The sequence below is a fragment of the Bacillus sp. 220_BSPC genome, from assembly GCF_001054655.1.
Classification (GTDB): Bacteria; Bacillota; Bacilli; order Bacillales; family DSM-1321; genus Peribacillus; species Peribacillus frigoritolerans.
The window spans coordinates 1-57,023 of record NZ_JVPL01000321.1 but is presented as its reverse complement, the minus strand read 5'-3'; the positions used below and the strand labels follow the sequence as shown (position 1 = coordinate 57,023).

General features: G+C 41.5%; 58 protein-coding genes, 2 tRNA genes and 1 pseudogene. 4 read left to right on the top strand and 57 right to left on the bottom strand.

What is annotated here, in order from left to right:
• The coding region (locus ADA55_RS30895; RefSeq protein WP_226990562.1) for a hypothetical protein at positions 1 to 205 on the top strand (205 nt) is incomplete at its 5' end.
• Between the two features lie 174 nt (positions 206 to 379).
• Here ADA55_RS30895 and lysS read toward each other — a convergent pair.
• From lysS to spoIIE, 16 genes are all read right to left on the bottom strand, one after another.
• Positions 380 to 1,879: a lysine--tRNA ligase gene (lysS, locus tag ADA55_RS27550; protein WP_176702905.1), complete on the bottom strand. Its 1,500-nt coding sequence runs from the start codon at positions 1,877 to 1,879 to the stop codon at positions 380 to 382.
• Positions 1,880 to 2,065: 186 nt separating this feature from the next.
• Positions 2,066 to 3,064: a tRNA dihydrouridine synthase DusB gene (gene dusB / locus ADA55_RS27545; RefSeq protein ID WP_048690049.1), complete on the bottom strand. Its 999-nt coding sequence runs from the start codon at positions 3,062 to 3,064 to the stop codon at positions 2,066 to 2,068.
• A 24-nt stretch (positions 3,065 to 3,088) separates the two neighbouring features.
• Positions 3,089 to 3,301 (bottom strand): helix-turn-helix domain-containing protein, encoded by a 213-nt coding sequence (locus ADA55_RS27540; RefSeq protein WP_034316283.1) that lies wholly within the window; start codon positions 3,299 to 3,301, stop codon positions 3,089 to 3,091.
• Positions 3,253 to 3,780 carry a 2-amino-4-hydroxy-6-hydroxymethyldihydropteridine diphosphokinase gene (gene folK / locus ADA55_RS27535; protein ID WP_048690045.1) on the bottom strand — a complete coding sequence of 176 codons (528 nt, stop codon included), beginning with the start codon at positions 3,778 to 3,780 and terminating at the stop codon, positions 3,253 to 3,255. Before folK ends, ADA55_RS27540 begins: the two co-directional genes overlap by 49 nt.
• 2 nt (positions 3,781 to 3,782) lie before the next feature.
• Positions 3,783 to 4,142, bottom strand: a complete 360-nt coding sequence (gene folB, locus ADA55_RS27530) for a dihydroneopterin aldolase (RefSeq protein WP_048690042.1) — start codon at positions 4,140 to 4,142, stop codon at positions 3,783 to 3,785.
• A 1-nt stretch (position 4,143) separates the two neighbouring features.
• Complete coding sequence (gene folP / locus ADA55_RS27525) at positions 4,144 to 4,980, bottom strand: dihydropteroate synthase (protein WP_048690039.1); 837 nt, start codon at positions 4,978 to 4,980, stop codon at positions 4,144 to 4,146.
• Positions 4,981 to 5,143: 163 nt separating this feature from the next.
• Positions 5,144 to 6,070 carry a cysteine synthase A gene (gene cysK, locus ADA55_RS27520; protein WP_048690037.1) on the bottom strand — a complete coding sequence of 309 codons (927 nt, stop codon included), beginning with the start codon at positions 6,068 to 6,070 and terminating at the stop codon, positions 5,144 to 5,146.
• Between the two features lie 130 nt (positions 6,071 to 6,200).
• Complete coding sequence (locus ADA55_RS27515) at positions 6,201 to 7,097, bottom strand: peptidyl-prolyl cis-trans isomerase (protein WP_048690035.1); 897 nt, start codon at positions 7,095 to 7,097, stop codon at positions 6,201 to 6,203.
• An 18-nt stretch (positions 7,098 to 7,115) separates the two neighbouring features.
• Entirely contained in the window at positions 7,116 to 7,997 is an 882-nt protein-coding gene (gene hslO / locus ADA55_RS27510; RefSeq protein WP_034316295.1) for an Hsp33 family molecular chaperone HslO, read from the bottom strand.
• Between the two features lie 26 nt (positions 7,998 to 8,023).
• Positions 8,024 to 8,803 carry a type III pantothenate kinase gene (locus tag ADA55_RS27505; RefSeq protein ID WP_048690032.1) on the bottom strand — a complete coding sequence of 260 codons (780 nt, stop codon included), beginning with the start codon at positions 8,801 to 8,803 and terminating at the stop codon, positions 8,024 to 8,026.
• 166 nt (positions 8,804 to 8,969) lie between these two features.
• A complete protein-coding gene (gene ftsH / locus ADA55_RS27500) occupies positions 8,970 to 11,030 on the bottom strand; it encodes an ATP-dependent zinc metalloprotease FtsH (RefSeq protein ID WP_081088801.1) in 2,061 nt (686 codons plus the stop codon).
• Positions 11,031 to 11,147: 117 nt separating this feature from the next.
• Positions 11,148 to 11,687 carry a hypoxanthine phosphoribosyltransferase gene (gene hpt / locus ADA55_RS27495; RefSeq protein WP_048690059.1) on the bottom strand — a complete coding sequence of 180 codons (540 nt, stop codon included), beginning with the start codon at positions 11,685 to 11,687 and terminating at the stop codon, positions 11,148 to 11,150.
• 31 nt (positions 11,688 to 11,718) lie between these two features.
• Positions 11,719 to 13,113 carry a tRNA lysidine(34) synthetase TilS gene (gene tilS / locus ADA55_RS27490; RefSeq protein WP_048690031.1) on the bottom strand — a complete coding sequence of 465 codons (1,395 nt, stop codon included), beginning with the start codon at positions 13,111 to 13,113 and terminating at the stop codon, positions 11,719 to 11,721.
• A gap of 93 nt (positions 13,114 to 13,206) precedes the next feature.
• A complete protein-coding gene (locus ADA55_RS27485) occupies positions 13,207 to 14,202 on the bottom strand; it encodes a protein kinase domain-containing protein (RefSeq protein WP_048690056.1) in 996 nt (331 codons plus the stop codon).
• Positions 14,171 to 14,908, bottom strand: coding sequence for a VWA domain-containing protein (locus ADA55_RS27480; RefSeq protein ID WP_034316300.1), 738 nt, complete (start codon positions 14,906 to 14,908; stop codon positions 14,171 to 14,173). Before ADA55_RS27480 ends, ADA55_RS27485 begins: the two co-directional genes overlap by 32 nt.
• A gap of 191 nt (positions 14,909 to 15,099) precedes the next feature.
• Positions 15,100 to 17,574 carry a stage II sporulation protein E gene (gene spoIIE, locus ADA55_RS27475; RefSeq protein ID WP_048690029.1) on the bottom strand — a complete coding sequence of 825 codons (2,475 nt, stop codon included), beginning with the start codon at positions 17,572 to 17,574 and terminating at the stop codon, positions 15,100 to 15,102.
• 327 nt (positions 17,575 to 17,901) lie between these two features.
• On the opposite strand from spoIIE, the gene ADA55_RS27470 reads away from it, so the two are divergent.
• A tRNA-Met gene (locus tag ADA55_RS27470) sits at positions 17,902 to 17,975 on the top strand.
• A 20-nt stretch (positions 17,976 to 17,995) separates the two neighbouring features.
• Positions 17,996 to 18,067: transfer RNA gene (locus tag ADA55_RS27465), tRNA-Glu, on the top strand.
• A 165-nt stretch (positions 18,068 to 18,232) separates the two neighbouring features.
• Here ADA55_RS27465 and ADA55_RS27460 read toward each other — a convergent pair.
• The 30 genes and pseudogenes from ADA55_RS27460 to metG form a co-directional block, all read right to left on the bottom strand.
• Positions 18,233 to 18,688: a S1 domain-containing RNA-binding protein gene (locus ADA55_RS27460; protein WP_034316303.1), complete on the bottom strand. Its 456-nt coding sequence runs from the start codon at positions 18,686 to 18,688 to the stop codon at positions 18,233 to 18,235.
• An 81-nt stretch (positions 18,689 to 18,769) separates the two neighbouring features.
• Positions 18,770 to 19,156 carry an FtsB family cell division protein gene (locus tag ADA55_RS27455; protein WP_034316305.1) on the bottom strand — a complete coding sequence of 129 codons (387 nt, stop codon included), beginning with the start codon at positions 19,154 to 19,156 and terminating at the stop codon, positions 18,770 to 18,772.
• A 13-nt stretch (positions 19,157 to 19,169) separates the two neighbouring features.
• Positions 19,170 to 19,802 carry a spore cortex biosynthesis protein YabQ gene (gene yabQ / locus ADA55_RS27450; RefSeq protein WP_048690026.1) on the bottom strand — a complete coding sequence of 211 codons (633 nt, stop codon included), beginning with the start codon at positions 19,800 to 19,802 and terminating at the stop codon, positions 19,170 to 19,172.
• The gene (gene yabP / locus ADA55_RS27445) at positions 19,799 to 20,107 is read right to left on the bottom strand and encodes a sporulation protein YabP (protein WP_034316308.1); all 309 of its coding nucleotides are present in this window, start codon (positions 20,105 to 20,107) and stop codon (positions 19,799 to 19,801) included. The genes yabQ and yabP overlap by 4 nt, the downstream gene beginning before the upstream one ends.
• A 76-nt stretch (positions 20,108 to 20,183) precedes the next feature.
• On the bottom strand, positions 20,184 to 20,447 hold the full coding sequence (locus ADA55_RS27440; protein ID WP_034316386.1) for an RNA-binding S4 domain-containing protein: 264 nt from the start codon (positions 20,445 to 20,447) through the stop codon (positions 20,184 to 20,186).
• 23 nt (positions 20,448 to 20,470) lie between these two features.
• A complete protein-coding gene (mazG, locus tag ADA55_RS27435; RefSeq protein WP_048690024.1) occupies positions 20,471 to 21,943 on the bottom strand; it encodes a nucleoside triphosphate pyrophosphohydrolase in 1,473 nt (490 codons plus the stop codon).
• A complete protein-coding gene (locus tag ADA55_RS27430; protein WP_048690022.1) occupies positions 21,936 to 23,558 on the bottom strand; it encodes a putative polysaccharide biosynthesis protein in 1,623 nt (540 codons plus the stop codon). The genes mazG and ADA55_RS27430 overlap by 8 nt, the downstream gene beginning before the upstream one ends.
• Before the next feature lie 222 nt (positions 23,559 to 23,780).
• Complete coding sequence (gene spoVT / locus ADA55_RS27425) at positions 23,781 to 24,317, bottom strand: stage V sporulation protein T (RefSeq protein WP_034316314.1); 537 nt, start codon at positions 24,315 to 24,317, stop codon at positions 23,781 to 23,783.
• A gap of 187 nt (positions 24,318 to 24,504) precedes the next feature.
• Positions 24,505 to 28,041, bottom strand: a complete 3,537-nt coding sequence (mfd, locus tag ADA55_RS27420) for a transcription-repair coupling factor (RefSeq protein WP_048690019.1) — start codon at positions 28,039 to 28,041, stop codon at positions 24,505 to 24,507.
• Positions 28,042 to 28,196: 155 nt separating this feature from the next.
• Complete coding sequence (locus tag ADA55_RS27410) at positions 28,197 to 28,427, bottom strand: anti-sigma-F factor Fin family protein (protein ID WP_034316319.1); 231 nt, start codon at positions 28,425 to 28,427, stop codon at positions 28,197 to 28,199.
• 105 nt (positions 28,428 to 28,532) lie between these two features.
• Positions 28,533 to 29,093 (bottom strand): aminoacyl-tRNA hydrolase, encoded by a 561-nt coding sequence (gene pth / locus ADA55_RS27405; protein WP_048690016.1) that lies wholly within the window; start codon positions 29,091 to 29,093, stop codon positions 28,533 to 28,535.
• Between the two features lie 264 nt (positions 29,094 to 29,357).
• Entirely contained in the window at positions 29,358 to 29,996 is a 639-nt protein-coding gene (locus ADA55_RS27400) for a 50S ribosomal protein L25/general stress protein Ctc (RefSeq protein WP_034316323.1), read from the bottom strand.
• Positions 29,997 to 30,168: 172 nt separating this feature from the next.
• The gene (locus tag ADA55_RS27395; RefSeq protein ID WP_048690014.1) at positions 30,169 to 30,921 is read right to left on the bottom strand and encodes an ATP-binding cassette domain-containing protein; all 753 of its coding nucleotides are present in this window, start codon (positions 30,919 to 30,921) and stop codon (positions 30,169 to 30,171) included.
• A 13-nt stretch (positions 30,922 to 30,934) separates the two neighbouring features.
• Positions 30,935 to 31,708 carry an aliphatic sulfonate ABC transporter permease SsuC gene (ssuC, locus tag ADA55_RS27390; RefSeq protein ID WP_202808332.1) on the bottom strand — a complete coding sequence of 258 codons (774 nt, stop codon included), beginning with the start codon at positions 31,706 to 31,708 and terminating at the stop codon, positions 30,935 to 30,937.
• Positions 31,683 to 32,848: pseudogene (gene ssuD, locus ADA55_RS27385) on the bottom strand (FMNH2-dependent alkanesulfonate monooxygenase). The gene ssuC and the pseudogene ssuD overlap by 26 nt, the downstream one beginning before the upstream one ends.
• Positions 32,849 to 32,861: 13 nt before the next feature.
• Positions 32,862 to 33,842 carry a sulfonate ABC transporter substrate-binding protein gene (locus ADA55_RS27380; protein ID WP_048690011.1) on the bottom strand — a complete coding sequence of 327 codons (981 nt, stop codon included), beginning with the start codon at positions 33,840 to 33,842 and terminating at the stop codon, positions 32,862 to 32,864.
• Between the two features lie 309 nt (positions 33,843 to 34,151).
• The gene (locus ADA55_RS27375; RefSeq protein ID WP_034316329.1) at positions 34,152 to 35,105 is read right to left on the bottom strand and encodes a ribose-phosphate diphosphokinase; all 954 of its coding nucleotides are present in this window, start codon (positions 35,103 to 35,105) and stop codon (positions 34,152 to 34,154) included.
• 15 nt (positions 35,106 to 35,120) lie between these two features.
• Complete coding sequence (glmU, locus tag ADA55_RS27370) at positions 35,121 to 36,494, bottom strand: bifunctional UDP-N-acetylglucosamine diphosphorylase/glucosamine-1-phosphate N-acetyltransferase GlmU (protein ID WP_048690007.1); 1,374 nt, start codon at positions 36,492 to 36,494, stop codon at positions 35,121 to 35,123.
• Positions 36,495 to 37,063: 569 nt separating this feature from the next.
• A complete protein-coding gene (spoVG, locus tag ADA55_RS27365; protein WP_034316332.1) occupies positions 37,064 to 37,360 on the bottom strand; it encodes a septation regulator SpoVG in 297 nt (98 codons plus the stop codon).
• 192 nt (positions 37,361 to 37,552) lie between these two features.
• Positions 37,553 to 37,927, bottom strand: a complete 375-nt coding sequence (locus tag ADA55_RS27360; protein WP_034316334.1) for a RidA family protein — start codon at positions 37,925 to 37,927, stop codon at positions 37,553 to 37,555.
• A 13-nt stretch (positions 37,928 to 37,940) separates the two neighbouring features.
• Positions 37,941 to 38,765: a pur operon repressor gene (gene purR, locus ADA55_RS27355; protein ID WP_048690004.1), complete on the bottom strand. Its 825-nt coding sequence runs from the start codon at positions 38,763 to 38,765 to the stop codon at positions 37,941 to 37,943.
• A gap of 61 nt (positions 38,766 to 38,826) precedes the next feature.
• Complete coding sequence (gene ispE, locus ADA55_RS27350) at positions 38,827 to 39,696, bottom strand: 4-(cytidine 5'-diphospho)-2-C-methyl-D-erythritol kinase (protein ID WP_048690002.1); 870 nt, start codon at positions 39,694 to 39,696, stop codon at positions 38,827 to 38,829.
• A gap of 323 nt (positions 39,697 to 40,019) precedes the next feature.
• Positions 40,020 to 40,196 carry a small, acid-soluble spore protein, alpha/beta type gene (locus ADA55_RS27345; protein WP_034316340.1) on the bottom strand — a complete coding sequence of 59 codons (177 nt, stop codon included), beginning with the start codon at positions 40,194 to 40,196 and terminating at the stop codon, positions 40,020 to 40,022.
• 151 nt (positions 40,197 to 40,347) lie between these two features.
• On the bottom strand, positions 40,348 to 40,599 hold the full coding sequence (veg, locus tag ADA55_RS27340) for a biofilm formation stimulator Veg (RefSeq protein ID WP_034316343.1): 252 nt from the start codon (positions 40,597 to 40,599) through the stop codon (positions 40,348 to 40,350).
• A gap of 314 nt (positions 40,600 to 40,913) precedes the next feature.
• Positions 40,914 to 41,792, bottom strand: a complete 879-nt coding sequence (yabG, locus tag ADA55_RS27335; protein ID WP_048689999.1) for a sporulation peptidase YabG — start codon at positions 41,790 to 41,792, stop codon at positions 40,914 to 40,916.
• A 201-nt stretch (positions 41,793 to 41,993) separates the two neighbouring features.
• Positions 41,994 to 42,872, bottom strand: coding sequence for a 16S rRNA (adenine(1518)-N(6)/adenine(1519)-N(6))-dimethyltransferase RsmA (gene rsmA, locus ADA55_RS27330; protein ID WP_048689996.1), 879 nt, complete (start codon positions 42,870 to 42,872; stop codon positions 41,994 to 41,996).
• Positions 42,865 to 43,428, bottom strand: a complete 564-nt coding sequence (gene rnmV, locus ADA55_RS27325) for a ribonuclease M5 (protein WP_048689993.1) — start codon at positions 43,426 to 43,428, stop codon at positions 42,865 to 42,867. The genes rsmA and rnmV overlap by 8 nt, the downstream gene beginning before the upstream one ends.
• A gap of 254 nt (positions 43,429 to 43,682) precedes the next feature.
• Positions 43,683 to 44,837, bottom strand: coding sequence for a G5 and 3D domain-containing protein (locus ADA55_RS27320; RefSeq protein ID WP_226990561.1), 1,155 nt, complete (start codon positions 44,835 to 44,837; stop codon positions 43,683 to 43,685).
• Positions 44,838 to 45,117: 280 nt separating this feature from the next.
• Positions 45,118 to 45,885 carry a TatD family hydrolase gene (locus ADA55_RS27315; protein WP_048689988.1) on the bottom strand — a complete coding sequence of 256 codons (768 nt, stop codon included), beginning with the start codon at positions 45,883 to 45,885 and terminating at the stop codon, positions 45,118 to 45,120.
• A gap of 209 nt (positions 45,886 to 46,094) precedes the next feature.
• Complete coding sequence (gene metG / locus ADA55_RS27310; RefSeq protein WP_048689985.1) at positions 46,095 to 48,056, bottom strand: methionine--tRNA ligase; 1,962 nt, start codon at positions 48,054 to 48,056, stop codon at positions 46,095 to 46,097.
• Positions 48,057 to 48,674: 618 nt separating this feature from the next.
• Between metG and ADA55_RS27305 the strand changes: the two genes are divergently transcribed.
• Complete coding sequence (locus ADA55_RS27305; protein ID WP_048689982.1) at positions 48,675 to 48,959, top strand: AbrB/MazE/SpoVT family DNA-binding domain-containing protein; 285 nt, start codon at positions 48,675 to 48,677, stop codon at positions 48,957 to 48,959.
• A 43-nt stretch (positions 48,960 to 49,002) separates the two neighbouring features.
• On the opposite strand, the gene rsmI is transcribed toward ADA55_RS27305, so the two are convergent.
• From rsmI to ADA55_RS27250, 11 genes are all read right to left on the bottom strand, one after another.
• The gene (gene rsmI / locus ADA55_RS27300) at positions 49,003 to 49,887 is read right to left on the bottom strand and encodes a 16S rRNA (cytidine(1402)-2'-O)-methyltransferase (RefSeq protein ID WP_048689979.1); all 885 of its coding nucleotides are present in this window, start codon (positions 49,885 to 49,887) and stop codon (positions 49,003 to 49,005) included.
• Between the two features lies 1 nt (position 49,888).
• A complete protein-coding gene (locus ADA55_RS27295; RefSeq protein ID WP_048689977.1) occupies positions 49,889 to 50,149 on the bottom strand; it encodes a GIY-YIG nuclease family protein in 261 nt (86 codons plus the stop codon).
• Positions 50,136 to 50,879, bottom strand: coding sequence for a tRNA1(Val) (adenine(37)-N6)-methyltransferase (locus ADA55_RS27290; protein WP_048689974.1), 744 nt, complete (start codon positions 50,877 to 50,879; stop codon positions 50,136 to 50,138). Before ADA55_RS27290 ends, ADA55_RS27295 begins: the two co-directional genes overlap by 14 nt.
• A gap of 177 nt (positions 50,880 to 51,056) precedes the next feature.
• On the bottom strand, positions 51,057 to 51,395 hold the full coding sequence (yabA, locus tag ADA55_RS27285; protein WP_207117975.1) for a DNA replication initiation control protein YabA: 339 nt from the start codon (positions 51,393 to 51,395) through the stop codon (positions 51,057 to 51,059).
• Between the two features lie 50 nt (positions 51,396 to 51,445).
• On the bottom strand, positions 51,446 to 52,276 hold the full coding sequence (locus tag ADA55_RS27280) for a PSP1 domain-containing protein (protein WP_048689969.1): 831 nt from the start codon (positions 52,274 to 52,276) through the stop codon (positions 51,446 to 51,448).
• Between the two features lies 1 nt (position 52,277).
• Complete coding sequence (gene holB / locus ADA55_RS27275; protein ID WP_141236117.1) at positions 52,278 to 53,282, bottom strand: DNA polymerase III subunit delta'; 1,005 nt, start codon at positions 53,280 to 53,282, stop codon at positions 52,278 to 52,280.
• Between the two features lie 8 nt (positions 53,283 to 53,290).
• Complete coding sequence (locus tag ADA55_RS27270) at positions 53,291 to 53,731, bottom strand: YaaR family protein (RefSeq protein WP_048689968.1); 441 nt, start codon at positions 53,729 to 53,731, stop codon at positions 53,291 to 53,293.
• Between the two features lie 24 nt (positions 53,732 to 53,755).
• Complete coding sequence (locus ADA55_RS27265; protein WP_048689965.1) at positions 53,756 to 54,085, bottom strand: cyclic-di-AMP receptor; 330 nt, start codon at positions 54,083 to 54,085, stop codon at positions 53,756 to 53,758.
• A gap of 85 nt (positions 54,086 to 54,170) precedes the next feature.
• Positions 54,171 to 54,812, bottom strand: a complete 642-nt coding sequence (gene tmk / locus ADA55_RS27260) for a dTMP kinase (protein WP_048689964.1) — start codon at positions 54,810 to 54,812, stop codon at positions 54,171 to 54,173.
• A gap of 39 nt (positions 54,813 to 54,851) precedes the next feature.
• Positions 54,852 to 56,306: an aminotransferase class I/II-fold pyridoxal phosphate-dependent enzyme gene (locus ADA55_RS27255; protein WP_048689961.1), complete on the bottom strand. Its 1,455-nt coding sequence runs from the start codon at positions 56,304 to 56,306 to the stop codon at positions 54,852 to 54,854.
• 239 nt (positions 56,307 to 56,545) lie between these two features.
• Entirely contained in the window at positions 56,546 to 56,764 is a 219-nt protein-coding gene (locus ADA55_RS27250; RefSeq protein WP_081088802.1) for a sigma factor G inhibitor Gin, read from the bottom strand.
• Positions 56,765 to 57,023 lie beyond the last annotated feature (259 nt).

Genomic DNA, 57,023 nt, shown 5'->3' with positions numbered 1-57,023 from the left:
CTTAAAATTTAACGTTGGCGCTTTGTTTTGTTCAGTTTTCAAAGAGCAATGTCTTTCGGAACAGCTTACTTATAATAACATTCCCTTTACTCTGAGTCAACAACTTTTTAAAAACTTTTTAAAGTTTGTAATCTGTTTGCAACTCGTTCGTAACGACAGATATAAATATAACACCATTACGTTAACTGTGCAATACCTTTTATAAAGTTTTTTGAGATAATGTTGTTTTTCTTTCAAACCCTAGAATTCGTACTATATAAAAGATATGAAATTATAATTAAAAAACAAAAACCGAATTGGACTTACCAGGATCAGAGGTTGCCCCCAATGATCCCAGCCATCCGAATTCGGCATGCAATCAAAACTCATTTTACTTATATTAGCGATGTCTCATTAAAGGGAATAGCAGGACGTCACGTATGGAAGGAGAATTGGTCAATAGCATAACCAAACGGTCAACGCCAATTCCGAGTCCGCCAGTAGGCGGCATTCCGTACTCTAACGCCTCCAGGAAATCTTCATCCATTTCATGAGCTTCATCATTACCTTGCTCTCGTTCTTTTAATTGAGCTTCAAAGCGTTGACGTTGATCAATCGGGTCATTAAGTTCAGTGAACGCATTTGCATGCTCCCTACCTACAATGAATAACTCAAAACGATCTGTGAAACGGGAATCTTCCGGATTTTTCTTTGCTAAAGGAGAGATTTCCACTGGATGTCCATAGATGAATGTAGGTTGAATTAACTTATCTTCCACCTTTTGTTCAAAGAATTCATTTACGATATGGCCAAATTCCATGGATTCCTTAATTTCAATCCCATTTTCTTTAGCAAGCTGCTGGGCTTCTTCTTTACTCATTTCATTCCAGAAGTCCACACCGGTATATTCTTTTACAGCGTCAACCATGTGAAGTCGTTTCCATTCCGGTTTTAACTCTATCTCATACTCCCCATACTGGATGGTAGTCGTGCCCAGAACTTCCTGAGCAATATGGGCAATCAGGTTTTCCGTTAAACTCATGATATCTTGGTAATCCGCATAAGCCTCGTATAATTCAATCAATGTGAATTCAGGGTTGTGTCTTGTGGATACCCCTTCATTTCTGAAAACCCGGCCAATTTCATAAACTTTCTCCAATCCGCCAACGATCAAGCGTTTCAGATGAAGTTCAATGGCAATCCTTAAATTCAAAGGCATATCCAAAGCATTATGGTGAGTAAGGAATGGGCGTGCAGCTGCTCCACCAGCAACAGAGTGCAATAGCGGCGTCTCCACTTCAAGGTACCCATGATCATCCAAATACCTTCTCATGGCTTGTACAATGCGACTGCGCATGATCAACGTATTTTTGCTTTCCTCATTTGTAATTAAATCGACATAACGTTTCCGGTAACGTTCTTCAACATCCTTTAGGCCATGAAATTTATCAGGCAACGGGCGAAGCGCTTTAGCAAGGAAAACATATTCTTTAGCTTTAATGGAAAGTTCCCCGACTTTAGTTTTGAAAATAACGCCAGTTACTCCTACGATGTCGCCAAGATCCGTTTGATTGAAAATTTGGTAAGAATCTTCACCTATGTTATCTAAACGGACGTAGATTTGGATTTGACCGCTAATATCCTGGATATGGGCAAATCCCGCTTTCCCTTTTCCTCGCTTCGTCATGACACGGCCAGCGATCGTAACTTCAATTTCTTTTTCTTCAAGATCTTCCTTTTCTAATTCACCATAAGCACTGATTATCTCTTGAGTGTTATGTGTGCGCTCGAATCTGCTCCCGAAAGGGTCTTGTCCATTATCCATCATAGCCTGCATTTTATCGCGCCTTACCTGCAGTTGGTCATTCAATTCTTCATGACTCACGAAAATCATCTCCATCTTTATTAATAAATGCTTTATATAATTAATCAGAAATTCTTTTGCATACATATTTATTCTTACATAAAGTTAAGGAATTCAACAGCTTTTTATCATAAAACATTGTTTATGTACATATAAAAACTGCCAGGATTACTGGCAGTTAAGATAAGCGTATTATAGGAAAATAGGAAGGTGATGTCAAATTCAGACCATTTGGATATTTTGTTGCTTCGCTTCCACTTCATCAACAAGTCCATAGAGAAGCTTCACAACATCTTCCCTTGTTTCACAATCATTAATTCCTTTGCGAGCCGTAGCATTCCCTTTAACACCCTTCAAATACCAAGAAGCATGCTTACGCATTTCACGAACGGCGACATTTTCATTTTTCAACGCAATCAGACGATCCATATGAAGCACGCAAACATCCATCTTTTCACGAACTGAAGGCTCATCCATCAGTTGACCGGTTTCAAGATATTTTACAGTCCGGTAAATCATCCATGGGTTACCTAAAGCTGCACGGCCGATCATGACTCCATCAACACCCGTTTCCTTGAGCATTCTTTCCGCATCCTGTGGAGTTTCCACATCACCGTTACCGATAAGGGGAATATTAATCGATTTCTTCACTTCACGGATGATGTCCCAGTTAGCTTTTCCTTCATACATTTGAACACGTGTTCTGCCATGCATGGAAACAGCTTTACCACCTGCGCGTTCAACAGCCTGAGCATTTTGAATCGCAAAAACGTGTTCATCATCCCAGCCTATGCGCATTTTTACCGTTACCGGCTTTTCAACAGCATCAACCACCGCTGAAACCATCTCATAAATTTTGTTTGGATCGAGAAGCCACTTCGCACCCGCATCACATTTAGTGATTTTAGGGACAGGACAGCCCATGTTGATATCGATGATGTCAGCAGTTGTATTTTTATCTACAAATTGCGCAGCTTCAACCAAAGATTTCTTCTCACCGCCAAAGATTTGCAAACTTAACGGCTTTTCTCTTTCATCTATATAAAGCATATTCATCGTTCTAGCATTTTTAAGAACGATTCCCTTGTCACTGACCATCTCCGCACAAACAAGACCAGCTCCAAATTCCTTGACAGTCAAGCGGAATGCCGAGTTACAGACTCCCGCCATCGGTGCCAGCACTACCTGGTTCTTCATTTCTATATCGCCTATTCTTAACACCTTGTGACCCCCTATAACATTCTTTCATTTATCCTCAGGTGGCTGAAGCTCCTCAATGGAAATATGAAGAATTTCCGCCACTTCCAGTAAAAATGCTTCTGAAGGGTTACGGTTCCCTCGTTCAACTTCTCCCAGCAAGGAAACGGAAACACCTATCTCCCTCGCAAACCCTTCCTGGGTATAACCCTTTAACTTTCGAAAAGCGCGAATACGCCTTCCCCATTTTTCACCTTCCATAATCGAACTCCTTCTTTATCCGAAATCTGTTCAAGCAGGTCGCTCAAAGGTGCATGCATTTGCGGAAGTGATATATTTGGGTCCACTTCCATTAAAGGCACGATAACAAAAGCCCTCTCGTGCATACGAGGGTGCGGGACTGAAAGAATCTCTGTCTCAATATTTTCATGATTATATAACAAAATGTCAAGGTCTAAAGTACGAGGACCCCACCTAATTTCCCTTTTTCTCCCTAAATCCTGTTCAATTTTCATACAAGCGTGAAGTAATTGTTCGGCTTCTAAATCGGTTTTCACTTTAAGGACAGCATTTAAAAAACAGTCCTGGTCTTCATATCCTATCGGGTCCGTTTCATATAATGAGGAGCATGACACCAATTTGATATGCGGGCTTTCAGACAATAATTGGAAAGCCTTTCTGAATGTTTCAAGGCGATCACCTAAGTTCGACCCTATTGAAAGGTAAGCAATATTTCTCACAATCAGCGTCCCCTTACAATCTCTATAGCAACCGAATCATAGTGACCTGCTATTGGAGGATCTGGTTTATAAACCTTGACGGTGCATGTATCGATGGAAGAATATTTATTAAGCAGTTCAGAGGCGATTTTTTCAGCGACAGCTTCCACTAACTTAAAAGGTTCTCCCTCAACAACATTTTTACACACTTCATATAACTCGCCATAGTTGATTGAGTCTTCAAGGTTGTCACTCTTCCCTGCCTTGGCTAAATCAGTCTGGACGATTAAATCCACTTTAAATCGCTGACCAAGCTTCGTTTCTTCCGGAAAAACTCCATGATAACCGTAAAACTCCATTTTATTCACATATATCTTATCCATATCATTCACCTTTTCCTAATAGAGCATCCATCATCTTTGCAGTCCGTGCCATTTCCTTCACATCATGTACGCGAACCATTTGACAGCCTTGTTGAATGCCATGACAGATAGTGGCGGCCGTTCCTTCCATTCGCTCACCAGGCGGCAGGTCCAGAACATGTCCAATCATGGACTTTCTTGATGTGGCTAACAGAACTGGATAACCTAACGATACCAGCTTATCAAGATTCCTCATCATTTCTAAATTTAACTTTAAATCTTTCGCAAAGCCAATTCCTGGATCGAGTATGATGTTTTCATCCTTGACACCTGCATCCTTCACCAACATGATGCTTTCGAATAAATCTTGAAGTACATCCCGAACAAAATGTCCGTATTCCATATTACCCCTGTTATGCATCAAGATGATCGGCACCTTATATTCCGCAGCAACCTTCGACATCAAGGAGTCGGCTTTACCTCCCCAAATGTCATTTAATATATGGGCTCCTGCTTTTACCGCCACTTCCGCCACTCTTGATTTATACGTATCGACCGATATTGGAACCTCAATATTACGGGATATGGCCTCTATAATCGGGGCGACTCTCTCTATCTCCTCTTCCTCCGATATCCTCTCATAATTAGGTCGGGTGGACTCTCCGCCTACATCCAATATATCCGCTCCATCGTTGACCATCCGTTCGGCATGCTTCAAAGCAGCATCTATCCGATTATATTTCCCGCCATCCGAAAAGGAGTCCGGGGTAACATTCAAAATCCCCATAATTAAGGTTTTATTGCTGTAATCCAAATCAAATGAACCGCATTTTATTTTTGACGCTCCAGCTAATGACATCCAACGTTCTCCTTCACTTAAAGAAATCTATATATACGAGTTTACCCATTTACACAGGCATAGTGCAAGCTCCATGAAGATTCGGAACATCTCTGCAGACATTACTGCAAAAAGAAAAGCAAAGCCCCTAAGGAACCTCGCTTCTCATTTTTAGCGTCTTGTCTTACTCAAAGTTATATAATGGCGTACTTAAGTAGCGTTCACCATTACTTGGTATGATGGCAAGTACCTTTTTGCCTTTTCCCAGTTTGTCAGCCACTTTAATGGCAGCTGCGATTGCACCTCCAGAAGAAATTCCGCCAAGGATTCCTTCTTCTTTTGCTGCGCGGCGTGCATAATCAAAAGATTCCTCTGTATTGACTTGAATGATTTCGTCATAGAGATCTGTATTCAATATACTTGGAATGAAGCCTGCTCCGATTCCTTGGATTTTATGAGGTCCTGGCGTCCCGCCCGATAATACTGGGGAATCCGCAGGTTCAACAGCGTAAATTTTAATGTCAGGGAATTTCTGACGCAGGACTTCACCGGCACCTGTAATGGTTCCGCCAGTACCGATTCCGGCAACGAATGCATCCAGTCCTTCATCTCCAAAGGCTTCAACGATTTCAGGGCCAGTAGTGTTCCGATGTACTTCAGGGTTGGCTTCGTTTTCGAATTGCTGTGGAATGAAGTAACCTTTTTCTTTAGAAAGCTCAGTCGCCTTTGCGATTGCACCCTTCATTCCTTCAGGCCCAGGAGTAAGAACTAATTCTGCGCCATAAGCGCGAAGCAAGTTACGGCGTTCCAAGCTCATCGTCTCCGGCATAACCAGAATTGATTTATAGCCCTTTGCCGCAGCTACCATCGCCAGGCCTATTCCAGTATTTCCGCTTGTAGGTTCAATGATCGTATCACCTGGCTTAAGGGTACCATTTTTTTCTGCCGCTTCGATCATCGCAAGGGCGATACGGTCTTTTACACTGCTGCCTGGGTTAAAATACTCAAGTTTCAAATAAATATCTGCACTGTTTTCATTTTGAAGCTTGTTTAACTTAACAATAGGTGTTTGTCCAATTAAATCGATTACAGAATTAGCTATACGTGCCATTTTCTCCACTCCCTTATCATTTCAATACCGAGTATGTTTATTGGTTTTATAATTTTAAAGTTACCAGTTTTAATAGTTCATTGTCAATGATTATATACTATATTCTAAATTTTCTCACACAACCATTGACCTACTTTTCTTCCTTCAATCCATAAAACCATTCTACATCAAATTCGTCCCAGAAAATTTTCCCTGAGACCGGTGCCTGAATCTGTTCAAGAGCTATTTGGCGGTGAATCTTGTCTTTAACTTCTTCATATTCATATTGCTTGCCCTCTATTCTTTCATGCAGGTAGAGAACGGCCCAGCCATCCTCCGTTTGGATTGCATCACTCCACTTTTTCACCTTCAATTTCTCGGCAGCGGTAATGTATTCCTTGGATACTTGCTCGTTATCCTGTGATATATAACCCATGTCGCCCCCTTGATTGGCAGTAAATTCATCAAGGGACTTTTCCATCGCCAAGACATCAAAGGAGACACCTTTCTCCAGTTCACGTATGACTTGGTCTGCCTGCTTTTTTGTAGACGTGGTAATATGGGAAATATGGAAAGCAGTAGGGATTCTATAGATATCCTTATTATTATCATAATAATTCCGCATTGCCGTTTTGGAAACCGAAACGTCCTTGGTGAGGAGCTTCTCGAGGAGGAGACTCGACTGAATTTCCTGCCTCAATTGATCGTTACTTTTATTAAGGTTCTGACCGGCAGTCCCATACATCGTTTTCATCATTTTAAGTTCCCGATCTAGCTCTTCATCCGAAATTTTCACTTTGTATTTTTCAGCTGCCTGTTTCACTACCTCTTTATCGACCATTTCCTCAAGTACATCTTCCCCATATCTTTTTTCGAGCTCATTCATCCATGCGTCCCGGGAAATATCCTTCGACCCGACCTTCGCGGCCGTTTCTTCCCCAATGACGGTTTTTGAAATGATTAGTGGTTTTATGACAAAGATAATGATAGTCAATAGGTTCAACAAGGCAAGGCCAGCAATAATTGCCCGAAGCTTGTGTTTTGGCAAACCCTTATCCCCCGTACATTATTTTTTGGTTTCCGCTTCCAGTTCCTCAAGTTGTTCCTTAGAGAATTGGTAGGTCTGATTACAAAAATGACAATGCGCCTCCGCTTGTCCGTCTGTCTCAATAATATCCCGAATCTCAGCCTGCCCCAGGCTGATCAATGCATTCGCAATTCTTTCCCTTGAACATTGACAGGAGAACTGGACATCCACTTTTTCTAATATATTCACATTGCCCTCACCTAAAATTTCGGTTAGGATTTCTTCAGGAGTCATGCCGTTTTGAATCATCTTGGAAACTGGAGTAATCGTGCTTAGTCTTTTTTCGATTTTGGAAATCGTATCATCGGATGTACCCGGCATCAACTGAATGATAAATCCACCCGCTGCAAGGATTGAATTATCCGGATTCACCAGGACCCCAACCCCCACTGAAGAAGGCACCTGTTCGGAAGTAACAAAGTAATAAGTGAAATCTTCACCCAGTTCTCCCGATACAAGCGGTACTTGCCCTGAAAAGTAATCACGAAGACCAATATCTTTCACAACAGTCAACAATCCATCGGTACCCACCGCTTTCCTGACATCCAGCTTACCTTGCTCATTCAAATCAAAGTGGGTTTGCGGATGAGTGACATATCCGCGGACTTCTCCCTTTGCATTGCTGTCGACCAGGATGGATCCAATCGGACCACCGCCCTCGATTTTAATCGTCAGCTTTTCTTCACCTTTTAACATTCCACCCATCATAACGCCTGCCGTCATAGCCCGTCCAAGGGCAGCCGAAGCAGTAGGCCATGTATAATGGCGTCGCTGAGCTTCTCCTACGGTGTCTGTTGTTGAAACAGCATATGCACGAACCTGTCCTTCATAACCTAACGCCTTTATTAGATAATCCTTCATTTATATTGCTCCTTTCATGCTTTGTGTTACTTCTTCACTTGCTCACGATTACGTTTATAAATCAGCTGCAACCCCTTCAAGGTCAAAAATGGCTCCACAACGTCAATAACAGTAGACTCGTTAGCAATTAAGGTAGCCAGTCCGCCTGTCGCTATTACCGTTGGTTCTAGATTACTTTGCGCTTTAATTCGATTAACGATTCCTTCTACCTGCCCAACATACCCATACAAAATACCAGCCTGCATGGCGGACACCGTGTTTTTCCCAATAATTCCTTCCGGCCGGCTGATTTCTATTCTCGGAAGTTTGGCTGCCTTTGAATAAAGTGCCTCAGTAGAAATATTTATACCCGGGGCAATGGCTCCGCCCATGTATTGTTTATCCTCATTTATGTAGCAATATGTCGTTGCCGTACCAAAATCCACGATAATGAGAGGGCTTCCATATTCCTGAATGCCAGCAACAGCATTAACGATTCGGTCCGCTCCCACCTCACGGGGATTTTCGTATTTAATATTCAATCCAGTTTTTATTCCAGGTCCAACTATAAGCGGTTTAATTCCAAAGTATTTTTTGCACATGCGTTCAAGTGCAAACATAATTGGCGGAACTACCGAAGAAATAATGATTCCATCAAATTGATCAAACGTAAGACTTTCATGCTGCAACAAAGACTTTATGATCATTCCATACTCATCTTCTGTCTTATGACGGTTAGTCTCAATTCGCCAATGATATTTTAAAATATCTTCATCGTATACGCCTAATACGGTATTCGTATTCCCAACATCCAATACAAAAATCATCGTTTCATCACTCCGGTAAATTATTCTCCAACATCATACCACACTGTTATTTCCCACGCTATTAGTCGCACTTTTCGAAAGGTATCCCAGGAACTATATCATAATTAATTTAAGAGTTAAGAAAAGGGTATTTCCGAGGCGGAAATACCCTTTTGAATTTAGTCGATTAAGACTTTTTATTGTCGTCTTCGTTCGGGAAGGAAAGCGGCTGATCTTGAGGTGCACCTTCTTTGATTGGAGGAGTATTCAATCCTTCCTCCGTTATTTCAAGGTCCTCAGGTCCTCTCTTATCCAATGGATCCAATAGGGCCTCTTTTTCTTCCTTCTTCTTATTGATGTTCACCTTGACATTCTCATCAGTGGTTAAATTCCCATTCAGGGCCGTATAATCCCGATCTGGCAATTTACCATTATGGAATAAACCTTTGATTTGTTCCGCATCAAGTGTTTCCACTTCAAGCAGGGTTTTTGCAACCAAATCAAGTTTTTCACGATTTTCAGTAAGGATCTTCTTACATCTTTCGTATGCTTCCTTGATGATACGTTGAATTTCAAGATCGATTTCATATGCTATTGCATCTGAATAGTTTTGATCATTGTTGAAATCGCGGCCTAGGAAGACCTGACCTTGAGAATTACCGAATTGAAGCGGTCCGAGCTTACTCATTCCATATTCCATAACCATGCTACGAGCTATGCCCGTTGCACGCTGGAAGTCGTTATGCGCACCGGTACTCACTTCTCCGAATGTAACTTCTTCGGCTACACGGCCACCCAATAGTCCTACGATTTTATCTTTTAGCTCAGGTTCCGTCATGAAGAAACGATCTTCTTTCGGCAGCATAACTGCATAACCGCCAGCTTGACCACGAGGGACAATCGTAACTTTATGAACGACTTCGGCATCATCCAGAACCAGCCCAATAATGGTATGGCCCGCTTCATGCCACGCTACGATATTTCTTTCCTTTTTGGAAATGACACGGTTTTTCTTGGCAGGTCCGGCGATAACGCGATCCGAAGCTTCATCCAAATCGGACATATCGATCTTCTTCTTATCTTGACGGGCAGCAACAAGAGCCGCTTCATTCAGTAAGTTTTCAAGATCTGCACCAGAAAATCCTGGAGTACGCTGAGCGATCGCTTTCAAATCGACTGTTTCTGCTAATGGTTTATTGCGTGCATGCACTTTCAGCACTTCTTCACGGCCCTTAACATCAGGGCGGCCTACCGTTATTTGACGGTCAAAACGTCCCGGACGCAATAATGCCGGATCCAATACATCAGCACGGTTAGTCGCAGCGATGATTATGATTCCTTCATTACCACCGAAACCATCCATTTCCACCAGTAATTGGTTCAATGTCTGTTCACGTTCATCGTGACCGCCACCTAGACCTGCGCCACGTTGACGACCGACTGCATCAATTTCATCGATGAAGATGATACATGGTGCATTCTTCTTAGCATTTTCAAACAAATCACGAACACGGGATGCACCGACACCCACAAACATTTCAACAAAATCAGAACCACTGATTGAGAAGAAAGGAGTTCCGGCTTCACCAGCTACTGCTCGTGCAAGTAAAGTTTTACCTGTACCAGGAGGCCCTACTAAAAGTACCCCTTTAGGAATACGGGCTCCAAGCTCGGCATATTTGCGAGGGTCTTTCAAGAATTCAACGACCTCGACAAGTTCCTGCTTTTCTTCGTCCGCCCCGGCAACATCATTGAAGCGAACTTTTTTCTTATCATCATTATACAATTTCGCCTTACTTTTCCCGAAGTTCATGACGCGGCCACCACCGCCGCCCTGAGCTTGGTTAAGTAAAAAGAAGAAGAGGATAAAAATGATTACAAATGGAATGATGGAAGTGAAAAATGTCACCCAGCCACTTGTTTTTTCTGGAGGTTCCACAGTGATGATGTCCTTATCCAACTTGGTTACGGCATCATTTATCCGACTTTGCGAATATTCACTGAAAGGCACGTACGTCACAAAGAATTTGTTTTCCTCATAACCTTTGAGCTTTCCTGTGATTTCAAATACACTGCTTTCGGGCTGCATCGTAAGTGCAGTAACGTCCCCATTCTCCAAATGCTTATAGAATTCATCTTGGGTCATTTTCTCCGTTGGTTCATTGTTATTATTAAAAATGCTTACAATCCCAATGATGACCAAAAAGATCAGTAAATAAAATATGGTATTACGGAAGATCCGATTCATCCCTTACCTCCTCCCACGGGTAAACAAACTATAGTAAATACTATCATACAAAATTAATGAATTACAATAATTTAACACCGCTGTTTTTATCTGGTCTTCCCTTTCAAACAGGTACGATTAATTCGAGTAAATTTCAGGCTTCAATATGCCGATATACGGGAGATTACGATACTTTTCCGCAAAATCAAGACCATATCCGACAACAAATGCATCCGGAACGATGAACCCGGCATAGTCCGGAGTGATATCCGCTTTCCTGCCTGTTGGTTTATCCAATAAAGTAACGATTTTAATTGATTTTGCTTTTCGATAACGGAAAAGTTCCGCAAGATAGCTAAGAGTCAAACCGCTGTCGATAATATCTTCGATGATTAAAATATCCCGGCCTTCAACCGATGTATCAAGATCCTTGATGATTTTCACTTCACCGGAAGATACAGTGGAGTTACCATAGCTCGAAACATCCATAAAGTCCATTTCAAGATGTGTATCCACACGTTTTAGTAAATCTGACATAAATGGCATGGCGCCTTTCAGCACTCCGATGGCCAACGGGAACTTACCTTGGTAATCAGCTTCAAGCTGCGCGCCCAATTCCCTTATTTTCAATTGAAGTTCTTCCTCTGTTATTAAAACTTTTTCAATGTCGTTTTGCATGGTCATTGTAATTATTGCCCCCCATGAAGAATTAAGCTTTTTTATATTCTAAGTAAATTAAAGATTTTTCATCAGAAATTATATCCGGCTCAACATTCGACTTCTTTAAACCAGGCAGCCAAATCGCCGTACCCGTTTGATCGATGATGACCGGCCACACATTTCTTTCTAGCATCGGGATCTTTTCATTAATAAAAATATCCTTTAACTTTTTAGTTCCACCTAATCCCTTGACGGCCATCCGTTCGCCTTCATTCCTGGTTCGGACTGTAAGCGGAAACTGAACAGCTGATTCGGGAAGAATAAAAGAATGATTTCCCCTAAGTACCGGAATTTCTTCTTTTATATAGTGCGCTTTAATCTTATATCCATTCGGAAGAATAGTCTCACCGGGAATTTGTAATTTAAGGGAATATTCACGGCTTTTTTGCCGGAAAAATCTAAACGTGCAAGTTTGATATGATTTTTCCGCAATAAGGCCCTCCGGAAGATGCAATTCTGCAGATGGTTGAGGATTCAAAAACAAAACTAAAAGTTGGTCAATATGTAATGCCGAAAGCGATGAAGGTCTCTCCAAATAAAGATAGTTTAATATTAGTTGAATCGCCCTTCTTTGTAAAGGTTTAGGCATCGCGAGAACCTTATCAATCTGAATAACCGCTTGATCTTTATCCTGCTGGATCCAAACCTCGGACATTTTGCTTGAAACCAGGTTCAAAAAAAACTCTTCATCTTCATATAGCTCTTCACTGAATCGTTGAAAATGCTCATGAACCTTTCTATTTTCTTTCTTTAAAAACGGAAGAACTTCATGTCTAAAACGATTTCTTGCATAGACACCCGTTTCATTGCTCGGATCAAACCTTGGTTCAATATCATGGAGGCCTGCATATTCGATTATTTGGCTTTTCGTGATTTCAAGAAAAGGCCTGATCAGATTCCCTGTATGAAAACGTCTCTTTATGGGAATACCCGCTCTTGCCTTGCCTGTCGCCCCTCTTGTTAAACGCATGAGCATCGTTTCTATTTGATCATCTCCATGATGCCCCAGGACAAGCGTGGAGGCTTGATGCTTATCCATGACTTCCTCATAGAAAGCAAAACGCAGCTTTCTTGACGTTATTTGTGAACTTTCCCCCGTCTGCTCCATCCGGGCAGGAACATCGATCCTTTTTCCCTCAAATGTAATGCCCCACCGTTCACAAATATGCTCGACATATTTATAATCCCCATAGGATTCTTCACCACGAAACATATGGTCAACACTTGCTACGATCATCTCGTAATGAAAAAGAGGCTGAATTTCCTTAAGGATATGGAGAAGCACCAGCGAGTCCGGTCCTCCGGAAACGCCTATTAGCAACTTCGAGTTTTCCTTAATCAATTCGTTTCTATAAATGGTGCTCAGAACTTTTTCCTTTAACATACAATCTTCCTTCTTTATGGACAGGCATTAGTTTTATACGATTCAATCATGAAATGGTTTCAACCATTTCATGGCATTCACCTAATAACTATATCATAACAACTGTTCATATATGTAAAGAACATAGAGCATCGATATGATGGCAACCAACAAAAACGTTTCAAAAAAACCGCCGCTTTTCTTTTTTGGTTGGTTTTGGGACCTTCTTGCTTGTCTTGTTGAAGGTTGCGCGGTTTGCTGCTGACCCGTCGCTGTCTGGTTCGGGCCCTTTTTCTTCGAATGATTTTGCTTACTTAGCACAGTGACCAGATCCTCCCGCATTTGGACGGCTGAATCATACTGCCCGCGGAGCGCCTTATCCAACATCTTCCTGTATGGATGCAATTCCTTTTTCTGCTTAATCAAGTCGTTAAGCTGTTTATACCCCTCCCCTTTCTTCTGGAAACGTCCGGGATAGGCAGAATTGATTATAATCATCGCCACAGCGAACAAGTCATATTGCGGATCGGCCTTTCTTGATCCAAGTCCCCAGTACCCCCTGTCAAAGAACTCGGTGAATTCTTTAACAGACCGCCCGATCAAGGTGGTTCCGCCAACATCCACGCACCGAACCTTATAGGCTGGTGATGTCACGATCAAGTTCTCGGGTTTCAAATCACCGAACACCCAGCCATTGGAGTGCAAGGCAGACAAGCTTGTTAAAAGCTGAAGCATCAAGACTCCAATCCATGACGACCCTTTCTTATCGATGAAACGCAAAAAATCGTGTCCATGGATATATTCCATGACATAAAAAGGGAGCTGCTTTCCTGTTTTCATGAAATCATCCGCTTCCAAAAAGGAAGGTCCAAGGGTAGACCCCTGGACCTTTGAAAAGGATTTTAGGATATTCATCTCCGAAATAATGGACGTCCCATTATCACTGAGCTTTAAAGCATAATGACGATTTCCGCTTTCAACCAAATAAACGATCCCGTTCGCTCCACACCCCAATTCCTTAATTATTTTGTACTGGTTTTTATTCCATTTTCCAGTGACCAAACTGCCAGGCAGAAGTTTACATTGATTCCTCAAAGTATTGTTCATCATCATGTGATAACAATCCCCTCAATGAACGTTTTTTGTTGAAATGAGTTAAAGCTTCACGAATGGCTGGACCTGTCGGAGTGAGTCCCCCTGTACTAAGCTTAGGAAAAGTTGCCGTCAAGGCTTCGAGGTTCGGGGTCCAATCCAGCAACTTTTCAACGTCATTTCTTTTCCCAGGAAATACGAATACGGAAAAACGGCTGTCACCCATCCTTGCATTCATACTAAGGGAAAGATCTAATAAGGAATCTTTTACTGTAGGCAGTTTATGTTTCATGCTTGCACTGGTGTCAACAAGAATCAGTACTTCGAGCTTGCTTGTTTCCCCAAGCTCATCGACCACCTCCATCACTTCTCCCCGTTTATCCGGCGGAAGATCCTCCATCGTTTTTGAATCTCCGAGTATTTGTTGAAGTTCACGATTGATGACTCCCTGTATCGTTTGAGTCATCGCCTTTTGTGTCACCATCTGGACGGTTTGGGACAACTGCTGCGAATAGACTACTTGACTTACGCCACCTCCTGAACCAGCAATCTTCTCGATTTCCTTAAGTCCTTTTTCATCTATCACATCATTTTCCATTACACCTATGACATTGATGGTTATGCCTTGCTCCCTTGCTAATTCAGCCATGGCAGACGGCTCCTCACCATGATTTGAACATCCGTCGGTTATAAGCAAAATCTGTCTTAATGTTCCTGCTTTCATGTTTTGCTCTCCCTTCCTATCAATTTGTTACCATAATTGACTAAAAAAGGGTAATTTATACGCAATAGACATTACATCAAGTCATATCATGGAGCGGAATGATTGAAAAGAGTTCATCCCATTACCTTTTATCCTTCTTCCATTTACACCACCTCATTTTGGGTTTTATTTATTTTATATATAAACGGCCTTTACTGGGCCTTTTTGCGTTTTGGGGAAACGGGAATGGATGCCCATTTCGGTGTGTTATGCTTAATTTTCGATGTCACCACTGTCATGTCATCATCTATGATGCCTTTTGTTCGGATGACCTCTTCCAATATTAAATCAGAGATTTCCTGCGGATCGTCAGTTTCCATTTCCTTGATTTTTCGTTTTAGCCAGAACTCGATATTTTCGACATGTGAGGGGCCATCGAACACTCCATCGCTCATCATGATTAATATATCCCCTGCCTTCAGCTCTTCTGATACTACATCAACATCGAAATCCTGGATGATCCCCATAGGGAGGTTACTTGATTCAATTTTTATTATCCTATCCCCCCTTTTAATGAAACTCGGTATCGAACAGATTTTTAAAAACTTAGCCCTTGCGTCCTGAAGATCAATCATTGCCAAATCAAGAGTCGAAAATATTTCATCGGTAGTGCGTAGAGATAATACGGAGTTTACGGATTTAATGGCTATTTTTTCTTCTATTCCCGATTGTAAAAATTTTTGTAGCAGCTTCAATGTTTCTGTACTTTCAAAATGGGCCCTTTCCCCATTTCCCATTCCATCACTAATGGCTATTGCGAATTTGCCGCAGCCAATTTCCATGGTCGTAAAACTATCTCCTGATACAAGCCCTCCCCCCTTGGCAGCATGAGCCACACCCGTTTCGACCGTGAATTTTTTTGCTGACCTAAATATCACCTCACATTGCCCGCTTGGATACGTTGCACACTCTTCTGAATGAACGACTATCGTTTCACCTAAAATGTCAGAAAGCATAGGTGCAATCAACTTTTCACATTCCCCTCTGCCCTGGCAGTATGGGACACTCATCTCTATATCAACATTTCCTTGTTCTAGACTGTATATTTCCACATGGCCTATGTGCAGGCCAAAATCCTGGATGGCTTCCAAAATGGATTCTTCATGTACATGATGATTCTTCCTTTCCCTTTGAATTTCTTTTGCAAAATCATCCATTACTGCCGAAACGCCCCGCAGTTGATCCGCCACTAGCTTCCGACTCTCCTTCACCTGCCTTTTTAATTTTTGGTTAGCTTCAAAATAAGTAAGCTCCTGTGATATCGCCCCGATCACCTGAGGCCCGCGACTGCAATATTTCCCCCATTCTTTCGAAGTTTTTTGGGGGAGCTGACCATTATTTTCACTTAATTGAAGCATAATTTCCTGCATGCCGTCATAGGTTGTATTAAAGTTCTTGGACCAGCATTGTTCCTTTTTAAAACAAAGCTGGCACGTCTTTTCCGTTACATTACTTAAGAAGTAGTCGAATTCTTTCTCATCTTCCTCCAATCTTCCCCTTTCATCCACTTGGGAAAAGCTATTAGAGAGCGCCTCAAATACATGTGAGAATTGCTCCACCCTTTGAGCGGTGACATCCCTCACTTTTCGGGCATACTGCTGCTGTTCATCAGAATTCTCGACTGTTCCCGGTATATGTTTCGCTATTTTGTTGATGATGGATGACGGTGTCAATATAAATAGGGCCACAGCTATAAGTGATTCATAAAGGGTCACCATAATATTATTGGTGCCCTCACCATATAAACCTATCAGTAATGTGGCAATCAAGAGGCCGCTCGCAACCCCTATCTTCCTTCCCTCCTTCAATAGTCCGCCCAGAAGCCCTGAAAATGCGAGAAGGCTCATCTGATATAGACTGGCAATACTTGCCAAGCTGAATATCAATCCAGTAACTACACCTACTGTGGAGCCTATGGCGGCCCCTCCCGCCAGCCCGAAGAGGAGGACCAGGTATCGCGAGAATATATGGTCGAGTGATAAATCGTATATCATCCAGCCGATGGTTCCGGTCATCACCGAAGCCAGCAAGATGATGATGCTGACAATTTCCTCCGTCTTTAATGATTGGGACTTTGTCCTAACGGTCAGCATCGGGATGGACTGTATGAAGATTAAAGTTAAAATCATCGCGAGTCCCGCCTCTACTCCTACCATCATCAAGTCGTACAGCTGAATCGTTCGAAATACCAGATATTGCTCGGCCAGGTTGACCAGGAATAGTGAAGCGAAGACGTACATCGACATCGTCTTGAATTGTCCTTCCACGGCGGGCTTCTTGATCTTATGAAATAACAGGAGCAGGAACGCCGATGCAAAGATGACTAAACTATTCGAATAGTGAACGGTCAGCCCACCTGCAATCAATCCGAATAATGCCAGTGGAGCCCTATCACGCCTCATGAGAAAAACGGCTGCGAAAAACGGAAGTCCAAATGGTGCCAGCTGCGAAAGAATTAAAGCCCTTCCTAATAAGAAACCGATGATTGCTAAAGAGATACCTTTTTTTATGAATATGTCTTCACTCTTCATTTGCAGTTGTTGGATCCAATTGATGGCCCCTGCCTTCGCTTCTTTTAACTGAACATCTCCTAGAGGTTCCATCATAGGTCTTTCCACTTTTTCCATTTCAACACCCCATTCGTATTAGTGATTTTTATTATAAAGAGGGCTTGTCTATTTTTTTGTCAGAATTTTATAAGCGGATAAGAAAAACGTTCGACGAAATTCTTGTTGAATAATCATTTGTATACAGGTTTTTGTGCCTTTTTTTCCAATACAGAAACAGGCGTTCTTTTTTTTTTGAAGAAAAGCAAAGTTTTTAGGTTATTTTTGCGGAAAATAACCCGAATAAATAATCAGGAAATGGAAACCGACAAACTTTAATATTTTTGTTGACATTTTTTCTTCACGAATGTAAGATATAACTTGTGCTTCAGTAGCACTTACCATCATGGCGGCGTAGCTCAGCTGGCTAGAGCGTACGGTTCATACCCGTGAGGTCGGGGGTTCGATCCCCTCTGCCGCTATCTTTTATCATGAAACATACGGCCCGTTGGTCAAGCGGTTAAGACACCGCCCTTTCACGGCGGTAACACGGGTTCGAATCCCGTACGGGTCATCAAATACCAAAAGCGCCTCTGCACACTTATATCAGTAAGTGTACAGAGGCGCTTTTTTTATGTCGTTGATAATAAAAGAAGACAAGCCGGCAAGCTTGCCTTTATCTACACTATGAATAATTTCACAGGAAAAGTTGCTAAACTATTATTTTTCAGCAGCAGTTTTATCCGCGTCTTCCTCCTCGACCTCCCCGTTTCGTTTCGGTGCTACGTTTTAGGGTCGTTAAGCGGTCTTCGCTATCTTTTAAGAATTTAGCCATTTTTTGCTCAAAGTTTTCTTTCGGTTGGAAACCATTACCTTTCGAGCGGAAGTCTTTGGAACGGCTGTCATTCCCTCTACCTTGGCGCGGACGTGGTGTGTATGCAGGTTTTTGTTCAACTTCAGGACGGTCTATCGCTTTTTTTATGGACAAGCCAATCTTGCCATCTTTAACGTTGATGACTTTCACCTCAACTGTATCGCCCACTTTTAAATGATCATTGATATCCTTGACATAGTTATCAGCCACTTCACTGATATGGACAAGACCCGTTGAACCTTGAGGTAGCTCTACAAATGCACCAAAATTAGTTATGCCTGTTACTTTACCTTGTAACTTGCTGCCTACTTCGATTGACATAAAAAAAATGTTCCTCCTTAGAAATGTTAAAAAAATATCTTCACCCTATATTATAACGAAAGTAAAAAAACAGTGTCAATATTAGTCACTATCTTCCTTCCCTTTTGGAAGGGTAAAAATGATTTCACCCTTTTCAGACAAGAAATAATCCCGTCTTGCTATTTTTGCTATATAATCGTCGTCATTAAGCTTTACGATTTCTTCCTTAAGAAGGGTCTCGTCTTTTTTCAATTCAGCTAACTTTCCCTTCAATTCTTGCTTTTGCTGAACTTTCTCATCCAGTGCAACATTTTGCGTTATGAGGGTGGAAACGGCAAAAATCAAAAAGACAGCGGCGAAAACTGAGTAAAGAGTTAATCTACGCATTAGACCACGCTTCTTTTTTTCTACGGTTTGTACTTTTTTCTCTTGTTGAGCGACGTAGGGATTTTCTATTTTTGCCACTTTCCTTTTACGCAGGCTACTCATTTTTTATCGCTCCTCATTTCTTTTTATTTTTCCATCCATTTAGCGTTCTAAATATAGAATTCTTTATTTTCAATAAAATCCCTTTTCCTTTATTATAAAACTTCCCGACGTTTTTCGTAACAAAAACCGGCAATAAATTCCATATATAAGTCAGAATCCATTTTAATGGTCTCCAGAATATATTCAAAATAAAGAGAAGTATTTTCCCCGCCCATTTCAATAAGGTCAAAACGAACTTACCTATCCCGATGATGATGGCTAATATGGATACTATTACCCACTTTATCGGTAGAAATATCAGCATGTGAACCGAATTTGCTATAAATCTCGCCAACTTTATCACAAGTATTATCAAAAACTCCAAAAAACGTTGATAGAATCCTTTGAAAAGTGCTTGATAAGCTGAAAAACCGCATAATAAGGCCAAAAATAAATAGAGGCGAAACTCTCCCTCATTCACTAAAAACAAAACATAAAAAATAAGGAGACCCTGAATGATCCAGAAAAGGAAGTCATGGATGAATACAATCCATCTTTTCCTTTCTGAACGATTCAGGAACCGGCTATACGTATCCAGGGCAGCTCCAAAGCCACTGCCCATGCCTATCATTGCAAGCAACGTATAAAATTGGATCGTTAAAGTCATTTGAACAACTTGCCAAAGAATCCTTTAGCTTTCTCCCCTGATTGCTCATCTAAATAAACAAGGTCGAAAATCTTTCCCTTAATGGAAACGATGCCTTTATCCACGTCCAAATTCTTCATTTGCAAGTTTTGGCCCCGGATAGATAAGAATCCCATTGACGTTTCGAGCAGAAACTCTTCATTATCAAAGCTTTCAACTTGTTTGACACCGGTAATATCAAGTAAACGGCGGCCTTTCATCGTTACATCATGCTCTTGGGTCGTTCCCTTTGTGTAACCAGCATTCGGATCAATATATTGGCTCATTTCATCATCCCTCACAGTACCACTGATTTTGTACAAGTGTATGTCCGTAAGAGTGGAATTAGAACCAAGCCTGTCCTTACTCCTCCGCTAGCTTTTCTTCCTTTACGATGGTATACATATCTGCAGCCGCTTCTTTTTTCGTCGTTTCTTGAATTTTATCGACACGTACCGTAACAAGCTTTTGACCGAATCTGACTGTCAGCTCATCGCCATCTTTCACATTAGAACTTGCTTTGGCCTGTTGTCCGTTAATCGTGATTCTCCCTTTATCCGCAACCTCTTTCGCAAGTGTGCGGCGCTTTATCAACCTTGAAACCTTTAGGAATTTATCCAATCTCATCGACATTCAAATCTCTCCCTTAATTAAAGTCCTTTAGCTTTTGCTTCATCCCAATATGAATCCAATTCTTCCAATGTATAATCCTCAAATTTTTTGTCTGCCCTTTGAATGCACTCTTCTATATATGTAAAACGCTGGTGGAATTTCTGGTTTGCTTTGTAGACGGCTTCTTCCGCTTGTATGTCATAATAACGTGAAATGTTGACAAGCGCAAAAAAGAGGTCGCCCAGCTCTGATTTTATTCTTTCGGCATCCCTGTTCGGACTTAATATTTCCTCTTCCAATTCCTGCACTTCTTCCCTGACCTTCTTCCAGGCTTCGGAAACCTCATCCCAATCAAATCCAACCTTCGCAGCCCTTTTTTGATACTCTTCGGCCCGAAGTAAGTTTGGCAGCGATTTCTCAATACCATCCAGTATGGATTTCAGAGCTTTTGATTCGCCCCCCTTTTCACCTTCTTTGATTTTTTGCCAGTTCACCAATACATCTTCCTCACCGTTCACTTCAACATCTCCGAATACATGAGGGTGGCGCCGAATCATTTTTGCCGTAATGCCTTCAATCACATCATCTATCGTGAACATGCCCTCATCTTCACCTATTTGTGAATGAAGCATCACCTGAAGCAGGACATCCCCAAGTTCACCAACCATACCCTCATCGTCACCTTCATCGATGGAATCAATCAGCTCATATGCTTCTTCTATTAGATATTTCTTCAAGCTTTCATGAGTTTGTTTCTTATCCCACGGACATCCGTCAGGACCTCTAAGTTCTGCGATGACCCGCCGCAGCTTAGAAAACTCCCTATATCGTAAAGCTTCATCTTTAACTGGCGGAACATAAACACTCGTCAAGTTACTTAACTCCATCTGACGGTCGAGTTCGAAAAGGGCACATTTTGTCACTTTTTCCTGACTGCTGCCTGCCGCAGTTACGATATATACCTCGTAGTCATCCGGTAGCTTTTCCATCAAAGTCAGCTTCACATCGGATGCACTGAATGCGTCATATACCTGTCCGATTATCATATGCTGGGTAATGTGTAAATCATCCGGTGAAAGATCTGTTCCATCCAATAGCTGAAACCCTTCAATTGGATCGATCCTAACAGCCTGAAACAACGGGTCAAGGAAACTTTGCCCGCCTTCGAGCTTAATGGCTATTCCAAGAGCCGGACCCTTTTCAAGCAAAAGCTGTACCGTTTTTTCCGCAACCATCGGATGCCCCGGAACTGCGTATAAAACGGAACGGTTCGAGGCCTCGTCTAATAATGTTTCGGCAATTTCTTCATATACGTCTTCAAATTGGTCGTGCTTTTCATATATCCCGTCAAACGCCGTGAAATTTATTCCTTCCCTTTTCAAATCCCCGATTACCGGATGATCAGCCGTTCTGACGTAGCATTGTTCCGTTTGAACCAATTTTTTATAAATCCCTAGTGGAAGCTGCTCTAAATCCCCAGCACCAAGGCCTATTATCGTAATCTCATTCATGGTTTCGTATACTCCTATTCGTTATTATAAATCGTTTAAGCTTTGAACCTGCAGGTATAAGTGAAAGTTCTTCTTCACCGAATAAGCCTGCACGAATGGCGGTCATCAGAAACACGGCTGCACCGATCCCTACACCGATCAAAGCTTGGACCGTAGCCAACAACCGGCTTTCGCCCGAGGACATCCATTCGAATAAACAATTGAATAAAACAACCGCCGCACCCATGTAAACCGTACTCTTCAGGATTATTAGCACATGCCGCTTTTCAATTAATGTCTTTTTGATATGTACTCTCAATACCACATAAAATAATACCGTCATGATCATATACGCAAGTACTGTTGCCGAGGCTGCTCCCGCGATTTTGTAATGGGGCACCAGAACAAGGTTCAAAGCCCACTTGCTGCCCACCCCCACAATCGTGATGATCACCGGCACGAACGAATGACCTAAACTTTGAATCACTGCCGCTTCCGCCATTATGAGGGATGTGAATAAAATCGATAAAGAGAATATTGCTAAAGTAATCGTCCCTTTAACATCAGTGAACAGCATATGATTGACAGGCTTCATCGTCACCACCAGCCCGATCGCAGCAGCGACCCCGATCGTCGCACTTACACGAAGCGCCAATTTGATCTTATTCAATAATTCAAGTTGACTTTTACTCTGAACGAATCCGGATATGACAGGTACTAGCGCCAATGCAAAAGAATTAGCCACGACTGTACCTAGCTGAAGCAAAGGCTGTCCTCGATCATATACCCCTTTCCATTCTTTGGCTTCCCTTTCCCCCATCCCCGTTTCCCTTAGCAGGGAATACAGGTGCAGTGAATCGACAAACTGAAACAAGATAAGGATCAAACCAGTAATGCAAAAGGCCAACCCTTGGAAAACCAAGGCTTTGGAAATTTTGATGAAATTCACCGGTTTGATTCTTATTCGTAAAAAAAGCTTCCATTCTTCTCTTAAAATAACGAAAGCAATAAGCAGTACCAAGCCAGTAATAACGCCTGTTATCGAACCGAGGACCGCCCCCTTGCCGACAACATATTCAGAGTAGCCCTGATGCACGAATATTGTGGAAAGGACCAGTATCGTCAATACCCGGATGCATTGTTCAGCGACCTGCGAACTTGCCGTCGGTAACATGTCGTTTATTCCTTGAAAATAGCCTCTTAATACAGAAGAAATCGGCATTAATAAATAGGAATAGGCAACGATCCTCAGCAGACCGGCTAAATGCGGATCCTTCATCCATCCTGCAATCCAATCGGCGCCAAGGAATAGTGCAGCAAACATCATGACACTTATCGAACTTAAGACGACGAATGATGTCACCAATATGTCCTTGACCGCAAAGTTATTTTTGGAAGACTCCCGTTCTGCAATAAGTTTGGATATGACTACCGGAAAGCCGATTGTCGATAATGTAAAAGCAACACCGTAGAAGGGATAAACCTGTTGATAGATATAAAACCCGATGTCACCCGCAATATTCTGATAAGGTATGCGATAGGCCGCGCTCAAAACTTTTACGATAATCGCTGCAGCGCTCAAAATCAGCGCACCTCGAAAAAGTTCATTTGATGTTTTATTAGGCTTTTCAGCCATTCTTTTTCCCCTTTTCACTCATATGTGGTAGTTATTATAGCATAATTCTAATGGTTATTTTTCAATCCCAGCAATACTGTAAATCATTTTCCATATTCACCTCGAAAAATATTCTCCCCCTCTTTATTTCCGCCCCGATCCGGTTAACCTTTTAGAAAGAGCAAAAAGGACAGCGCGAATGCTGCCCTTTCCATCTTTTAAGATATGAATGCATGTCCAAGGTTACTGTTCCATTTGTCTCGCTAGGAAGCTTGCTGCTGTTTCAACCGATTTCTGTTCCACTTCACCAATGGTGCTGTCTTTAGAGAAAATCAAGACGGCACCAATCGGGTCGCCACTCGCAATGATCGGAGCTGCAGTATAAGATTGGACCTCTTCATCATTGGAATCAACGAATGAGACTTGTCCGTTCGGAGACTCCAAAACAGGATTTCTTTCTTCCATGATCTTTTCAACTAGGTCACTAACACTTTTGTTTAAGTATTCTTTTTTGGAGCCGCCTGCCACCGCAATGTAAGTATCCCTGTCACAAATCATAACTGGGTTTCCAAGGCTATCATATAGTGCTTCTGCATATTCCCTTGCAAAATCGCCTAATTCACTAATTGGAGAGTATTTCTTTAGGATGACTTCACCATCTCTATCCACAAATATTTCCAGTGGATCTCCTTCACGAATACGGAGTGTCCTGCGAATTTCCTTCGGGATGACGACTCTTCCTAAATCATCAATTCGGCGAACGATACCAGTTGCTTTCATCTAATGTTGCCTCACTTTCATCTAATTGATTTGATAAATCCTCATTTTGTAGCAAAATCATCACCAGCTATTGTACTTAGTATTTTTCTAATGGTAAGTTCTATGCACTTTGAAAAAATTTTTCTTTTTGTTGCATTTTTTTACCATGGTACCTAAAAAAATTTCTTCAAGAGGACAATCATCAATTCTAGTTTTTAGTGGCTTGCGTCTCTTTTTTTACATACTGTAAACCCTTGGCCATCTCAAATAAGATATTGAGCCATTTGCTTTGTTCCACGCCTTTTATGTGCAGGACCAGCTTCATTCGATTGCCGTCCATACCGAAGCCCACCATACGGCCATACTTCGATCCCAGCTCGAACACTTTTTGTCCATCCACATCGCTGCTGACCTTTTCCCTAAGGAGAATGCTGATTTCCTGCTTTAATTGTTTAATGCTTTCAATTCCGGCCTTTTCTGCATATACCTTCATTTCGGCAATCATGAATAAATAGGAAACCTCTTCTGGATACTCTCCGAAACGATCGATCATTTCATCCTGTAATTCTTCCACTTCTTCAAGTGAAGCGATACCTCTGAACCTTTTATACATTTCTATTTTCTGATGTCCATCCATTATGTAGGCATCAGGGATATAAGCATCCACTTCAACGTCAATTTCCAGTGTGTTCTTCTCTTCGGCTGGTTGGTCATTGCGTTTCGCATCCACCGCTTCTTTCAGCATTTGTGAATACAGATCAAAACCAACCGAATCGATGAAGCCATGTTGTTGAGCCCCTAGAATGTTTCCAGCTCCCCTGATGGATAAATCACGCATCGCGATTTTGAACCCTGAACCCAATTCTGTAAATTCCTTAATGGATTGAAGACGCTTTTCTGCCACTTCCGTCAACACTTTATCTTTCCTATAAGTGAAGAATGCATATGCCACCCGATTGGATCGACCTACACGGCCACGCAGCTGATAGAGCTGTGAAAGTCCCATTCTATCCGCTTCATTCACGATAAGCGTATTGACATTCGGGATATCAACACCCGTCTCTATAATGGTTGTACTTACCAAAACATCATATTCGCCTTCCAAAAAGCCGAACATGACGGCTTCCAGTTCTTGCTCTGTCATTTGCCCATGAGCATAGGTAACACGGGCATCGGGCACAAGCATGGAAATTTCTTCTGCTTTTCTTGCTATATCCTCTACCCGATTGTAAAGGAAATAAACCTGACCGCCCCTGGCCAATTCCCGTTCTATCGCCTCCGTTACCAATGATCCATTATACTCCATGACATAAGTTTGGATCGGAAACCGGTTCTCAGGCGGTGTTTCGATGACGGACAGATCCCTCACGCCCAGCATCGACATATGAAGGGTCCTCGGAATCGGTGTCGCAGTCAAAGTCAGTACATCCACATTAGTTTTTAACCGTTTGATCTTTTCCTTATGTGTAACGCCAAAGCGCTGTTCTTCATCAATGATAAGCAATCCCAAATCGCGGTATACGATATCTTTGGATAAAATCCTATGCGTGCCAACCACAATATCCACCGTGCCGGCCTTCAATCCTTTTATCGTCTCCGTTTGCTGCTTTTTAGTCCGGAAGCGGCTCATATGGCCAATCGAAATCGGATAATCCTGAAAACGCTCCCTTAATGTTTCATAATGCTGCTGGGCAAGGATTGTGGTCGGAACTAGAAACGCAACCTGCTTCCCATCCATTATGGCTTTAAAAGCGGCCCGGATCGCCACCTCTGTCTTCCCATAACCAACATCGCCGCATAATAAACGATCCATCGGCCGTTCCCGTTCCATATCCTTTTTGATTTCGACTATGGAACGTAATTGATCTTCCGTTTCGTTATAAGCGAATGATGTTTCGAATTCCCTCTGCATATCACCATCAGGGGAAAAGGCATAGCCCTTTGCCGCTTCTCTTTCTGCGTATAACTTGATTAAATCATCGGCAATGTTCTCAACGGATGATTGAACCTTGCTTTTGACACGTTTCCATTCCGTTCCGCCTAGCTTATAAAGCTTTGGCTCTTTTCCTTCAGAACCGACATATTTTTGGACAAGATCAATTTGGTCGACAGGAACATACAATTTATCATCCGCTTGATAACGAATATTCAGGTAATCTTTATGGACCCCATTTATTGTAAGGGTTTCAATACCTAAGTATTTACCGATACCGTGGTTAACATGAACGACATAGTCACCGATCTTCAGTTCGGAATAACTCTTGATTCGCTCTGCATTCGATAGTTTCTGTCTCCGTACCGATTTCTTTGACTTCTTATTAAACAATTCCGTTTCCGTAATGATACTGAATTTTTGCATAGGCAATTCAAAGCCACTATTCAGACTGCCCCGTAAAATCTGTACTTTACCTGGAAGGATGCTGTCAGCATTAAACAGTTCTGCTGCCTCTATATCATAGTCGGCTAAAACCGAATGCAGCTTTTTTACCCGTTCTTCATCCTGTCCAAGTATGACGACTGTATATTTCCCTTTTTTCCAACGTTCCAGTTCAGCTTTGAACACATTCATCTGTCCATGGAAATTTTGCATTTGTTTACTGGCAAAATTCAGGATATTCTGAGGATTCGTATGCGGTACATGCCGTAAAAACAATGAAAGGTATACAAACGGCCTGCTGGATTTCATTATTAATTCCTGCATGGGATGGGCTAATTTAATGTCATGGATAATTTGTCCCTGACTTAAAAGGTCCGTGTACCAACCAGCCTCTTCCTTTTCCAAAGAATCATTGATTTCCTGGATTCTACTGATTTCATCTAAGAAAACCAAACCATTTACCGGTAAATAATCTATTAAACTAGCTGGATCTTCATACGCTAAACTTAAGTATTTAAAGATTTTGTCGGGTATATTCCCCATTTTCAGCTGTTCAAGTTCATAACTGATCGTTTGGACCAGCTGTTCCTTGGTTTTCTCGTCCTTAAGTTTCTTCAAGCTTTTACTTAATCCGCTCTCGAGCCTAGTTATGATTCTTTCGATATGCTCCGTCTCTAGCAAAGCCTCACTGACGGGACCGATCGTCACTTTCTTGAGTTTTTCGATGGATCGCTGGTCTTCACTTGAAAAAGTCCTTATTGAATCTATTTCGGTATCGAATAATTCAATTCGTATTGGATTAGGCTCGGTGATCGGGTAAATATCGATGATACCGCCCCTGATACTGAATTCACCTGGAGAAGCAACCATTTCAGACCGGTTATAACCCATGGCAATGAATTTATTAAGCGTTGGTTCAAGCTCGATGTCTTCCCCTAGATTAAACGCTAGCTGATGCCTTTTCCAAATATCCTTTGGAGGAAGCACACGACGCACCCCAGGAATCGGGGCAATGACAATCCCTTTCTTTCCCTCTGCCCAAAAATTCAATGCCTCAACACGTTGGGCCCTTAATTCCGGGCTTGCAACACTCAAATCAGCCGCAATCAATTCATTGGCTGGATATATATATAATTCTTCCTCGGGAATGAAACTTGATAAGTCCTCATGGAATTTTTGTGCTTGCAATAAATTATGGGTAACTAATAAAATAGGCCTATTCGTCTTTTCATATACGGAAGCCAGCAATAGCGATCTCGAGGAACCTGTGAGACCAGAGACGATTTGCTCCTTAAGCCCTTCATCGATGCCGGCTATTAACGAATGAACATCATCTTGTTTGGAGAACAAGTTCTGCAATCCATTCATTTTCTTTCCCCCCTCTCTTTAACGTGCGAAAAACCATTTGCTGTATTTGAACTTGGCCATCACCAAGATCCTCTTTATTAACGGCAACTTTTATGTGCCCTGGTATTCCAGACAAACGGAAAAATGCTTTGGATTTTGTCCAAAGCCCTCTCCCGCTAATGAATAATATAATCGTTTTCATATAAATCAGGGTTTCTTTGCAGCGATTCATGGCAATCTTCACATATCGCCCTTACATGCATATCCCCTTCAGAATCATAAACGATCATCTCTTGTCGCTCTTCATCGGTAAGTTGATTAAAACCTAACTGCTCCGTACTCAGTGAGTGTGCCTCGATTGAGCCCAGCTTAGTTCCGCAATGTCGGCATCGATAATGGAGAGCCATTTGGTAACCCCCTATTTTTGTAATAGTGTTAGTATGTACAAAAGTATAGGGTTTTTATTCAGCGAAACAGGAAGATATTATTCTTTACTTATATCTACTCTCTGCTTATTGGTTATATTCGTTCATGACCTGTATAAATGGTTTTTCCAACCAAGATTCACATGAAGCTGCGCTTTTTTCGATCGTTGCCCCGACATGATCCCATTCTTCAGGCGAAAAACGCCCTAATACATAGTCAGATACCGGAATGCGGCCAATCGGGCGGCCAATGCCTATTCTGATTCGATTGAATTCCTGTGTACCCAAATGGGCAATTGAAGATTTTATCCCGTTATGACCGCCTGCACTTCCTTTTTGACGAAGGCGAAGCTTTCCTGGAGGCAAATCAAGGTCATCATATATTATGACCACATCCGCGATATCCACCTTAAAGAAATGCATGACAGCCGAAATGGATTCTCCTGACAAATTCATATAGGTTAAAGGTTTAAGCAATAAAACTTTTTCTCCCTTTACCATTCCTGAACCATATATACCCTTATGTTTTGCTTGATCAAGAGGGATCGACCATCTCCTGGATAACTCATCTATTACTTCAAATCCGACGTTATGCCGGGTTTTTTCATATTGTTTACCGGGGTTCCCTAACCCTACAATAATTTTCATGATTCACACTCCGTCATTACGGTTATTTAGGGAGTTACACTGGGACGAAGTTTTTCCAAGATCCATCGACCTTAGAAAAATAGTACCCTAATTTCAAGCTGGACTGCAAGCGACCGGAGAACTAATTAGGTAAAATCCAAATTAAAGGATTCCATTACGAAAAAAAATCTGTCCGATTTAAATGGATGCATCCAGAGATTGAAAAGACGTAACTCGTTAAGAGCTACGCCTATTATATCATGATTCACTTGTTTAATCCCGGCATCATGACTCTGGTGATGCCTTGGTTTCCCTGCCTTCTTCATTTTCAGGGATACCGCCATCCTGCTGTTCGCCCGTACTTATTTCCTCTTCCTGGCGAGGAGCCAAAACAGATGCAACAACTTCTTCACCATCGTGGCCGATTGTAACTTGCTTATTCGTTTGGATATCGGATATGTAGATTGTATCCCCTACCTGAAGTTCGGTAACGTCAACATCGATGGAGTCAGGAATGTCATTAGGTTTAGCCGTGACCGTCACTTCATGAAGAGACTGCTGGAGGACCCCACCGTCTTTCACGCCTTTACAAACACCGACAAGGTTAATGCGAACTTGTGCCTGTAATTGAGCGGACATATCCACAATTAAAAAGTCTGCATGATAAATGGAGTTTTTTAGTGGATCCTTTTGATAGTCAGAGAGCATGACTTTATAACTCTTACCTTCCAAGTCCAAAGAAATGATCCCATTACGGCCTATTTCCTTGATTGTCTTTTGAAGCTCGATATTATTGACGGAAATGGCCGTACTGTCATTTTTATTGCCATATACTATCGCAGGGATTTCGCCGCTTTCCCTCAAATTCCTTAAATTAGAGTGTTTTGAATCCGTACGTTCTTTTGCAGCTAATATATTACTCATACATCCTCCGCCTTCCTGAATATGAATTACAAGTTTCTCTATATTTAACATTTCCCTAAATGTTGAATCATTAAACATGAAAGGTAAAATCCGCTGGGAGCAAGAAGGCGATAAACATATGGTAAACATAGGAATTCTCTGCAAAATCTTTTTTCATTCTTTTTTCTCTAATTCAAGCGTGAATCGCTTTTTTTTCCATTTTTCCCTCAACTTGCATCACTCGGTCAAGGATTTGGGCTGCTAGTGATGAGTATTGAATACTATCCTTTTTCCGTGGTCTCGGCAGATTGATTTCCTTATTCATGACGACTTTTCCTTCTTCGATTAATATGACACGGTCGGCAAGCATTACGGCTTCTTCAACGTCATGTGTAACAAGTAAGGCAGTAAAATCCCTTTTCCTCCATAGTTCTTCAATCAGCCTTTGCATGCCAATTCTCGTCAAAGCATCCAATGCCCCTAGCGGCTCATCCAGGAGGAGAATATCAGGTTGGTTAACCAATGCCCTCGCTAATGCAACCCTTTGTTTTTGCCCCCCAGATAAAACGGACGGCCAATCATTTGCTCGATCTGCAAGGCCCACTTGCTCCAGTAATTCCATAGCGTTCGACTTCCAATCCCCTTTCAAGCCTACACCAATATTTTGAAGGATTTTTTTCCAAGGAAAAAGCCTGCCATCCTGAAACATCGTCCGTGATGATTTATTTAATCCATTCAATGGTTTTCCATTCACCAGTATCTGCCCGCCCGTCGGCTTTTCCAGTCCTGCCACAAGACGAAGCAAGGTGCTCTTTCCACATCCGCTCTTACCGACAATGGCTATGAATTCTCCCTTTTTAAATGTCAGGTCCATCCCCTTTAATACTTCAAACTCCCCAAAATCCTTTCTTACACCCTGCAACTCCAACGAATTACCATTTTTCATGTTAATGACCTCCTCATTGGTATGACGGATGCCACTTTAAGCATCTTTTTTCAATTATTTTGGCCGCAACGTCCGATATTTTCCCTAATAAGGCATATAAGAGAATACTAAGAACAACAATATCCATCCTCATGAATTCACGGGCATTCATAGCCATATATCCAATTCCGGAATTAGCGGATATTGTTTCTGCGACAATTAATGTTACCCACATGATTCCAAGTGAGAAGCGGATTCCCACCAAAATGGATGGAAAGGCTGCAGGGAGAATCACATTCCAGAATAAAGAAAAACCACTCAACCCATAAACCCTCGCCGCTTCGATTAATCCCTTATCCACCGATTTAACACCATGAAATGTATTTAAATAGATAGGAAATAGAACCCCTAAAGCGACAAGGAAGATTTTCGCTTCTTCATCTATACCAAACCATAGAATCACCAGTGGTATTAAAGCTAAATGCGGAATATTACGCAACATCTGAAGCGAGGTATCGAATAAGGTTTCAGCAATGGATGATAATCCATTTAATAAACCAAGTACAAAACCAATGATCCCGCCTATTAAAAAGCCGATGAAGGCACGCTGAGCACTGATGCCGATATAATCAATAAGTTCACCCGTCCCCAGTAATGCAACACCTGCTTGAAACACTTCAGTCGGGGCAGGCAATATCCGTTCCGATAGAATCCCCCACAAGGACAGCAGCTGCCAAGTTACCAAAAGGAGAATGGGCACAAGCCATGATATAAGGTGGAACTTATTGAACTTTTTGTTTAACTTCATCTTCAATTTCACTTCCTTTTGTAGGGTAGTGGTCATTAGCCAATATTTCCCCGAATGGGCTCGTAGCTTTTGAAACGGGTCCTTGCAGCCTCTCAACAGGGAGTAAAGGGAATAATAATTCTGCAACTCTGTACGCTTCTTCAAGATGAGGGTATCCAGATAAAACAAAGGATTCTATTCCGATTTCTTCATATTCCTTCATTCTGGCAGCAACATTTTCTGCACTTCCGACTAGTGCCGTACCCGCGCCCCCGCGCACAAGACCTACACCTGCCCATAGGTTAGGGCTGATTTCAAGCGAATCCCTGTTTCCGTTATGGAGCTGCGACATCCGCTTCTGGCCCACTGAGTCAAATCTTTCGAAAATCTTTTGTGAATTTTCAATCGTTTCGTCATCCACATACTTAATGAGTTCCTCCGCCGCCTGCCAGGCTTCTTCTTCCGTTTCTCTCACAATGACATGCATGCGAATGCCGAATCTGACTTCACGTCCGTACTCTGCTGCTTTTTTACGTACCTTTTCAATTTTTTCAGCCACTTGCACCGGCGGCTCACCCCAAGTAAGTACACATCAATATGCTTTCCCGATATATCGATGGCTGGATCGGATGAACCTCCGAAATAGAGTGGTGGGTACGGTTTTTGTACAGGTGACAACAGAATATTTCCACCTTCAACCTTTAGGTGCTCCCCTTCATAGTCCACACTCTCACCAGACATTTCCTTTCTCCAGATATCGAGAAATTCATTTGTTTGCTCATAGCGTTCCTTATGATTTAGAAACACGCCATCACCTGCCAATTCGACGGGGTCCCCCCCAGTTACAACATTGATCAAAAGACGGCCATTCGACAGCCGGTCGAAGCTTGAAGCCATACGCGCAGCTAAGGTTGGCGACATTAAACCTGGACGAATCGCAACTAGGAATTTCATTCTTTCCGTTGCGGAAATCAGTGAAGAGCCCACTACCCATGCATCCTCACAAGACCGTCCCGTCGGAAGCAAAGCCCCTTCAAAACCTAAATGATCAACCGCCTGTGCTATTTGTTTTAAATAAGGAAGCGTGATTGCCCTCCCTCCCTTTGTCGATCCTAAATAGCGACTTTCCCCATGCGATGGTAAAAACCAAAATACTTTCATTTTCATTTCCCCCTTATTGTTTTTTAAGATCTGCTGAAGCATCCAGGATATTAATCTTGCTTGGGATTAATTTAAGATGGTAAAACGTATCGGCAATCTTTTGTTGATCATCCAAAACCCCATTGGAAATCTCCTCAAGTCCATATTCTTTTCTATTTAATGTTTTTTCCAATGCCTCCACACTCATTCCAATTTCCGGAGATAGAAACTCAGCGACGTCCCTTGGGTTTTCTTCAATCCATTTATCAACTTTTATCAGTTCTTCTTTGATAATCTTCAAAGCCTCTTCATTCCCGGCAAATGAATCAGTTGCCAAAAAGAATTCCCGATTCGCCACCAGTCCTTCTCCATCCTGAATCGTTTTCGTTTCAAGTTCCAATTCCGCCGCTGATAAAAATGGATCCCATATTACCCAGGCATCTATTTGGTTTCCTTCAAAAGCAGCCCTCGCATCAGCCGGTGGCAAGTAGACGGGTTGAATGTCATCAAGAGCAAGACCTGCTTCCTCTAACGCTTTGACCAATAAATAATGAACATTGGAACCTTTATTCAAGCCAACCTTCTTTCCCTTTAAATCTTTCACATTTTTAATGGGTGAATCCTTTTGTACAACTATAGCCTCTCCTGATGGGTTTGCCGGCTGATTGGCAATATAGACAAGCGGAGCATTGGCTGCTTGTGCAAATATCGGCGGTGCCTCCCCTGTGTGCCCAAAATCAATACTGCCGACATTCAAGGCTTCAAGCAGCTGAGGTCCTGCAGGGAATTCAGTCCAATCGACTGTATATCCCACTTCCTTTAAATGTGTTTCCAGCTCCCCTTTTGATTTTAAAATATTTAATGTCCCGAATTTTTGATAACCGATTCGAATGGTCTTATCCGATTCTTTTGCATCAGCAATTGTGGAACTGTTCTTTTCCTGCCCGCATGCACTTACTATCAGCATGATGATGCTGAAGATGGACAGCAGCCATATCTTTCGTTTTTTCTTCATATTCTGCACACCCTTCTTAAACTATTTATATAAAAATAAAAGGCTCCTTTTCTTTACCAATAGGACAATAGGGCAAAAAGATGCCTAATGTTCAATGGTAAGTGAAAAGGAGCCTTCGGTAGTCCGATCGGCGTTAACCAGTATTAACTTTCATAGTTTTTCATTCCATGAATATGAATTGTATTTTGTATGGTTATTTTATTATTACTATTCTCATCTGTCAACTAAGAATTAAATATTTTCTGAAACTTTTAAACAAAAACACGGCGAGCCCGAAAAGGCCCGCCGTGTTTTCGTTTTATTTTGTTATCAATCGAATAATGTACTGACTGATTGTTCCTCATGCACACGAATGATTGCCTCTGCAATCAAAGGTGCTACAGAAAGACCAACAATTTTATCGATTTTCTTATCTTCAGATAGGGCAATCGAGTTAGTCACGACCAATTCCTTGATCGTTGAATTTTGAATCCTTTCGATGGCAGGACCTGAAAGGACTGGGTGTGTACAACAAGCGTACACTGCTTTAGCACCATTCTCCACAAGGGCATTGGCCGCTAATGTAATAGTTCCTGCAGTATCGATGATGTCATCAATCAGTATTGCTGTCTTCCCTTCAATATTACCAATGATGTTCATGACTTCAGCCACGTTCGGTCTTGGACGGCGCTTATCGATAATGGCGATCGGTGCTTTTAGGCGATCGGCCATTTTACGGGCACGTGTTACACCACCATGATCCGGGGAAACGATGACGATATCACTTAAATCTTTTTCCTTGAAGAAATCAGCTAAAATCGGAACGGCAACAAGGTGATCGATCAGAATATCGAAGAAACCTTGAATTTGAGGTGCGTGAAGATCTAATGTGATTACACGGTGGGCACCAGCCGTTTCTAAAAGATTTGCGACAAGTTTAGCTGTAATTGGTTCACGCGCACGCGCTTTGCGATCTTGGCGGGCATAACCGTAATATGGCATTACAATATTGATCGTTTTAGCTGAAGCACGTTTAAGAGCATCGATCATAATTAAAAGTTCCATTAAATTTTCATTGACTGGTTGGCTTGTTGATTGGATTACGAATACATCACAGCCACGGATACTTTCTTCAATATTAATTTGAACTTCACCGTCACTGAAACTTGTTACGCTACATTTTCCAAGTTCAACACCGATTGCTGCAGCAATTTCCTGAGCTAAATCGAAGTTTGAATTTAAAGAGAATACTTTTAAATTAGGATCTAAATACTGATTTGACATGATGACCTCCGTCGGTTATTTATTAAATTTCAAATTCTTGACATAATCTTCTTTGTTAACTTGACGAGCCCGGGCAACGGATAGGGCTTGCTGCGGTACATCTTGCGTGATGGTTGAACCAGCAGCTACATATGCCCCTTCTCCTACTGTCACAGGTGCAACCAGATTAGAATTGCAGCCTATGAAGACATTGTCTTCAATCTTCGTCAAATATTTATTTTTCCCGTCGTAATTCACGGTAATAGATCCACAGCCTATATTAACATTCTCCCCAACCTCTGCATCACCAATATAACTCAAATGTGAGGCCTTGCTTCCTTTGCCAAAAACGGTCTTTTTAATTTCGACAAAATTACCGATCTTAACGGAATCCTTAATATCTGATTGAGGTCTAACATGTGCGAATGGACCGATTTTAACAAAACTTCCAATACTGCTTTCGTGCACAACCGATTGGAGGACTTCCGTTCCATCACCAATTTCACAATTACTGATTTCCGTATTCGGGCCAATCAAGCAGTCCTGCCCGATGATACTTTTTCCTTTAATGAATGACCCAGGGTTAATGACTGTATCCTGTCCGATTTGCACATCCGCTTCAATGAAAGTTGTTAGCGGGTCGATGATCGTTACACCGTTCCTCATATGCTTTTCATTGATGCGTTTCCGTAAAATTTGCTCAGCCTGCGATAAAGCCACACGGTCATTCACACCCAATGTCTCCTCGAATTCACTGGATTGGAAAGCCGTCACCACTTCGCCTTCTTCTTTTAAGATTTCAATAACATCCGGTAAGTAATATTCTCCCTGGACATTTTCATTCGAAACCTTTTGCAGCGCGCTGAATAATGCTTGGTTGTCGAAGCAATATGTACCGGTATTTATTTCCTTAACATATCTTTCTTCTTCCGAAGCATCCTTATGCTCGACGATTTTTTCTACAAGTCCGCCTTCACCGCGGAGGACCCTTCCATAGCCAGCAGGGTTATCTGCATATGCTGTTAAGATTGTAGCTTTCGCCTGACTTTGCTCATGTAAGGCTATAAGCTCTTTCATTGTTTCCGCTTTAATCAGAGGCGTATCACCGCAAATAACAAGGGTCGTGCCACTTTTTGCGGATAAAACGCTTTCCGCTTGCATTACAGCATGTGCCGTACCTAATTGCTGTTCTTGTAAGGCATACTTGCATGAATCACCAAGTTGCTCTTGAACCTTTTCAGCACCATGGCCGATGACTGTTACAATATCTTCTATTTGAAGTTGATTGACTTGATCGATAACATGTTGTACCATTGGTTTCCCGCAAACAGGGTGCAAAACCTTATAAAGCTTAGATTTCATCCTAGTACCTTGCCCAGCGGCCAATATTATTGCATAGCGATTACTCATAACAGGCCTCCATTTTCACCTTTTTATCCACTAAAAATATTATCTCAAATAGTGATTCTTTTCAAGGTAACAATTAAAAGTACATATAATTGTCAACCAAACGGGTGAAAAATTTCCGTTATCCGACAGCTTACAAATGTCAGCATTGGGACTTGGAGCATTATTTGACATCATGAAATGAATGATATATGCCCGGTCAATGTACAGAAACATGTCTCCTCCCCTTTATCCCAAAACTCTGCCACGACCGCGCCATGCCCTATGTACAAGCCACCTGGCAGCACTGCACCCGTTGTTAACTCCCATTCCGAGATCAGGTTACCGATTCATGTCATTAGAGAGATCCCCTTACAGGAATTTCAATTTCCGGTTGATCAAAAAGGTTTTAAAAATAAAAAGGATGGGTACTTAAACTTTAGATAACACCGTAAGTTTTACAGCAAATATCTGTATGATGAGCGGATGAGTTCTAAACTTATCTGTTTTTGAATAAATAAAAAAGAGCACTACTTATGAAGTAGGCTCTAGATGCACGAATTATAAATTTAAAGTTTAAAAGTAAGGTTATTTTAAGAAGCACCTGCTCCAGCTTCCTCTAATTCAGTTTCAAGTTCTCCCAATCGATGATATTCTGTCAAGACAGCTTCTTGAATTTTCCCGCGTGTCGAGGAATTGATTGGATGAGCGATATCCCGGAATTCTCCATCTGGAGTTCGTTTACTTGGCATTGCTACAAATAAACCATTGTTTCCGTCGATCACACGAATATCATGAACCACAAATTCATTATCCAGTGTAATTGATGCGATAGCTCTCATACGACCATCCGTATTCACACGGCGTAATCTTACGTCAGTTACTTCCATTTAAGCTCACCATCCCTTTTTGTTGTTGTTAAAACTTAAAGTACATATTCAACAAAAAAACGTGAACTCCTTCTATTATCTGTAATTTTTTTAGAAAATTCAGCCTAGTTTTTAAAAACATTAAAAATCACCCATATATTACAGGGAAATTACCCATTACGAATGCCCTGAAAAATAAAAAAAAACGCCCGTTTATTTAACGAGCGCTACCACTTCTATTTCCACTAGTGCATCTTTAGGAAGGCGAGCAACCTCTACACAAGAGCGGGCAGGTTTGTGAGCAGAAAAATATTCTCCGTATATTTCATTAATCGAACCGAAATCGTCCATACTTTTAATGAATACTGTAGCTTTAATGACAGTTTCCAATGAAGCCCCAGCTTCTTTCAATACGGCTTGGAGATTCTTAAAGACCTGGTGTGTTTGTTCCTTGACATCCCCTGTCACCATTTCACCAGAAGCAGTAAGCGGGATCTGTCCAGAACTGAAAAATAACGTATCCACGATCACGCCTTGTGAATATGGTCCGATCGCTGCCGGTGCTTCATCAGTATGTATCGTTTTCATGAAATCATTCCCCCTATTCCTTTTTCGTAAAATAATTCCCACGGCTGACCTTGATTTTCTTGTCTCTTTCGACCACCTGTGTCAACTTGATTAAAGAAACATAGTCCTCGACAAGGCACTCCTCCGTATGTTCGGATTCGACCAGCACCGCAATTCCGGCAACTGTTGCCTTAAATTCATCCAATAGACTGACCATACCGTTAATGGTACCTCCAGCCTTCATGAAATCGTCTACAATCAATACATTCGAACCCTCAACCAAGCTTCTCTTAGAGAGTACCATAGTCTGGATCCTCTTTGAAGAGCCAGAAACATAATTGATGCTCACTGTAGAACCTTCCGTTACTTTATTATTCCTACTTACAATGACAACTGGAACATTCAAATAATTTGCCACGGCGTATGCTAATGATATCCCTTTGGTTGCCATCGTCATGATGACTGAGACATTTTTCTTGGCATACATTGAAGCGATTATCCTTCCAACCTTATTCACGGTTTGCGGATGTCCTAATATGTCTGTCATATATAGATAACCGCCAGGAAGTAGCCTTTCGGGACTAGCGATCGTATCGCATAATCCGTCAATGAAGGCATTGACCTCTTCTTCCTTGATGGAAACAATATATTTCACTCCACCGGCCGCACCTGGAACGGTTGTTAAAGAACCTATTCCCCGTTGTTCAAAGGTATCTTTGATGATGGTCAAATCTTCACTGATCGAGGACTTTGCCGAACTATATCTTTCAGCAAAATAAGTCAGCGAAACTAATTCCCCTGGATGTTCTAATAAATAATTGGTCATATCGACTAGCCTCTCGCTGCGACGAAATTTCATTGAGACACCCCCTTTGTGAATTCCGAATATTATATTGCAACTATACCACTAATGTACGTTTCTATTCAAGATTGTTTCGATCACCCAACAAACGGACCGCATAGACCTGATCACAGAATCCGCGAAGACCATTGTAAATCCTCTGCATGCGCGAATCATGTTCCACCAAACCAAAAACGGTCGGACCGCTTCCGCTCATCAAGACCGAATCTGCTCCAAATGTCTTCATTTGATCTTTAATGTTCGCAACCTCCGGGTATAACTGCAATGTCACTTGTTCAAGAACATTCCCCAACCCTTCACATACATCGTGATAATTGTTTTCCATAATAGCCGAAATCATTCCAGGTACATCCGGATGCTCCATTTTTGAAGTTTGGAGCCTTTTGTATATATCGGCAGTCGAAACGCCGATCGTCGGTTTGGCCAAGATGACCCAGCACTTTGGCGGTGCAGGAAGATGCGTGATTTTTTCCCCGCGCCCTCTGGCCAATGCCGTACCTCCATATACACAAAATGAAACATCAGAACCAATTTCAGCTCCGATTTCCGCAAGTTCATCCATGGAAAGACCAAGCTTCCACAGTCTATTTAAGCCTCTTAAAGTTGCTGCGGCATCACTGCTGCCACCAGCAAGTCCTGCGGCTACAGGTATATTTTTCTCTATAGTTATGGAAACACCTTTATTGATTCCAAAACGTTCCTTTAGAATAAATGCAGCTTGATAAGCCAAATTCCGATGATCATCCGGAACAAATCGATTATGGGATAGAATTTGAATATGATTTCCCTTTATTTCCTTTAGTTCAATTCTATCGGCAAGGTCGACTGTCGTCATGATCATTTCCACCTCATGATACCCATCAGGCCGTTTGAAAAGCACATCCAAAGCCAAATTAATTTTAGCCGGGGCTTTTTCCATAAGCTTCAATATGTCCACCTACTTTAACGTTCTTAAAAGTTCTTGTCCTATTCTATCATATTTGTTTATATTCTAAAGGTTTTTTCATCGTAATTTCAATGTAATGAAGCTAAGATTGGCCCTTAGAGGAGAATAGACACATGTAGGCACATTGGGGAGCAGCCACTTCCTGCATCCCAAAAGACTTGCTACATATCCATATAGCATTCACCGATACATAAAAAAACCAGACTCCTTAACTACAATGTAAGCAAAAATGAATAGAGCTATACATTGTATAAAGAGTCCGGCTTCCATCAACATGACGGCATGATACAATTAAGTGTTTTATCTTACTCTTTGTTCACCAATTGACGTTGTGCTTTTTCGATAGCAAGTTTTACCATGTTTCCTGCGTCCCTGGCCCGGATTCCTCCCCAGCCTTCTTTCTGGACAACATCGTAAAATCCAAGTTCCTTAGCCAATTCCTCTTTAAGATCATTTGACATAATCCCTTTTTTCCTGCTCAAGCGAAGCAACCCCTTTCACATGCCGTCACATGCCTAGTGTTTGCAACATACGCTATTTCATTACATCCTTTTTAAGCCTTTATTGGGACTCACAGGATATTTTATGCAAAACAAAAAGCAGCAAACAAAATTGTTAGCTGCCTCGTCTAAGTTACATCTCTTGTTGTTTGTTTAAAAATGTTAGTTCTACGGTTTCCGTTAAAACATCCGCATAGCTGTAAGATACTCTTTCAAACGCATTTTCATCTTGGTCGAGCTCAATTACAAAAACAGCCGGATAAGTTTCCGCCAAAGTTCCAAATCGTTCTACAGTCTTTCTTCTTCCACCGTTTGCTTTTAAGAGCAATCTTTTACCCAGGTTTGAATCAAGTGCAGTTTTAATATCAGCTAGAGTTTTTGGCATTTTCGGTCCACCTCACTAAGTTAAGTATATCACAATTTACAAATATACGCAAACAAAATAATAAATTATATCAGCACTTAAAAATGTAGTCAATATATTTTTATCTGAAATTCGGCAAAATCGCGAACAATTTTATTATATCCTGGGAAATGAAAAATTATGTAAACGAACTATTCCATTATTTATTAAGCCGAATTTTCGTAATTAAATCATTGCCTACGAACATTGCTCTACAAATAACCCATTTTTTTGTGAGGATATCCGAATTCTCCCCCTACCAAAAGCAAGCTGCATTCTTTCAAAATGCAGCTCGTTCATTCTTCCTGAAATGGCTTGAAAGGCAACCCGGTCCGTAACACCCCTTTTGTCTCAATTCCCCCCAGTCCCTTCTCTCCCGTTAATGTATTCCGAAGGACATCCCATACATGAATATGATCGGAAAATGGCGTAAAGCTTATCTTTCCGACGATATAAACCGGATCAAGAGCATGTATATTAACACGGGAAGGAGAACTTGCGAAATTTGCCCCCGCTTGGATCAGCGATTCAAAATGCGACTGACAAGCCCCGGCAAATATAATCAGTTGGTCTAAATGAGAAACCCTCCTTCGCGCTTCTCTAACTGTCTGTACAAAATCCTTTGAGTGACGGTAGGCATTAATATCGGACATCGGTCCTTTTGATTTTGAATAGGCATCATGACCGGTGACAACAAGAATGTCCGGCCGATAATGATCCAGCAAACCCCCGATCCTTTGGGGCATTTCCTTTTCATTGCAATAGATGCCATTGACCGGAATACCGAATTTCTGATATAGATCCATGCATTTCCTCAAGTAAGATGCATCCCCATCAACATGGAGCACCCTCCCTGGTATTTGGAAATATTCACCGCTATACCGATAGCCATTACTGGATTGATAGCCGTTTTTTTGTTGTTGCAGCTCTAGATCTTGCGTTAATAAGCGGTCAGATTGTTCTTGTAGTACTTCATTCGACCTTTGTCGATCATTTCTTTCATTATCATTAATAATCATTAAATCTTGAAAAGGTGCATCTGCAATCAGTCGGATATCTTCCCCATAAAGAATAGCTTCACGCCTTCCGTCAATATCACGGATATCAATTACCCGGAACAACACGTCGCATTTATAAGAAACCCGACCAACAATATCGTTTATTTGAATATTCATGGCCCCACCCCATGAGAAGACTTATTTTCAGCCCGCCCTAGTTTATTTTCATTCTTAAGTTATGCGAACCAATCTTGAATGGTGAAAGGTGGATATTGATTACATTTTCGGGTATGTTCCATCATGATGGGCCAATTTCAAAATAAAAAAAGCCGGAAGCTGGGAGTGACCCCTTTCCGACTTGAATCTTTCACGTTTTCTTTATTTGAAATTCGGCAATAACGCATCACTTAAGCGGCCAAATTCTTTGATGCTCAGTGTTTCGCCCCGTCTGGAAGGATCCACTTCCGCGGCTTCGAGAGCGGCAAGTATGTGTTCCTTTTTCGATTTACCATCTGGCATCTGACTGGTTAAGTTATTTAAAATCGTTTTCCGACGCTGTGCAAAGCACGCCCGGGTCACAGTGAATAGGAAATCCTCATCCAGGACCTCGACGATTGGCTTCACGCGCCTAGTAAGGCGGATTACAGCTGAATCAACATTAGGCTGAGGCATGAATACCGTTTTTGGTACGATCATCACTGTTTCGGCTTCTGTATAATATTGAATGGCAATGGATAAAGAACCATATTCCTTTGTCCCAGGTTTTGCGGCAATTCGGTCAGCCACTTCTTTTTGCAGCATGCACACGATGCCTCTAATGGGCAAGTCCTCGGACAATAGCTTTAAAATGATCGGCGTCGTGACATAGTATGGCAGGTTTGCAACAACCATCAAGTCCGAGAATCCAGCAAATTCATCCTCGATGACCTTCTTGACATCAGCCTTAAGAACATCCCCGTGAATGATGTTTACATTGTTATAGGGAGACAGTGTATCCGATAAGATGGGCAGTAGACGCTGATCAATCTCAAAGGCCGCAACCTTTTTGCTGCTTTTCGCCAGTTGTTCCGTCAATGCCCCGATTCCCGGCCCAATTTCGATGGCGCCGCTTTCCTCTGTCAAATTGGCATGTTCGACAATACGTTTCAAGATATTCGTATCGATTAAAAAGTTTTGGCCTAAGCTCCTTTTAAAGGAGAATCCGTACTTCTTTAATATTTCTTTCGTTCTGACAGGGGTTGCAATATCCTTATTCATTTTTTTCCTCCTGAATTATCTGTACCATCGCTTTCTCAAAAGCCTCAGTTGATATTTGGAACATTTTTAGTCTCTTATATAACTGTTTACCATTGGTAAACCCGATTTTTAACATAGATCCAAGTTTTTCCCTTCGTTCCTTGGCACCGGATCCCCCGATTAAACCTGCATCTATTAAATCCTGCTGTGAAATCTCTTCCGAAGCCTCTTCGTCCATTATTTGGGCATCCTTTAAAGCATTACGAATTGCCTCAGGAGAAGCATGCTCCACACCAATTCCTCTACCTGACTTAGGAAGGGCTTCCTTCTTCGTTAAAAAAGCGTGTTTACACCCTTTTACTTGTTCTGAAATGATATTCCTGATTTTTTGACCAGGAAAATCAGGGTCAGTGAAAATGATGGCTCCACGTGTCTTTTGTGCAAGCCTCACCTGTTCAATACAGGACTCATTCACCGCTGATCCGTTGGTTTCTATTGTATCAGCATTAACAGCCCTTTTTATCGCCACCGTATCGTCTTTTCCTTCTACAACAATAATTTCTTTAATCTTTTTCATGGTTTCCTCCATACAGAAAAGCGCAAGCGCTTTGATTAGCTCTTGGATAAACGTAACCGATCCCCCGTAAAAAACTTTTTTGGGTAGAGAATCCAGTCTAGATCATTTATGAAAGTTTACACGCATATATTGAAATCTTATGGAATGGCGAGACGTCTATCTTATTAAAACAGTTTTACATGGGGTTTTTCAACAAATGGAAAATAAAACGCAAAAAACAGGAGACGAATTCATCTCCTGCGAGAGAAACCTTATTAGTCCAATACGCGAATCTTTACTCTCTTTACACCCCAGCGATAGGCATCATTTTTTGAAGAAAAGAAGACGTCAATCCTATTTCCCTTTATTGCTCCGCCTTTATCAGCTGCTACAGCATAGCCATATCCCTCTACATATACTTTCGACCCCATGGGAATCACGCTTGGATCGACAGCAATGATTTTCGCACCCGGATTACTCTTTAGATCTACTCCTGTGGACGTGACTCCGGAACAGCCCTTACAACTGGCAGTATAAGCTGTTGAAGATACGTATATTTCTTTTCCACTTGAAGAACTAACGTTAGTTACTCCCCGTGATGCCTGCGCAACAGTCGTTCGAGTTCCGACCGTTACAACTTTATCCTGCTTTTTATTAACTACTTTTTCTGAAAGTAATTCTCTTTTGACCTCTTTGCCATTTTCTTTAACAACTTCATATTTCTTGGAAACGAGTCCGTCTTTTCCTTCTTTGACAATTTTCTCTTTCCCTTTTGATAAAGAGTCATCTTTTTTAGTTATGACAGCAAAGTCAACTGGTTCTTCCACTACATCGGTGACTTTTTCAATTCGAACTACGTTTACCGTATTCTCAGCTTTAACTTTTTCGGTTAATTCTGGCTCAACTCGATCCAAATCATTGAGTTTTACTCCTTGTTGCTTTAAAAAGTCAGCGACAGTAGTCGAAGTTGACCATACCTGCTTTTCGTCTCCACCAACCACTAATTTCAGTGAAAAGGCTTTGTCTATGGCAACTTCCATATTCGCTTTCAGCTTCGTACTTTTTGAAGGGGTGATCTTATCCTGTTCCTTCACACTTAGATTTTGGTCTTTTAAAAGTCCATCTACCGTATCTGCGGTGGACCAGACTTCCTTCTTCTTACCATCCTGTACCATGACGATTTTTTGTGCAGGCTTCCAAACCACCTCCAAATCATCATCAACCTTTGTGGTTCTTGATGGGTGGACATAATCTGCGGCTTGAACGTTAATCTCTAAATCTTCCAACATATCATTTACAGTAGCCGCGTGTGTACGCACTACCTCTTCTTTTCCATCTAGCATGATTGTTACTGTATCCTTTGTTCCTTGATATATAAGTATTCCCAATGCTGTAGAAACAAGAATAGCACTGCAAATGGCCATTGCCATTCTCTTCTTCCCAAAAGGTTTGGGAATAAGGTTTTTCATAGTTTTTAATAGAATGAAAAACTCCTCCTTCCTCCCGGTGATTATATAGACTTAGTTATCAAGCTGTCAACCCATTCACTTCTCATTCAGGAAATTACTACCTATTATGCATATTCCATAATGAAAAGGAAAGGGCGACTTCTCGACATAATAAGCCTATAGTTGGAGTGAAATTTGTAGAAACCTTAAAAAATTGCGATTTTAGCTAGCAAACCCCGGGAGATATTGTAAAAAAAAAATGTCAGTTAATGCCGAATAATTTCTTGGCATTCTCCGTTGTTGCCTGGGAAACTTCCTCTATTGTAAGTTGTTTGATTTCTGCAATTTGTTCAGCGACAAGTTTCACATATGAAGGTTCATTACGCTTCCCTCTATAAGGATGGGGAGCCAAGTATGGACAATCGGTCTCAATCAGTAAACGGTCTAAAGGTACGGCTGCTGCCACTTCCTTTGGTTTTTTTGCATTCTTGAAGGTCACAGGGCCTCCCAATGAAATATAAAAATTCATATTGATGCAATCCAAAGCCGTTTCTGCACTTCCGCTAAAGCAATGCATGATGCCCCCAACCCTTGATGCCTCTTCTTCCTTCAGTATGTTCACGATATCCGCGGTCGCTTCCCGATTATGGATGATAATGGGCAGCCCCACCTTTTTGGCCAATCGAATCTGCTTCCTGAACACCTCCATTTGAACATCTTTCGGAGATTTATCCCAATGATAATCCAGGCCCATCTCCCCAATGGCCACAACCTTTGGATGATTGGATAATTCCTCGATCCATTGTAAGTCGTCTTCCGTCATATCTATAGCATCCACAGGATGCCATCCGACTGCGGCATACATGAAATCATAAGTTTCTATTAATTCCATTGCCCTTATAATGGTAGGCCGGTCAAAACCAACGACTACCATATTATCGACCCCTGCTTCCTTAGCTCTTTCTATTACGTCTTCGAGATCCTCGTTGAATTGTTCCGCATTAACATGTACATGTGTGTCAAATAACATTATTTTTCTTCCTTTCTAGCACTATTTTATAAAAAAATGAAAGTTTTATGTTTCACATTTAGGTAACAAACAGATTACAAAAGAGGCTGTATGCCCAATTAATAAATGTAGAACCAAAAACTAAACCTATATTACGTTACTTTTTCCAAAAGCATAAAGAAAAAAACATAAAAATGTTTCATATGAAACACCTTTATGTTTTCATCCGTTTATTTCACTTTTGAACCATTTGGAATCGATGAATCTATTGTAGCGACTGAGAGCACATCATCCTGGCTTCCCGCCAAAATCATTCCTTGAGAGAGCTCGCCACGAAGTTTAACAGGTTTCAAATTCGTGACGCATATCACTTTTTTGCCTACTAAATCTTCTGGTTTATAGTGCTGTGCAATGCCTGATACGACTTGCCGTTTCTCATAACCCAAATCAAGCTGAAGTTTAAGAAGCTTATCCGCCTTCTTTACAGGCTCAACTGCCATTACCTCAGCAACACGCAGCTCCACTTTTGTAAAGTCATCAATAGTGATTTCATCAACCTCGGGAATCGTCTCTTCCACTTTTTCCTCGGCCTTAGGGGCATCCCCCTGCATTTGTTCTTTAATATATAAAACTTCCTCTTCCATATCCAAACGAGGGAAGATCGGGTCTCCCTTCAAGACTTTTGTTTCAGCAGGAATTTGACCGAACTCCGCTAAACTGTCCCAGGATTTTAACACATCATCTTTGATGCTAAGCTGAGCAAAGATCTTTTCCGGTGTTTGCGTCAAGAACGGTTTCAAAAGGATTGCCGTCCTGCGTAATGATTCCGCCAAATGAACCATGACACTGGCAAGGTTTTCTTTCTTGGATTCATCTTTAGCAAGAGTCCATGGCTGGGTCTCATCAATGAATTTATTAGTTCTGCTCACGAGTTGCCAAATGGATGTCAGTGCAACTGAAAATTCCATATTTTCCATTGCTTCCTCATACTTGCCAACCGTTTCTTGGTTCATTTCAAGCAAAGCTTTTTCGAATTCACCATTGGATCCTTCATAATTTGGAATCACACCATCAAAATATTTATTGACCATTGCAACTGTTCGATTTAATAAATTCCCTAAATCATTGGCCAGGTCAAAATTGATTCGTTCCACAAACCCTTCCGGTGTAAATACCCCATCGGAACCAAATGGTACTTCACGCAATAAATAGTAGCGTAAAGAATCCAACCCGTAACGATCGATCAATGTAACGGGATCCACTACATTTCCTTTTGATTTGGACATTTTACCATCTTTCATGAGAAGCCATCCGTGGGCGAAGACTTTCTTTGGAAGCGGCACGTCAAGAGCCATTAACATGATCGGCCAATAAATTGTATGGAAACGAACGATTTCCTTTCCGACCAGATGTACATCGGCCGGCCAATAATTCAAGTATTTAGAATCATTGTCCGTTCCATACCCTAATGCCGTTATATAATTGGTCAGAGCATCAATCCATACATAAATGACATGCTTTGGATCTCCCGGCACCTTGATGCCCCAATCGAAAGTAGTACGTGAAACGGCCAGATCTTCCAATCCAGGCTTGATGAAGTTATTGATCATTTCGTTTTTGCGGGATTCCGGCTGAATGAAATCCGGGTTTTCCTCATAAAACTTAAGTAACCGATCCGCATATTTACTCATCTTAAAGAAATAAGATTCCTCTTTCACCTTTTCAACAGGCCTGCCGCAATCAGGACAGTTTCCATTGCTCTCTTCGACTTGACGTTCCGTGAAGAAAGATTCGCAAGGTGTACAATATAATCCTTCATATTGGTCTAAATATATATCACCCTGGTCCAATAACCTTTTGAAAATCTTGGCTACGACCTCTTTATGGCGATCTTCCGTCGTCCTGATGAAATCATCATATGAAATATCAAGCTTTTCCCAGAGTTCTTTGATCCCTGATACGATATTATCTACATATTGCTGTGGAGTGATTCCTTCCTCAGCCGCTTTACGCTGGATTTTTTGGCCATGTTCATCAGTTCCTGTTAAATACATGACATCGAAGCCACGCATCCTTTTATAACGAGCCATGGCATCCCCTGCCACTGTCGTATACGCATGCCCTATATGTAAATTGCCACTCGGATAATATATGGGTGTCGTGATATAGAATGTTTTTAATTTATCTTGCACTTCGTTCCCTCCTCATCATTTGAAAAACCGGCTATGGGACTGGCCCAAGCCAAAAGAATATATTTAAGCTATTATCTCTATTTTAACGCTATATACAATTCTGTGCGACAATAATCACTAATCTAATCATCATGTTAATAGAATAAAAAAATAATAAGTAGACTCAACTTAAAAATAAGGGTACTTCCCTTCTGTCAGCATTACCTCTTACCTGAACAAAATATACCTAAATTTCCTTTTTTGTGCAACAACTCACATATTCGCAAACTTTTTCAGAAAATTATCCTTAATTCAGAACTTTTGTTTTGAAACTAAAATATATTTAATCATATAATAGGGAAGTATGTTTTCATATGCATACTTTGTCGAAATGTGGTGAAGTGAGCAGTTCTTTGTATCCTGAATTTCTTTACTTTTAAAGGCATAACCGATTTTTTCTCTTTAAAAGCCATTTTGTTACACGAAGTGGACCCTGCTATTTCTTACAAAAAAATGAAAATAAATCATTGACGAATTTGGGAATGGCTGGTATTATAAATTTATAAAAAAATTTGTCGAATAATGGCGAAAAAAATAGAAATAGGGTACTAGATTGTAACTGAGAGGAGAATTTTTTAAATGAAATCTACAGGTATTGTTCGTAAAGTTGATGAGTTAGGCCGGGTGGTTATTCCAATCGAACTTCGTCGTACATTGGGTATCGCTGAGAAAGACGCTCTTGAAATCTATGTGGATGATGAGCGCATCATCTTGAAAAAATACAAACCAAACATGACTTGCCAAGTTACAGGTGAAGTTTCCGATAACAACCTTACACTTGCCAATGGCAAATTGATTCTTAGTCGTGAAGGTGCAGAATTACTTATTCAAGAAATTCAACAAAACTTCACTGCTTCTAAATAAATGATAAAAAAACTTCCGTTCTTCGGAAGTTTTTTTATGCTCATTATTCTTGTATATCAATGTGAAACGCTTGATAAACATCGCGTTTTTGCATATTGCGATCTTTTGCGACCTGCTTGATTGCGTCCTTTGAAGTGAACTGCTTGGTTTCTATATAATGATTAACATGGCCGACGATATCAAGGTCCATCCACCAAGCCTCTTCCGATTCATCCTCCGACCATTGCCCGCCTTCTATTATTAAACAGAACTCACCGCGAATTTCGGATTCCACCGCCCATGTCAAGGCCTCACTCACAGTCCCTCGAATGAACTCTTCAAATTTCTTGGTTAACTCCCGGCATAATACTATACGACGGTCACCTAAAATTTCATGCATATGTTTCAATGTTTCTTTCAATCGATGTGGCGATTCATAAACGATCCAAGTTGATTCCATTTTTTTTAATTTTTCCAGTTCCTGCTTTTTTTCTTTTGCTCCCCGTTGCAGAAAACCATAGAAGTAAAAAGGCTGGGGAACCAGTCCAGATGCGATCAATGCAGTTAATGCAGCATTTGCCCCCGGCAACGGAATGACTTTAAACTGTTCGGCAATGGCATCTTTGACCAGTTCATATCCCGGGTCGGATATCGTCGGCAAGCCAGCATCACTTACCAATGCGATGACCTCTCCAGATCGAAGCCTCTCAAGCATTTGCTTCCCGCTATATTCCTTATTATGTTCATGGTAGCTGACGATAGGTGTCGAAATTTCAAAGTAGTTGCATAATTTCTTCGTATTTCGCGTGTCCTCAGCAGCAATTACATCCGCTTCCTTTAAGATTCTTAAAGCCCGGAAACTCATATCCTCAAGGTTTCCTATCGGTGTAGGAACCAGATATAGAGCCGGCTCCAATCCTTCTTTTTCAAAACTCTTTTGCTGCCACATATCATGTATCCTCCTTTGCCATCCACTTTTCCTTTTGTTTTCTTGTTAATTGCTTAAATTTATATTCAGCCTGCATGGCCAATGTCCGTGTTTCGAATATTTCATGATAAATCAGTTCAACCGGTGTCCGGCCACGTGTATACTTAGCGCCCCTGCCTTGATTATGAACATCAACCCTACGGTGCAGATCATTGGTATACCCAGCATAATAACTGCCGTCCCTGCACTTTAAAACATAAAAATAATGCTTATTCCTCTCCATATAGAATCCTTCTGATTTCGGGATTATACTCATTTTGATCATTATATACAACAAGCGGGGGAAGAATCTTCAAATCAGGGTTGCCGTCCTTTATCCCTTCTATAAGAATCGTATTCGCTTCTTTTGAACTCTTAGGATAAACGAATTGCAGTCGCTTCGGTTCAATTCTGTACATCCTCATGAAATGCAGGATATCCATCAGACGGCCCGGTCTATGAACGAATGCGGCTTTCCCACCTTGACGCAGCAATTGGCTTGAAACACGCATGACATCCTCAAGATTACACATGATTTCATGTCGGGCAATTGCAAAGTGCTCATTTTTGTTAATTTCCTCCATGGATGGCGTCGGGAAATAGGGTGGATTGCAAGTAACGACGTCATATTTGCTATACCCTATCTGCTTTGGAATTTCTTTTATATCTCCATGAATCATCTCGATTTGGGAGGTTACGCCATTATAGTCCATGCTCCTCTGGGCCATGTCATATAACCGCTCTTGAATTTCAACACCGGTAATTGTCCCTTTCGTTCTTGTACTCAGCAGCAAAGGTATGACCCCATTGCCTGAGCAAAGATCGACGATTTTCCCTTTTTGGATCGGTACATTCACGAACCTTGATAATAAAACGGCATCTAATGAAAAAGAGAACACCGATGGGCTCTGAATGATCCTTAAATTCTCAGCCAAAAGATAATCCAGGCGCTCATCTCCATTAAGTTCTACCATTGCTGTTACCCTCCTAATCATGTATGGAAAAAGCATGTTTAGGGACCATGCTTCTATGTTACTGTCGTACAAAAAGGGGCCTGACTCATAGTATGCGTCAGACCCCGAATCACTATATATTGTAAACGGTCTATCTATCACGTAAAAGAGATGGAACATCTTTTATATTATCCATTATCACTTCTTGTTTAAAAAAGATAAACAGAACAGGCAATCCCCTTCTTTTCGTAAACTGCCAAAATGCAGATTGCAAATATGAAAGCCTTCTTGATAGATACGGGCTAAGTTATCATAGCCTTCCCCGATATCCATAACCTTTTCCGCACTTGGAGTACGGTTTTTCACTTTTTGTTTGACCTTAACTGCAGCAGGCGCACTTTCGACTTCCACAAGGCCCAACCGATGGCGCAAATGCTCGTTTTCCAGCTTGATCGACTGATTTTCCTCAAGTATTTCAGCTAAGTTCTGCTTCAATTCTCCAAGCTGCTTATATAATTGGCCTATCTGGGTTTCCATATTGGTCACCGACTCAAAAATATCTTTCTTATCCACGCTCTCCCACCACCTTAATAATCTGTGGCTTGAATAGAAACGGCTCCCTCTTTTAGAATCTCATCTAGAGTATACTCTAATACTCTTTCTTGCCCGATTAGTTCAATCTGAAGTACGCGTTCTAGAATATTAAGCCCCACTACCTTGCCTTTGCCACCAGGCGTATTAATCATTTCACCTAAATCAGGAAGCATTTCCTTCGCACTTTCATACTCATCATTTTCATATTTCAGACAGCACATCAATCGACCGCATAAACCTGAGATTTTTGTAGGGTTTAATGATAAATTCTGATCCTTCGCCATTTTGATGGAAACCGGTTCAAAATCTCCAAGAAATGTGGAGCAACAAAGCATTCTGCCACAAGGTCCGATGCCACCAAGCATCTTTGCCTCATCCCTTACCCCGATTTGGCGCAGTTCTATGCGAGTTCTGAATATGGCAGCTAAATCTTTGACTAAATCACGGAAATCCACGCGACCATCCGCTGTAAAATAAAACACGACTTTATTTCTGTCGAAAGTATATGACACATCAACAAGCTTCATATCCAGCTTATGTTCCACAACCTTTTGACAACATATAGTGTAAGCCTCTTCTGCAGCCGCCTTATTCTCGTCTACAATCAGCTTATCTTTTGCATCAGCGACCCGAAGTACTTTTTTCAATGGCAGGACAACATCGTTTTCATCTACTTGTTTACGGGCTGTAACGACTTTACCGAATTCAACACCGCGGACAGTCTCCACTATTACAAAATCGTCCTTAGGAATTGCGAATTCACCCGGATCGAAGTAGTATATTTTGCCCGCCTTTTTAAAACGGACACCTACAACATCATACAAATCATGATCCCTCCTGCAAATTCAGCACAAGCTGTTCCATCAACAGCTGTGGATTCGTGTTGGACATCAGCTTCCTTTTTGCTTCCAAAATGCAACCCATATGTTCAGCAAGGCGTCTTGGGGAAAGATGAAGAGCGTGAGTTTCAAATTCCTTCAGTTTATTTTGGAACACAACGAAGTCCTTTTTGTCCAACTGAATGTATAATAAATCCTTATATATAAGAAGTAACAAATCAAGACCTCTGTCAACCTGTTCTCTTTCTTTAAAGTGTGTGAACCAATCCGTCTGAAGGTACAGCATCGCCTTCAAGGAATTAAGTTTTAACACTTCATATAATTTTACCACTATTTTTTGAGCTTGTACAAACCATTCATCATGGCTAAGCTCGATTCCAGCTTCCACATTCTGTGTGATGTGGGCAATAACCGAGGCCAGCTGTGGTTCTAACTCCTGTTCTATCAGCTTCCGTTTCACATTCTCCGGAGATAATGGCTTGAACGAAATCACTTGGCACCTTGATAATATAGTTGGCAGAATCCTCTGAAGCTGTTCGGTCATCAATATTGCTACCGTATCAGCCGAAGGTTCTTCTAAAAATTTCAATAGACTGTTGGCTGCCCCCACAGACATTTTGTCAGCATCGGCAATCATATAAACCTTCCGATCTGCCTCTACGCTCTTTTTCGAAAATTCTTCCTGAAGCCCCTTGATTTGCTCTTTCTTTATTGAGAGACCGTCCTTTTCTATCAAATGGACATCAGGATGATTCCCACTTGAAATCCGTTTGCAATTCCGACAAAGTTCGCATGGCTCATAACCTGCTGTCGGGGCTTCACATAGTAAGCTTTTGGCAAAGGCATAGCTTATCTCTTGCTTGCCTGTCCCTTTTTCCCCTTCAAATAAATACGCATGAGCCACCCTGTTTTTCGTTATGCTATTTTGCAGCATCGTCATTACCTGCGGCTGAATTTCACTCATGTCCTGCCATGTTTTATCCAAAACCATCAACTCACTTAAGTATATAAATTAATCAGAAGACCTTTAATCTCGCCTATCATTTCCAATATTTCAAGCGAACTCTTCTCTTTATTAAGAATTTCCTCGCTTAACTCAACTAATTTTGCATCTATCGTTTCCACGGTTTTCAATGGCCGGCTCTGTCCATATTCATTCCAGCTCGTTGATTGCTTCAGTTCCAGTCCATATTCAACCGCTTCTTTAACAAACCGTTTCACCAATGCTTTATATTTTGCCAATTCCCTAAAAGTACGTGACCTTACTAAACGCTGACCCGCCCCTTCGATATCGCCTATCAAACGGTTTAATGTTTGGATTTGCATCTTTTGATCCTGTGTCTGGACCATTTGTTGGAATCTTCCATTTCCGGTTTGGAATTGTTTGGCATCCTGTCGCGATTTATCCAGCTTAATAGGGATATCATGGTTGATTTTCATAATGGACCTCCCTGAAACTAACCGTTAAAATTGTAAAAAGTTTTCAACCGGCAGAACAAAAATGGTCGCACCGCCCACTTGAATCTCCACTGGGTAAGGTACATATGACTCGGCATTCCCGCCCATCGGTGAAACCGGTGATACTAATTGGGATCGTGACTGACAATTCTGTTTGATGATCTGGATGGCTTTGTCAACACGTTCATCCTCTGTTCCAATCATAAAAGTCGTATTACCTGATTTTAAAAACCCGCCAGTGCTGGCTAACTTGGTCGTTCCGAAATTATTTTCCACTAATTGATTCAGCAGGCGATGACTATCCTTGTCTTGAACGACAGCAATGATCATTTTCATTCTCATCATCCTCCGGTTACTCTGAATTTTTACTAACTACATTATATCAAATAGTATTGGTTGAATAATATGGAAACCTATATAATCAGTTTCCCGCTTTCGCTAAAAAATCCAATAGGCTGGCTTTCGATTCCTCAAAGACTTCATCTATTGTCCGGCCTGCATCCACGATAATGAAACGTTCTTTCCATCTATTTATAATGAACTGATACCCTTCACAAACTTTTTTATGAAAGTCGAGTGCTTCAAGATCCAGCCGGTTCACTTCCCGTTCCCCATTGGACTGGATGCGTCTCAATCCCTCTTCTGGGTCGATATCAAAAAAGAGCGTGGCATCTGGCATCATATCTCCAATTGCAAATTTATTGATATTGTAAACTTCTTCTATATCCAAACCCCTTGCATTACCCTGATAGGCTAATGAGCTATCTATAAACCGGTCACAGAGGACAATTCCCCCTCGTTCCAGCTCAGGCATGACCACTTCCACTAAATGCTGACGCCTTGCTGCTGCGTATAATAAAGCCTCTGTCCTCGAGTCCATGGCTGTATTATCTTTATTAAGGATCACTTCCCTAATTTGCTCCGAAATGGGAACTCCCCCTGGCTCTCGGGTTAATAGAACTTGATAGCCTTCTTGTTGCAGAGCCTTGCCAAGCATTTGGGTAATGGTTGTTTTCCCGGCACCCTCAGGCCCTTCCATTGTTATAAAAATACCACGTTTCATCGATGTACCTCCAAGGTTCTTTGTATGTAGTATATCATTTTAACCAGTCTGCCCGCTTTCATAAACGATTAATTCTCCGTTTGAAAGGGAGGAACCACCATGAAACCTTGATCCCATTTCCAGCAGTCTCCGCAAATTGGATATATGTTCAGGAGTAATCATTTCCCCGGACATAATTAGAGGGATGCCCGGCGGATAAGGAATGACCATCTCGGCGGATACCTCTCCGACTGCTTTCCGTAATTCGACAGGTCTTGCTTTGCTATGCTTCATGACGGAGTAGGGCATTTCAAGCCCTGTCATTGACCTTCCATCAGGCCAGAGGACCCGAAGATCTGCTTCCTTGTTTCCAGTTCTGTCTTGAGTGGCACTTTTTATAGTTTGTATGATTTCATGAAAAGGAAAATCGGTACCCATTTTTAATAAGGGTAAAATCATTAATAAATTATCAGGATCAGCCAACTCCGTAAAAATGCCTTCGGCTTCACATAGCTGCTGTAACTCAAATCCGCTTAAACCATTTGTTGATTGAATGACTACTTTTAACGGGTCTGCCAAGGTGCCTGGCGGCGCCTCCAGAACCCTTACTGTCTGCAGGGCACCTAATTCTCCTCTGAAGTCCGATATCTTTTCAATAAGGAGTTTTTTATCTTCTGATGTAAAAGCGGCTAAGTAGGCCCTGGCCAAGTCGAGCGAACCCATAATTGGGTAAGATGGACTGCTGGACTGAAGCATTTGTAAATAGAATGATGCTTGATCGACATCAATTAAGGATGAATTCACATGAAGAAATGACCCCATCGTCATGGCTGGCAGTGTTTTATGCGCTGAATGGACAACGGCATCTGCCCCTGCCGAAATGGCCGACTTGGGAAACGGACTTCCTAACTGAAAATGAGCGCCATGTGCCTCGTCCACCAGCACAGGAATCCCCTTTTGATGTGCGAGTCTTACCATTTCCGTCAAGTCTTCACCAATTCCATAATAATTAGGATAGGTAACAATGATGGCTTTTGCATCTGGATGTACACTCAAGGCTTCTTCAATTAAATTTGATCCAACACCGCCGGCAATGCCCCATTTCTCATAATAATCCGGTTGCAAAAAAATCGGTTGTACATTCGCTAACATCAATCCATGTAAAATTGATTTATGGCAGTTTCTTTGGACAAGGACCTTATCACCTTCCCTGCAGGCAGCAAGAATCATGGCAATGTTGCCTACGGTTGACCCATTAACGAGAAAATAACTCCGCTTTACCCCATATAGATCAGCGAGTAGTTGCTCGGACTTTAGAATGGCGCCCTCTGGAGCATGCAGGTCATCTAAACCGCTTATTTCCGTGGCATCAATACCAAGCAGGGGGTTGTATAAGGCTTGGCCCTTTTTATTAAACACCCATCCATTTTTATGCCCTGGGACATGCAGGGATATGGAGCTTTTTTTATGAAAAGCACTCATTGCATCGAACAATGGTGTCTGTGATTGATTCATTTTTCTCTTCCCTCATATCATAGTATTTTTTCATTTTATCAAATAAGTACAATTTTATCTCATATTGCGCCGACAGAAAGGCAATTATGCATCTCTGAACAGTCTGTTTGGAGGGAACATACGGCAACATGGGAGCATGTTGCCAAGCATTCTTCTAAAGTACCAAAAAAAGAATCAGAGACTAAAGAAACACACATTTCTTTTATCTCTGATTCTTTAACTTTCCACAAACTATTTTTTCATGATAATATTTCAGGATTAGTGATTTTTCTTAATTTCTTTAAGTAATATTGGTACTTGGGATCGTTCGTATCCGTCCCGATCATATCCCTTTCGCATTCCTCACAGATAAAAGTCGTATATAGATGTATACCCATCCCTTTTACTTGTTCACAAACCGCGCACGTTTCCCCTGCCGTTGTTTTGGTTGTTGTTGTCCCCAACATCTCCACCTCCATACCTGCATTCTCCCCAAAAACCATTGTTCGCATACATTGATTTAAATAGTTTAAGAGAACCCGGGGATGCTTTTAACAATGTATGATGAAGAATTTCAATACGTGTATGTCTTCATAAAAGTTTCCATAATTGATAATCCCTTTATATCCAATGATTTTCCTTTGCATTAAGCAAAAAAGACCAGCCGGATGGCTGATCTTTTTAAATGGCTTGGCGACGTCCTACTCTCACAGGGGGAAACCCCCAACTACCATCGGC

Excerpts from the sequence above, each read along its gene's own strand:
- holB (WP_141236117.1), bottom strand. The coding sequence starts at position 53,282 with ATGGTTTTGGATAAAACATGGCAGGACATGAGTGAAATTCAGCCGCAG.
- spoVG (WP_034316332.1), bottom strand. The coding sequence starts at position 37,360 with ATGGAAGTAACTGACGTAAGATTACGCCGTGTGAATACGGATGGTCGT.
- ADA55_RS27290 (WP_048689974.1), bottom strand. The coding sequence starts at position 50,879 with ATGGTAGAACTTAATGGAGATGAGCGCCTGGATTATCTTTTGGCTGAG.
- spoVT (WP_034316314.1), bottom strand. The coding sequence starts at position 24,317 with ATGAAAGCAACTGGTATCGTTCGCCGAATTGATGATTTAGGAAGAGTC.
- ADA55_RS27295 (WP_048689977.1), bottom strand. The coding sequence starts at position 50,149 with ATGGAGAGGAATAAGCATTATTTTTATGTTTTAAAGTGCAGGGACGGC.
- ADA55_RS27480 (WP_034316300.1), bottom strand. The coding sequence starts at position 14,908 with ATGAAAGCAGGAACATTAAGACAGATTTTGCTTATAACCGACGGATGT.
- glmU (WP_048690007.1), bottom strand. The coding sequence starts at position 36,494 with ATGAGTAATCGCTATGCAATAATATTGGCCGCTGGGCAAGGTACTAGG.
- yabA (WP_207117975.1), bottom strand. The coding sequence starts at position 51,395 with ATGGAAACCCAGATAGGCCAATTATATAAGCAGCTTGGAGAATTGAAG.
- ADA55_RS27440 (WP_034316386.1), bottom strand. The coding sequence starts at position 20,447 with ATGAGATTGGATAAATTCCTAAAGGTTTCAAGGTTGATAAAGCGCCGC.
- veg (WP_034316343.1), bottom strand. The coding sequence starts at position 40,599 with ATGCCAAAAACTCTAGCTGATATTAAAACTGCACTTGATTCAAACCTG.
- ADA55_RS27255 (WP_048689961.1), bottom strand. The coding sequence starts at position 56,306 with ATGAATCAATCACAGACACCATTGTTCGATGCAATGAGTGCTTTTCAT.
- ADA55_RS27375 (WP_034316329.1), bottom strand. The coding sequence starts at position 35,105 with ATGTCAAATCAGTATTTAGATCCTAATTTAAAAGTATTCTCTTTAAAT.
- ADA55_RS27430 (WP_048690022.1), bottom strand. The coding sequence starts at position 23,558 with ATGGCTGAAAAGCCTAATAAAACATCAAATGAACTTTTTCGAGGTGCG.
- hslO (WP_034316295.1), bottom strand. The coding sequence starts at position 7,997 with ATGAAGGATTATCTAATAAAGGCGTTAGGTTATGAAGGACAGGTTCGT.
- ADA55_RS27270 (WP_048689968.1), bottom strand. The coding sequence starts at position 53,731 with ATGAAAATCAACCATGATATCCCTATTAAGCTGGATAAATCGCGACAG.
- mazG (WP_048690024.1), bottom strand. The coding sequence starts at position 21,943 with ATGAATGAGATTACGATAATAGGCCTTGGTGCTGGGGATTTAGAGCAG.
- mfd (WP_048690019.1), bottom strand. The coding sequence starts at position 28,041 with ATGAATGGATTGCAGAACTTGTTCTCCAAACAAGATGATGTTCATTCG.
- pth (WP_048690016.1), bottom strand. The coding sequence starts at position 29,093 with ATGAAAATTATTGTAGGGTTAGGGAACCCCGGTAAACAATATGAAAAA.
- ADA55_RS27410 (WP_034316319.1), bottom strand. The coding sequence starts at position 28,427 with ATGGCTCTCCATTATCGATGCCGACATTGCGGAACTAAGCTGGGCTCA.
- ssuC (WP_202808332.1), bottom strand. The coding sequence starts at position 31,708 with ATGAAGTTAAACAAAAAGTTCAATAAGTTCCACCTTATATCATGGCTT.
- yabP (WP_034316308.1), bottom strand. The coding sequence starts at position 20,107 with ATGAGCCAATATATTGATCCGAATGCTGGTTACACAAAGGGAACGACC.
- rsmI (WP_048689979.1), bottom strand. The coding sequence starts at position 49,887 with ATGTGGCAGCAAAAGAGTTTTGAAAAAGAAGGATTGGAGCCGGCTCTA.
- ftsH (WP_081088801.1), bottom strand. The coding sequence starts at position 11,030 with ATGAATCGGATCTTCCGTAATACCATATTTTATTTACTGATCTTTTTG.
- rsmA (WP_048689996.1), bottom strand. The coding sequence starts at position 42,872 with ATGAATAAGGATATTGCAACCCCTGTCAGAACGAAAGAAATATTAAAG.
- ADA55_RS27265 (WP_048689965.1), bottom strand. The coding sequence starts at position 54,085 with ATGAAAATGATCATTGCTGTCGTTCAAGACAAGGATAGTCATCGCCTG.
- folP (WP_048690039.1), bottom strand. The coding sequence starts at position 4,980 with ATGTCATTAGCTGGAGCGTCAAAAATAAAATGCGGTTCATTTGATTTG.
- ADA55_RS27320 (WP_226990561.1), bottom strand. The coding sequence starts at position 44,837 with ATGGCAATGGCCATTTGCAGTGCTATTCTTGTTTCTACAGCATTGGGA.
- yabG (WP_048689999.1), bottom strand. The coding sequence starts at position 41,792 with ATGAATATTCAAATAAACGATATTGTTGGTCGGGTTTCTTATAAATGC.
- ADA55_RS27485 (WP_048690056.1), bottom strand. The coding sequence starts at position 14,202 with ATGATGAACAATACTTTGAGGAATCAATGTAAACTTCTGCCTGGCAGT.
- spoIIE (WP_048690029.1), bottom strand. The coding sequence starts at position 17,574 with ATGGAAAAAGTGGAAAGACCTATGATGGAACCTCTAGGAGATGTTCAG.
- folB (WP_048690042.1), bottom strand. The coding sequence starts at position 4,142 with ATGGATAAGATATATGTGAATAAAATGGAGTTTTACGGTTATCATGGA.
- rnmV (WP_048689993.1), bottom strand. The coding sequence starts at position 43,428 with ATGAAAAAGATTAAAGAAATTATTGTTGTAGAAGGAAAAGACGATACG.
- ADA55_RS27250 (WP_081088802.1), bottom strand. The coding sequence starts at position 56,764 with ATGGAGGTGGAGATGTTGGGGACAACAACAACCAAAACAACGGCAGGG.
- ADA55_RS27380 (WP_048690011.1), bottom strand. The coding sequence starts at position 33,842 with ATGAAGAAAAAACGAAAGATATGGCTGCTGTCCATCTTCAGCATCATC.
- lysS (WP_176702905.1), bottom strand. The coding sequence starts at position 1,879 with ATGGAGATGATTTTCGTGAGTCATGAAGAATTGAATGACCAACTGCAG.
- ADA55_RS27315 (WP_048689988.1), bottom strand. The coding sequence starts at position 45,885 with ATGTTATTTGACACACATGTACATGTTAATGCGGAACAATTCAACGAG.
- tilS (WP_048690031.1), bottom strand. The coding sequence starts at position 13,113 with ATGTTAAAGGAAAAAGTTCTGAGCACCATTTATAGAAACGAATTGATT.
- ADA55_RS27540 (WP_034316283.1), bottom strand. The coding sequence starts at position 3,301 with ATGGAAGGTGAAAAATGGGGAAGGCGTATTCGCGCTTTTCGAAAGTTA.
- ADA55_RS27505 (WP_048690032.1), bottom strand. The coding sequence starts at position 8,803 with ATGATTTTTGTATTGGATGTTGGGAATACGAATACCGTATTAGGCGTA.
- yabQ (WP_048690026.1), bottom strand. The coding sequence starts at position 19,802 with ATGACTTTAACGATCCAATTTTATACGTTGCTTGCAATGATAGGCATG.
- ADA55_RS27360 (WP_034316334.1), bottom strand. The coding sequence starts at position 37,927 with ATGAAAACGATACATACTGATGAAGCACCGGCAGCGATCGGACCATAT.
- ADA55_RS27400 (WP_034316323.1), bottom strand. The coding sequence starts at position 29,996 with ATGAGTAATATATTAGCTGCAAAAGAACGTACGGATTCAAAACACTCT.
- ADA55_RS27460 (WP_034316303.1), bottom strand. The coding sequence starts at position 18,688 with ATGTCAATCGAAGTAGGCAGCAAGTTACAAGGTAAAGTAACAGGCATA.
- tmk (WP_048689964.1), bottom strand. The coding sequence starts at position 54,812 with ATGAAACGTGGTATTTTTATAACAATGGAAGGGCCTGAGGGTGCCGGG.
- purR (WP_048690004.1), bottom strand. The coding sequence starts at position 38,765 with ATGAAATTTCGTCGCAGCGAGAGGCTAGTCGATATGACCAATTATTTA.
- ADA55_RS27395 (WP_048690014.1), bottom strand. The coding sequence starts at position 30,921 with ATGAAAAATGGTAATTCGTTGGAGTTGCAGGGTGTAAGAAAGGATTTT.
- cysK (WP_048690037.1), bottom strand. The coding sequence starts at position 6,070 with ATGGCACGTATAGCTAATTCTGTAATCGATTTAATTGGACAAACACCT.
- ADA55_RS27305 (WP_048689982.1), top strand. The coding sequence starts at position 48,675 with ATGAAATCTACAGGTATTGTTCGTAAAGTTGATGAGTTAGGCCGGGTG.
- hpt (WP_048690059.1), bottom strand. The coding sequence starts at position 11,687 with ATGCAAAACGACATTGAAAAAGTTTTAATAACAGAGGAAGAACTTCAA.
- ADA55_RS27455 (WP_034316305.1), bottom strand. The coding sequence starts at position 19,156 with ATGAGTAGCCTGCGTAAAAGGAAAGTGGCAAAAATAGAAAATCCCTAC.